A 48,158-nucleotide genomic window follows, 5' to 3' on the forward strand; every position below is an offset into this window, starting at 1 on the left:
GGGGCCGGAACCGGGGCGCGGGTGGGGCGACGGGTTGCGGTCATAGCTGGTGTGCGGGTCGGGGTCGAATGCCGGGTCGGAGCCGGAGTCGGGGACGGGGTCGGAGTTGGGAGCGAGGCCGGGGTGGGAGTCGGAGTTGGGGGCGAGGTCGGAGCCGGGGTTGGGGTTGAAGTTGGGGTGCTGGTCGGGGTCGGGGTCGGGGTGGTGGGCGGGTGGGGGGAGTTGGGCGGTGGTGGGGGAGGGGAGGTCGGCGGGGAGTTCCTTGGGGGAGACGACCTCGGCGTGCCACACCTCGATCCGGGCCTCCACCTCCCGCAGGATCCGCCCGATCTCCTCCCGCCCCGACGAAGCCGCCGGAGTGCCGGTGGCGTCCATCGCGATGACCTCGCCCTTCCACAGGGACGGGATGTCTTCCTTGCGCGGATGGTTGAGCAGTACGCCGCTCTTGTAGGCGGCGATGAGCCGCTCGGCCCTGGCGTGCACGGCCTCCACCTCGTGGTCGCGCTCGATCAGCGCGCTCTCCCACTCCTGCGTGAGGTGTTCGATCCGGGCCCTGGCCCGCTGCACACCGGAGTTCGACTCCTCGACCACGGCCCGCCGCCGCGCCTCCGCCCGCCGCGCCCTGGACTCCGCGATCGAGATGAACGGATCCTCCTCCATGGCGGGCCCGGCGTGACCATTCACGTAGGGCTCCGGGCGGGTGTCGGCGCGGCCCAGCTCCCGCAGGATCGCCTCCCGCTGCCCGAGCGCCCGCTCCAGCAGCGCCGTACGCCTGGCCGCCAGCCGCCGATCGACCTGCGTGATCTCCTCACGGGCCCAGGCGCGGATCTCCGTCACGTACGCGGGCTGGAACTCCGGATCCGTGAACTCGCCCAGAGGATGCCGGCGGGCGTCCCGCATTCCCTGCCGGCGCGCCTCTTCCCGCTCGGCCAGCGGATCGTCCCGCTTGAACAGCCGCGACAAGAACGCCATCCGCGTCTCCTGGCCCCGAGAGTTCCTGAACCCCAGACTAAGTGGTCATTTCCCACGATGGAGGTCAAGTCACTCGATGGCGGCGGGTATCGGGTCGACCACGTCGTCGGCCCAGGTGACGCCGTAACGGCGGCCCGCCACTGAAGGGTCAGAGCGCGTCACCCTGGAAGGTCCTCAGGCCCGTGCGGTTGTGGCGGTTCGCCGGCTGTGCCGTAACGGATGGAAAAGCCCACCGCGCCGCACGAGGCAGCGGTGCCGCACGAGGCAGCGGTGCCGCACGAGGCAGCGGTGCCGCACGAGGCAGCGGCGCCGCACGAGGCAGCGGCGCCGCACGAGGCAGCGGCGCCGCACGAGGCAGCGGCGCCGCACGAGGCAGCGGCGCCGGGCATGACAGCGGTGCCGGGCAAAGCAGAGGTGCTGGGCAAAGCAGGGGTGCTGGGCATGGCAGCGGCGCCGCACAGGTGTGCGGCGCCGCGTTTCAGAGCGTCTGAAGTCAGCCCTTCTCTGCCTCTCCAGTGGCCTGTTCCATGGCGTCTTCGGGGGAGGCCTCCAGGTCCTGCTCGGCGTCGGCGCCCGCCTGGGCGGAGGCCTTGTCGAGGCGCACCCAGCTCGTCACGCTCTCCACCGCGAACAACACGAAGAGGTACGCGGTCAGCACCGCCAGCACCGGCGTCAGCACGCCGAACGCCGCACCGACACCGATGATCGCCAGCCGCAGCTCCCACCCGAGCCCCGCCCGGAACACCCAGGCGGGCGGCCAGATGCTCTGCCGGGTCCGGTAGACGGTGTCGTAGGTGTGGTAGCCCACGACGTAGACCAGCACGAACAGCAGCCACTTCGGCGCCTCGGCGGCCAGGCCGACCGCGATCACGGTGAAGAACTCCGCGCCGCGCAGCAGCGGCGGGGTGAGCCAGTCGAAGCGGCCCAGGTGGTTGCGTGACGTCGTGGGCAGCACGAGCAGCAGCATGATCGCCACGGGCAGGAGCAGGATGGGGCCCGGCTCCAGCAGCCCGGTGACCGTGATGGCGATCACGGCGAGCAGCGCCACGAGCGTGGCGGGCACGGGCGGCAGGCCGGCGCCGATCTTGCTGGACAGGACGTGGGCTAGGGGCCCGTCGTCCCGGTAGGCGACGAGGCGGGCGGTCTGGATGCGGCGGCGTTCCTCGTCGGGGTCCGGCGTGGGGGTGGCCATGGCCTGCGGGTGGGTGATCATACGAGCGACCTCATGAGGCGTCCGGTGAGCGTGTAGGCGGCAGCGACGGAGCCCCAGATCACCAGGGTGATGAAAGTGATCCGGGCGTCGAAGAGGGCGGCGGTGATCGCGATGGCCGCGAAACGCTCGCCGATGGGGAAGACGATCATCTTACGCGCCCAATGGACCGTACGGTACTTGCCGGCCTTCGTCCACATCTTCAGCACCCCGCGAAGCCCCTGGCTGCGCTCGACCTTCCGGGCGGTCAGCTTCTGACGCAGCTCACGGTCGTCGGGGGCGTCGAGCGCCGTCGTGGGCAGCGGAGACGGGGCCTTGCGGCGGTTGGAGGCGCCGAAGGAGAAGTCGAGCAGGTGGCGTATGGACTGCAGGCTGAGCGCGGCCAGTGCCAGGATCCAGATGTCGTCGCCGTTGCCGGAGACCACCCAGCCGATGGCCAGCCCGGCGAAGACCACGTATTCCTTGAACCGGTCGAACGTGGCGTCCAGCCATGCCCCCAGCACGCCGAACTTGCGCGCGTAGCGGGCGACCTGCCCGTCGACGCAGTCGAAGACGAACGCGAAGTAGATCAGCACGCCGCCCAGCACCATCCAGGGACGGTCACCGGTGGCGAAGCAGGCGGCCGCGGCGATGCCGAGCACGATCGAGATCAGCGTCACCTGGTTGGGCGTCAGCCCGCGCCGGGCGGCCCAGCGGGCGATGTAGCGGGAGTAGGTGGAGACGAAGTACGTGGTGAAGAAGCCGTCGGCGCCCTTGACCGCGTTGTTGAGCCGGGAGCGGTCCTCGTTCATGCCGGCCATCTCGGCGCCGGCCTCGTTGATCTCCTCCTGGGTGGTGACCCGGCGGTAGAACAGGTCGCGGCGGCCCCGGATGCCGACCGACACGCCGTTGCGCACCAGGCCGAACACGATGAGCTGCATCAGGTCGTCGTCGTCGCCGAACCGGTGCGCGATGGAGGCCAGCTCGCGGCAGGTCTCGGCCAGCCTGGGCGCGTTGCGCGCGCTCACGTGCAGGGGGCCGAGCAACACCGCGTTGGGCCTGGTCACGGCGTGGGACGCGGTGCCCACGGAGACCACGCGTGACTTGCCGACACGGGCGCGTACGGGTAGCCCTTCGACGCGGTTCTGGCCGATCTCGGGGTCGGCCTCGTCGATGGGGATGCGGTCCTCGGGCCCGTTGTCCTCGGATCCGTTCTCCTCTGTGCCGTCCTCCGTCACCCCCACCCGAGGCTCTTTCGCGACGAGCGCCAGCGCACCGCGCTTGGACTTGGTGATCTGGTAGATCAGCTCGTCGTGGATGATCGAGTTTTCCGGGATGATGAACAGGCTCTCCGTTGCGGACTCGGCGACGTCGGCCAGGGCGTTGAGGGCAGCGGCCACGTCGCCTGACTGGATCGTGGCGAAACGCGGATCCATCGAAGTGAGCTGGCCGCGCAGCCGCTCGGCAACGGTCGGATTGCCGGGTAGCGCGGCCAGCCTCAGGCCGGTCGGAGAGATGTCGGGGCCGGGCGAGGCACCCAGCAGGACCACGCGGGTCATGACTCCCTTTCGAGGCGGTAGCGGGGGGTTGAACAACGGGTAATGCGGGGACAGGGGTCAAAGTGTAGTGAGCGTGACGCAAAGTCGCGTCACCAGAGCATGCCCGTGATGTTCCGTCCGTCGGTATAGAGGCAGCCGTAAGATGTTCGAGTGAGTCTCTACCGTGACGAAGGCGTGGTCCTGCGCACTCAGAAGCTCGGGGAGGCTGACCGCATCATTACGATCTTGGCCAAACGCACCGGCAAGATCCGGGCGGTGGCCAAGGGCGTACGCCGCACGACCTCGCGTTTCGGGGCGAGGCTGGAGCCGTTCACGCATGTTGACCTGCAGCTTCACACCGGCCGCACACTCGACATGGTCACCCAGGCCGAGACGCTCAGGCCCTACGGCGAGGCGCTGGCCGTCGACTATCCCCGCTACACCGCGGGCAGCGCGATGCTGGAGACAGCCGACCGGCTGACCCACGGGGAGAAGGAGCCGGCGCTGCGGCAGTTCCTGCTGCTGGTGGGCGGGCTGCGCACCCTCGCCGATCGCGATCACGAGGCCAGGCTGGTCCTCGACGCCTACTTCCTGCGCTCCCTGGCCGTGGCGGGCTACGCCCCCGCGCTCGACGCGTGCGCCAAGTGCCAGGCGCCTGCGGTCAGGGCGTTCGCCATCGTCGCAGGTGGCGTGGTGTGCGGGGCGTGCAAGCCGGCCGGTGCCGTCGTGCCCGCGGGCGAGACGATCGGGCTCATGACGGCGCTGCTGCGCGGCGACTGGGCCACCGCCGACGCTTCGGAGTCGCGCCATCGCGGTGAGTGCAGTGGCCTGGTGGCGGCATATCTGCAATGGCACCTCGAACACGGAATACGCTCTCTCCGACACGTCGAAAGGGAGCCCGCGTGAACGTACGACCACCGACCCCGCACCCATCGGGGGCGACCCCGCCACTCATCCAGAAAGAGTTGGTGCCCCGGCACGTCGCCGTCATCATGGACGGCAACGGCCGCTGGGCCAAGGCTCGCGGGCTGCCGCGCACCGAGGGGCACAAGGCGGGCGAGTCCTCGCTGTTCGACGTCATCGAAGGCGCGCTTGAGCTGGGCGTTTCGTATCTGAGCGCGTTCGCGTTCTCGACCGAGAACTGGCGGCGCTCGCCCGACGAGGTGCGCTTCCTGATGGGGTTCAACCGCGACGTCATCAGGCGGCGGCGCGACGAGCTCAACGCCATGGGTGTGCGCGTGCGATGGGCCGGCCGGCCTGGGCGGTTGTGGAAGAGCGTCATCTCCGAGCTGCAGACGGCCGAGGAGATGACGGTGTCCAACCGCAAGCTCACGTTGCAGTTCTGTGTCAATTATGGCGGGCAAGCTGAGATCGTCGACGCGGCGCTGCGGCTGGCCGAGGACATCGCGGCCGGGCGGGTCAAGCCGAGCAAGGTCAACGAGAAGGTGTTCGCCCGCTATCTGGACGAGCCGGAGATCCCGCCGGTGGACCTGTTCCTGCGCTCGTCGGGGGAGCAGCGCTTCTCCAACTACCTGCTGTGGCAGTCGGCCTACGCCGAGATGGTGTTCCTCGATCGGCTGTGGCCCGACTTCGATCGCCGTGATCTGTGGGAGGCGTGCGAGATCTACGCCAAGCGCGACAGGCGTTACGGCGGAGCCGTTCCCAACCAGGTCTAGCTTTCGCGGTAGCGACCCGGGGCCGTGCCGAACTCTCGCTTGAACGCCTTGCCGAAGGCGAACTCGGTGGCGTAACCCGTGCGCTCCGCCACCGAGCGCAGCGGCAGGTCGGTGTCGCGCAGCAGCCGGGCCGCCGTGGTCATGCGCCACCACGTCAGGTACGCCAGCGGCGGCGAGCCCACCTTGCCCGCGAACCGCTGCGCGAACGCCGCCCGCGACAACCCCGCCTTGTCGGCCAGCGACTGCACCGTCCACGGGTGGGCCGGGTGCTGGTGGATGGCCCGCACCGCCTCCGTGACCGCAGGGTCGCGCAGCGCCGCGCCCCAGCCGGTGGACAACTCGTCGGGCTGGTCGTCGTACCAGGCGCGCAGGATGTACAGCAGCAGGACGTCGAGCAGCGCCGACGTGGCGGCGTCCGCGCCCGGGCCGGGGGCGGAGTCGAGCTCGCGGCCCAGCAACTCGATCGCGCCCCTGAGCGAGGGGTGGCGGCCGATCCTGGCCGGGATGTGCATGACGTCGGGCAGTTCGGCCAGCAGCGGGTGGATCCTGGCCTGATCCAGCCGGTACGCGCCGCACAACATCTCGGTCAGCGGCCCTGGGCCGTCACGGCGGAGCCTGCCGATGGGGGAGCCTTCGTCGTATTCAGGGGCGGCCTCGACCAGCGGGGTCGTGAGCGCGTCCGCCAGGCCGTGACCCAGCTCGCGCGGCAGGAACACCACGTCGCCCACTCCCAGCCGGACGGGCTCGCCGCTGGCGGGCCGCAGGTGGCAGGAGCCCTGGAGGATCACGTGGAACCCGGCTCCCTGCTGGGGCTGGAACCGCACGCCCCAAGGGGTCCGCATGCGCGTGCGGGCGGCGTGCGGTCTGCCCGTGCGCATGGCGGTGATCGCGTCGCTGAGCACGTCCATGTCCGTACGGTATCCCGCCCGTGGCCCATGCCGGACGATCGGATATGGCCCGCGGAGCCCTGGACATGGGCTCCCTGCCTGCCTGCCTCCTAGCGTGAGCTGCGTCAACAGCGTCAATCAAGGAGGTCGTGGCGATGCTGCGGATCGCGGTGCATGGGGCCAGTGGGTTCACCGGGCGGCTCACGGTCGCGGAGGTGCGGCGGCGGGGATTCACGCCGGTGCTGGTCGGGCGGGAGGAGTCGCGGTTGCGTAAGGCGGCCGTCGAGGCGGGTGCCGAGGGCGCCGAGGTGCGGGTCGCGGGGCTGGACTCGGTCGAGGCGCTCGCGGAGGCGTTCCGGGACTGTGCGGTGGTGGTCAACTGCGCTGGGCCGTTCACGGTGCTGGGGGAGCCGGTCATCCGGGCTTCGATCGCGGCCGGGGTGCATTACGTGGATACGACTGGGGAGCAGCTGTACCTCAAGCGGGTGCTCGATGGGTTTCATGAGGATGCCGTACGGGCCGGGGTGAGCGTCGTGCCGGCGATGGCCGATGACGGCGGGCCGGGGGACCTGATCGCGGCCCTGGTCGCCGAGCGGGCCGGCTCCTCGGCGGCGTCCGGGGCTTTCGGGGCTTCGGCGGCTTCCGGGGCTTCAGTGGCTTCCGGGGTTTCCGGGGCTTCGGCGGTTTCGGTGGCTGAGGTGCTGGTCGCGGACCTGCGGGGGCCCGGGGCCGCGTCACGGGGGACCGCGCGGTCGATGGCGGCGGTGTTCGGGCAGGAGGCGCTGGCCTACACGGACGGCGTCTGGCATCCGGCGGACGAGAGCGCGGGGCCCGCCTCGATCGCCGTTCCCGGGGAGAGCGGGGAGGCGCAGGTCAGCGGGATGGCGTTGCCGGGCGTCGTCACCATACCCCGGCATGTGCGTGCGCGGCGGGTCCGGAGCGTGATCAGGAGTGAGATCGCGGCGATGTTCGCGGCACTGACGCCGGAGGTCGTGGACAGTGTGCCGGAGACGCCGGACGAGGCGGCCAGGATGGCCTCGCGGTGGCTCATGCTGGCCGAGGCGACCGGTTTGGACGGGAGTCGCGCCCGGGGCTGGGTGACGGGCTCCGACGGCTACGGGATGACCGCCGTGATCGCCGTCGAGGGCGCCCGCCGCCTGGTGGCCGGCGGGGCTCCGGCGGGCACGCTCACCCCGGCTCAGGCGTTCGACCCGGCCGGCTTCCTCGACCACCTCACCACGCACGGCGTCACCTGGCAGGTGGCTTCGGCCTGACCGCCTTGCCGCGTCGCTATACGTGGGTATAGCCTCCTATTCCGACGAACAGTCGGCTATACCAATGAATAGGAGCTGGTCGCGGTGAACGGACCGCTTGACCGCAGGGAGCAGGCCCGATGAGCGCCTTCCCGGGCACCGGAATCCTGGCCCGCCTCGCGCTACGCCGTGAGCGGGGCATCGCTCCCTGGTGGATCCTGCTGATCGTGGCCATGGCCCTCGTGATGGTGAACTACATCAACACGAACATGGCCACGTACGAGCTGAAGCTCGGCTACCTCGACGTCATCAACGGCAACGCCTTCCTGCACGCGCTCGGCGGCGGCGTCGTCGAGCCGCGCGTAGAGGTGCTCGCCACCTGGCGCAGCGGCGGCTTCCTCTACGTGGCGAGCGCGTTCGCCGCCCTGATGTCCGTCATCCGGCACACCCGCAGGGAGGAGGACGCGGGAAGGAGCGAGCTGGTCCTGTCCTGCACGGTCGGCCGCGATGCGCCCTTGACCGCCGCCCTGCTGGTCGCGGGCGGGATCAGCCTGATCGGCGGCATCCTGACCGCCGTCGTGCTGATCGGGATCGGCTTCGAGGTGACGGGGTCGCTCGCGTACGGGGCCGCCATCACGGTCGCCGGCTGGGTGTTCGGCGGCATCGGAGCGGTCGCCGCCCAACTCGTGCGCAGCGCCCACACCGCCACCACGATCGGCCTCACCACCCTCGCCGTCGCCTACGTGCTGCGCTTCGCCGGGGACGCGAGCGGGCAGTCGTGGATGACGTGGTTGTCGCCGGTGGGGTGGAGTCACCTGGTGCGGCCGTACCAGGACGAGCGGTGGTGGATGCTCGGGGTCTCGGTGCTGGTGGCCGTGATTCTGTACGCGGTTGCGTACCGGCTGCTCGGCCGCCGCGACCTCGGCTCCGGCCTGTTCCCCGAGCGGCTGGGCCGGGAGTCGGCCCCGGAGTTGCGCGGCCCGATCAGCCTGGCCTGGCGGCTGCACCGCGGCCTGCTGGCGAAGTGGGTGGTCGGCGTGGCGGCCTTCGCCGCGGTCGGCGGCGCGCTGAGCCCGCTCACTCGGGACCTGCTCTCCCGGCCGAGCATCGTGGTCGACAACATCACCCACTTCCTCGGCATGCCCGCGGGCGCGGGGATGCTCAGCGCCTACGTGTGGTACCTGATCCTGATCCTCGCCTACGCCGTCGCCCTCTACCCGGTCCTCATGACGCTGCGACTGCGCGCGGAGGAGACCTCGGGGCGCGCCGAGACCCTGCAGTCCACCCCGATGACCCGTCTCCGATGGGCAGCCGGGCACCTCGTCGTGACCGGCCTCGGCACGGCGGTCCTGATGGCCGTCGCCGGGCTCGCCTTCGGCCTGGTTTACTCGCTGCTCGTCGGCGACCTGGCCACCGACCTGCCGACCTTCCTGGCCGGCGCGCTGAGCACCATACCCGCGGCGTGGTGCGTGGGGGCGGTGTCCGTGCTCGCGTACGGGGTGCTGCCGCGGGCGAGCGTGGCGATCTCGTGGCTCGCCTGGATCCTGACCGCCGCCCTGGGTCAGGTCGCCGGGCCTCTGTACGGGCTGTGGGGAGGCAGCCCGGCGGAACCGTTCCACTATGTCGCGAACCCGATGACCGGCACGCCGTTCAACCCCCTCCCCACCCTGGCCCTGACCGCCCTCACCGCACTCCTCGCCACCGGCGGCCTCCTGGCCCTGCGCCGCCGCGACTTCGGCCTCTGACGGTTGACGGTTCCTTGGGCTGGGTCGCGTTCCTGAACCCGGTCACGGAGCACGCGGGGGCTCCGCCACGACTGCGGCGGAGCCCCCAACGGTGTCGCTATGAGGGCATCAGCCCTCTTCCTGCTGGTTGCGGCTGAAATGGAACGGGCAATGCGTGCCGCCCGTCCCGATGGTGGTGCGGCGCTCGAATCGGAAGCCGTGCCTGTTGGGTGCGATGGCCTCGATCCAGTTCGCGTCGAACGCGCACATGACCGGAGTCAGCTCCGGCGCCGAGTTGGCGACCAGAACGTCGTGGTAGAAGCACCGATGCACATCGACGTGATAACGCCGATCGTCATCGACCGGCCGGGCGAAGGCGAACCCCTTCCCGAACGCGTACTCCTCGCGCGACTTGCTCAGCTCCACCATGGCCAGGAAGGCGTCCGGCGCGTTGTCCAGCATCGCCCGGGTGCCCTCCTTCATGGTGTCGCCGAGCGGCTCGACGAACGACGCGCCTACGACGCCGACGGCGGTCTCCTGGCCCAGCCTGGGCAGGAGGAATTCGTAGGCGGCCACCAAGGCCAGGGTCATGCGCAGGTTGTGGCGGGCGGGCTCATCGACGATCAGCGACTGGTTCGCCGCTTCGAGCTCACCCTGACGTGCCCGCATGGCGGCCACGAGATCGCCGGGAAGCGCCTGCTCGCGCAGAGTCGCGGCGAGATGGTCGTAGAACGCGTCGAGGAGCAGCGTCGTGTCACGATCGGGATCAGGGACGTAGTCGCCTTCGGCGAGCCCGAACTGGTCGGTGGACATGGTCGTCCTTTCGTGTACGGCTCGGTGCGTACACGACCGTGATCCCGCGATCCGCGTGGAGGCGTGACTGGCCGTGCTCGCGGCCGAGCGAGCACGCCAGCGCACTCCACCGACCGACCAGGCGCTGACAAGCTTGTGTTGATGTGTCGCCGCCAGTCTGGCACGCCTCCGACGATCACGTCCATCCGGCCGAACCCATGATTCAAGGGGGTGCGGAGCCAGATCCTGATCGATGCCACATCAACCGCGCCCCTCGTGGACGAACCGGAGCTTGTCAGTACGGCCTGGGCGATTCAGTTCACTGCCGCCTCGGGTGCAACCTGCCCGTGCACTCGCCGCAGGTATTGCACCGCGTGCTCCGTGGCCGGGTCGTGGTTCAGCCTTTCCCGGTAGAAGTGCAGCCGGTCCTCGCAGTCATCGATGATCTCGCTCCACGTACGAGCCCAGACGCGAACGCCGTCCTTCCATTCGGCGATACAGCCCGGTGGGCGATTCGGCGCCTCTGCGTCCTCCCTGACCACGTCGTCCATCTCCGTGGAAATGACCCAGAAGTCCCACGACACCCGCGCGTCTCGAAACTGCGGATCACCGACGACGGCCTTGGCGTAGCTCTTGATCTGCGCCACCTCCGCCTGACCGATCTTGACCCTCGGCGCTTTGAGCTCCACCACGAGATGCTCCCGGCCGGAACTGCCGCGATGTGTCCGCCCCAGCATCAGGTCGACGATGCCCTTCCTGCCGTCCTCGCGGCGTACCGGATTGAGGCTGCCGTCCGCCGGTTCGCGCCCCAACTCCTGGAGGTGCCGCTTGAGAACCGTGTCCAGGCTCTGATCGCTGACCATCAGTGCGTACGCGTCACCGAACACCCACGTTTCGCGTTCCAAGATCTTGTGCAGCTCGCTGCGTTCCTTCACCGTCTGGCTGATCTCCGGCTCGAAGACCAGTTTTTTCAGCGCGGCGAGGAAATCGAGGCGATCGCTGACCTGCCCGGTGGCCTTGATCACCTCGGAAAGACTGGTCCGCTGCAGAATACGTTTGAGTTCCTCCTGCTCCGATTGCGGCAACCGAAACAACTCATCCAGCACCGAATAAAGCCCACTCGGATCATGTGAAATGATCTCCCTGAGCAGCCGCATGGTGGTCTTCTTGCTCTGTGGCGCGCCGGGCAGACGGCGGGAGATGGTCGTGGCTACTTCGTCGAACATCTGCCGTTCGACAGCTTGCGCAGGCAGAACCGGCTCGCCGGAATAGGGATAGACGCCCTCGCTCTTCCACTCCTGAATGAGCCTGGCGCGCCGCTCCTGATCACGCCTCTTGAAATGCGCTCGCAGCATTTCACGCGCCGATTCGAGCAACTCCGCCGTTTCGTCCATCTCCGCCAGGTGCAGGGTGCCGCGCCGCTCGACGAATCCATCCCAGAGCAGGTACGCGGTGAAGTGATAACCCGGAGCCTGTATGCCAGGAGATGCCTCGTCCAGAACCACCCCGCTCGCGTCGCAGAGGGCCAGCACCCGGCCGACGTTCCTGGGCCATTCGATGACGCGCAGCAGAAGCGGCTCGGCGAGCCCGTCGGTGTCCGGCCAGCGTACGGTGTATTCGGCCATGTCCGTCCACACGGTGCTCGGATCGAGAGGTCTCCCCTGGTATGCGATCCGCACGTCGGGATTGGCGGCGAGGAACGGTGCGAAGATCGAAGTCAGTTGCGGAGCGGTGTCGTCGTGGACGAGACGGCCGACAAAGTCTGCGGGCACGGACGCCTCGACCCGGGTGCCGCTGAGTTCGTCCACATGTTCCGGGTCTGAGATGTCGAAGTCGGCTGGCCGATCGACGGCGCCGCTGATGACCGTGCGTTCTGCCCGCCCGTCGGGCGCCTGCGCGATCGTGACCCAGCGCACCTGCTCGCCCAGCGCGAACGCACGCAGCCTGCCCTGCCCGCTGCGGCCATGCAGCCCGCGTTTCAACTGCGGTGAGAGCTTGGCGGTGGTCTTCCACGACCCTCCGAGCCCGCCGAAGAAGCCCGCACAGGATGCGTTGGGCATGCCGTGGCCGTCGTCGGTGATGCTGACCGATTCCACGCCGTTCAACTCGTTGACCTCTACGTCCACACTGACGTGATTCGCCTCGGCGTCCAGCGCGTTCCAGATCATCTCAGCGACCGCGCTCACGGGGTCCTTCTGGCGTGCGAGGCGCAGCAGGTGATCCGGCTTGGCCTCGATATGGACGGTGCGCACCCGGCCACTATCCCAGATGAGGTGCGGAATCTCGCGGAGGAATACAACCTGAGGAGTGGACTTTGGCCACCCAAATCGCTTTTATCAGGATGATGAAGCTGGAAGAACTTGCCAGGCACATCATCGACACCAACAGGTACATGGTTTTAGGCACCGTCGATCCAGACGGGAGGCCGCGAGTGTCGCCCGTCTACTTCGCGCCCGACGGATACGGCGAGGTCTTCTGGATCTCCTCACCGGAGTCGCACCATTCGCGCAACATCGCCGAACGCCCCGAGATCAGCATCGTGATCTTCGACTCCACCGTGCCCGTCGGCGGCGGCGCTCAGGCCGTCTACCTGCTGGCTACAGCCGGGTAGGTGCCGGACGAGGAGCTCGATCGGCACGTGGAGGTGGCGTGCCGGGCCAGGTTTCCCGAGCAGCAGGTGTTTCCCGCGGAGGAATTACGCCCTCCCGCGGTGCCGCGGCTCTACCGGGCGCGGGTCACGGAGCATTCCGTGCACATCAGGGGCAGCGATCCCGTCCACGGCAAAGGAGTTGATTCGCGGCTCGTGGTGGACCTGGGGTAGCACTCTGTCCGTTTAGGGGCAGGTCATAGATGTGCCTGATGCGGTGGAATGCGAGTCGAGCGCGTCGCGGTCATCGGTGATCCAGAAGGAGCCGGAGCAGGCCTCCCAATGGCGAATCACATGGCAGGTCTGCGCTTCGCCGAGATGTTTCAGCGGTTCACGTGGTGAGCCGCCGAACACGGCACGCCGGATTCGCTCGACTTGGCCGGCTTCCAACGGGTTATCGATCTCGATCGGGTCACCAAGCCACCCGTCATTAGCCACCTTGCCGAGATCCGGATAGAAGCGAGCTGAGCGGGTTGCCTCAAAGGCGATCGCCTCCGTCCAGCGGCCCCGCTCTCGGAGGATCTGTTGCAAGAGCGCAAGGCTGTCGACCGCTGCGAAGTTGCACAGGACCGTGTTGTCCGGGAACCAGTACCAGGTCATGATTCGAACGAAGGGCCCTCTCCCAGGCCGCTGATGGCCTGCCGCAACGTGTCGGTGTCGACGCCGATCAGATTCGCGTACGGCCGCAACGTCGCCTTTCCGTCGGCATAAGCCTGGAACGTCGTACGCACCAGCGGCACCGGGGTCCGCGGCCGGGAAGTCTGCTGGATCCACTCGCCGAGCGATTCGACGGCGTTCGCCTTCCGGGCCACGTCCCAGGCGGTCAAGGCGCCGAAGGAATCACATCGGCTCTTGTCGATCAGCTGGAGATCGAACAGTCGCCACGCCAGCGCGCTGGGCGAGACCCAGAGGTCGCACGCCAACTGGGCGAACGCCTCGATCGACCACGTGATGTCGCGGGCCCTGTCGCGCAGCAACTCGGCGGGCAGGAGCGCCTCCGCGGCGAAGGCGTTCGCGCGTTTTTCGGAGGGCCGTCGCCTGTGGTGGGCGTCGTTGATGTTCACATCGAGGTGGAGCGCCTGGTCCTCTCCCGCGAGGAGATGTCCGAGCTCGTGCGCGATGGTGAACCTCTGGCGGGCCGGCACCTCCGAGGTTCCCACGACGATCAGCGAGCTGTTGCCGTCGGACCACGACAACCCATCGAAGCCGTCGGTCAGTCGATGCACCCGCACATCCACGCCGAAGGCCGCTTCCACCGCGCCGGCGAGATCCTGAGACCGCCACAGCACGACGCCCTTCTCGGCGGCGTATGCCGTGGCCCTGATGGCCAGGATCCGGCCTTGGTTCACCGGGGACGAAGCGGCTCTGTCGATCTCGAAGCGCGGCACGTCTTGTCGGTAACCGAGGAAAACGAGGTCGGCTCGGAGCTGTGCGAGGCGCTCGGCTTCGCTGATGGCCGCCTCCGCCGAGGTGGACGTCTTCGGTGCCGTCGACGGGGTGGACGTTCGTGCGGCCGTCGAGGTGGTGAGCGGGCCGACGCCGAGCAGCCAGTCGACGGACACATCGCACAGGTCGGCGATCCTTGCCAGATCCAGCGAGGTGAATCTTCGTACGCCTGAGAGCGATTTGGACAGCTTGGGCGCGTCCAGCCCTGCCTTTATGGCGAACTCGGCTTGGGTGAGGCCGCTTTCCGCGATCAGTTGACGTACTCGTGCTGCTGTATCCCCGGCCATGTGAGAAGCCTACGGTTGGGTTGCGAAAATCGCAAGAATAGATCGCAGGGTGTTCGAATCGCTTGGTCGGCTCAGAGGCCGAGCCGGGGGAAGGGTGGTGAACCCTCAACACGCCTTCCTTGTCGCGGCCAACCAAGGGAGGGCGCTCGCCAGGTGCCTGATCTACTGGCGAGGAAACGCCTGGACATGGGGTGCGAGTTCGAGAGGATCATGTTGTGCGAGTACTGATCCTCACGGGACCTCCAGCGGTAGGGAAGAGCACGATCGGCCGCCTCCTCGCCGGGGAGCGACCGCGTGCTGCCTTCATCGACATCGATGACGTACGCCACCTGGTCGTCGGCGGCCATGCCGCGCCATGGAGCGGCCAGGAGGGTCTTCGCCAGCAACGGCTGGGGGTGCTCAACGGCTGTGCGCTGGCCCGGAACTTCTTGGACGGCGACATCGACGTGGTGATGGTGGATGTGCTGACGGACAGCACCGCCGAGCTCTATCGAGCCTCGCTGCCTGACGTGCTGATTCTGAAACTTGAGGTGGACTTCCGCGAAGCGGAGAGACGAGCGGGGACCCGGCCCGTTCACCTGACGCCGGAGGAGTTCCGCGCGCTCCATGACCAGCAGGGGGAATTCACTGGTGACGACATCCGCTTGGACGTCTCACGACTGTCCGCCGAAGATGCCGCCGCGAGGGTGAGGGACATCTGGGTCGGCCATCATTGAGCCGGCCTTCCCGCGCATACCGCAGTGATCAGTATCTCCAGGCGATCCGCATCCCAGCGCCGATGGCAGGCGATGAGGAGTTCAGCCGTCATCAGGTGATGGTCTTCCGCTTGGCGGTGGCCGACGCATATTCGTGTGGTGATCGGGATCGCGTCCGGGGGTGCGGGGGCCGGCAGGTCCCCGCTTGGGGGTGTGGGGGCGTGCCCCCACAGAGCGCTGCCCGAGCCTTGTCGCGCGTAGCGCGTCTTCGTGTGAGGACCTCGCAGTTGGGGGTTCGAAAGGGGGCGGGCCCCCTTGGGAGGCGCTGTCCGGAGCCCGTGTGCGCGTGAGCGTCCCTCGCGGAGGTCCGAAGCGGTCAGGCGCGGCGGCGGGCGCGGTAGGCGGCTACGTGCATGCGGTTGCCGCACGTGCGGCTGTCGCAGTAGACCCGGGAGCGGTTGCGGGACTCGTCGACGAACACCCGGTCGCAGTCGGGGGCCGAGCAGGTGCGCAGGCGTTCCACCTCGCCCTCCACCAGCAGATGGGCCAGGGCCACGCCGCAGTCGGCCGCCAGGTGTTCCGACAGGGTCGCGTCGGCGGCGAAGTAGTGCACGTGCAGGGGGTGGCCGTCGTGTTCGGTGAGTCTGGGGGTGATGCGGGTCTCGGACAGCAGGGCGTTCAGGGTGCGTACGGCCGTCGGCTGGTCCTGGGCCGTGAAGACGCGGTGGAAGGCTTCGCGCACCATGCGGACCTGGCCGAGGTCGCGGGGCGTGAGTGTGCCGATGCCGCTGACCTGACGGGATTCCACGAACGCCTGCAACTCGGCCAAGCTGGGCAGAGCCTCGTCGCCGCCGGTGGACGGCGAGGTGTTGACCAGGTCGACGAGGGTGGCCAGAGAATGCACCATGTCATGGCCAAACGGCATGTTGACTCCTGTCGAAACCGGGTTCTAGCGTGGTCGCAGCGTATCTCCTGTCAGGGACTCCGGGGGTTTCTATGAGTGCACATCGCCGTATCGTGCTGATCGCGATCGTCGGTGCGCTCGTCATCTCCACCTCCGCTCCTCTGGTGCGGCTGTCGGGTGTATCGCCTGCCACGTCCGCGTTGTTCCGCTGTGCGTACGCCGTACCGCCGATGTTGTTACTGGCCTGGCTGGAACGCAGAAGACTGGGGCCGATGCCGCGCAAGGCGATGTTGCCGGCCTCGCTCGCGGGGGTGGTGTTCGCGCTCGACCTGCTGTTCTGGCATCACGCGATCGACTACGTGGGCGCGGGGCTGGCCACCGTGCTGGGCAATCTGCAGGTGTTCATCGTGGCGTTCGCGGCCTGGGGGTTGTTCGGGGAGCGGCCGTCCACGCGGTTGATGGTCGGCACACCGGTCGTGTTCGCCGGGGTCGTGCTGATCTCCGGGGTGTTCGACAGCGCCGCCTATGGCCAGGATCCGATGATGGGGGTGCTCGCGGGGGTGGCGACGTCCATCTCCTACGCGGCGTTCCTGTTGCTGATGAAGTCCGGGCCCGAGCGGGCCGCGGGGCTGCTGGCGCATGCGACCGTGGTGGCCACGATCGTCATCGCGCTGCTCAGCCCGTTGTTCGGGGGCGCTGACTTCGTACCGAACTGGCCGGGGCACTGGTGGCTGATCGTGCTGGCGCTGGGGCCGCAGGTGCTGGGGTGGTCGCTGATCACGTTCTCGCTGCCGCGTCAGCCCGCCGCCCTGACGGCGCTGCTGCTGCTGATCCAGCCCATGACGACGGTGGCGATCTCCGCTCTGGCCCTCGGTGAGCGGCCGTCGGTGTTGCAACTTGCCGGGTGCGCGGTGATCGTGATGGGCGTCCTGTACGGCTCCCGCGGAGGTTCCCGGTCCGCCCCCGCTCCGGTGATCCCCCAGGTTGTCCCAGCGGCGGACAAGCCGGAGGACCCGGTGCAGGCCGGCTGAGGGTGTGCAGGTAGGCCTCTGAACAGGCCTCAGCCGGTTGTGCGGGATACCAGAACGGGCGAGCCCCCGAAGGGGCGTCAGCCTGTTCTGGCCGGTTGTGAGCAGGACGAGCAGGTGCCGAAGACCTCAACCGTGTGTGTGATCCCCGTGAACCCGTGCTCACTCCCCACCATCTCCGCCCACCGCTCCACGGCGGGCCCGGCCACCTCGACGGTGTGCCCGCACTGCCGGCACACCAGGTGGTGGTGATGGCTGTCGGTCGCGCACGCGCGGTAGACGGACTCGCCGTCGTCCGTGCGCAACACGTCGACCTTGCCCCCGTCGGCCAGCGCCTGCAGCGCCCGGTAGACGGTGGTCAGTCCGATCTTCGCCCCGTGCAGGCGCATCTCGGCATAGACGTCCTGCGCGCTGCGGAACCCCTCGTTCTTGCGAAGGGTGTCGTGTACGGCATCGCGCCTTGTGGTCATGCGACCTCCTCGACGCGCAACTTTGGTCGCTCGCTCAATGTCGACTCCTGGATACGGCCTCGCCGTACGAATTTACCGACACCGAGCGCCAGGACGAAGCCGGCGAGCGCAAGAAGCACGATCGCGGCTCCCGGCGGCACCTTGGCGGAGTAGGTGGAGGCCAGCAGTCCGCCCACGGACGCCAGCACCCCGAACAACATGGCCAGCCCCATCGTCGTACGGAATCCGCGCGTGAGCTGCTGGCTGGTCGCCACCGGGATCACCATCAGGGCGGAGACCAGCAGCAGCCCGACCACCCGCATGGCGATGACCACGGTGAGCGCGGCGGTGACGGCGATGAGCAGGCTGAGGAAGCGCACCGGCAGGCCGCTGGCCCTGGCCATCTCCTCGTCCTGGCAGAGCACGAACAACTCCCTGCCGAAGATCAGGACGACCGCGATCACGGCGACGGCCAGCACGGCGATGACCCAGATGTCCAGCGGGGTGACGCTGGCGATGGCCCCGAACAGGTAGGAGTTCAGCTTGGCGTTGCTCCCGCCGGGCGCGATGCCCATGAGCATGACACCGCCCGCGATCCCCCCGTAGAACAGCAGCGCCAGCGCCACGTCACCGCTGGTCCGCCCGCGCGCCCTGACCAGCTCGATGGCCACGGCCCCGGCGATGGACACCAGGACGGCGGTGAGCACGGGCGCGGTGCCGGTCAGGAAGCCCAGCGCCACGCCGGTCAGCGCCACGTGCCCGACGCCGTCGCCCAGGAGCGCCAGCCGCCGCTGCACGATGAACGTGCCCACGGCGGGCGCGCACAGCCCGACCAGCAGCGCCGCGACGAGCGCGAGCTGGAAGAGCTGTTCCTGCAGAAGTTCGAAGATCACCTTGGTTCCCCCTGCCACCCGGTGAGCGGTCCTCCGACGGGCTCGGCGGAGTGCGGGTGCTGATGCTCGTGTCCCGGCCGCGCGCAGTCGCCCTCGGGGCGCGGCGGCCGGCCGTCGTGGGCGACGCGGCCCTCGCGGATCACCACGCCGCGCGTGATGATCGGCTCCAGCGGGCCCAGCTCGTGCGCGACCAGCACCACCGTCTTGCCGTCGAGCACCAGCCTGGCGAGGGTGTCGGCGAGCAACTGCTGGGTGTCTGCGTCGACGCCGGCGGTGGGCTCGTCCATCACGTACGTGTCCGGCTCCCCGGCCAGCGCGCGGGCGATGAGCACCCGCTGCTGCTGCCCCCCGGACAACGACTGGACGGGGTCGTTCGCCCGGTCGGCCAGCTTGATGGCCTCCAGGGCGCTCGCCACGGCCGCCTTGTCGGCCGCGCTGGTCCTGCGGAAGCGGCTCTGCCTGGCGATCCGCCCGGAGGCGACGACCTCGCGTACGGTCGCGGGCACGCCGCCGCCGACCTGGAGTCGCTGCGGCACGTAGCCGATGCGCCACCAGTCGCGGAACTTGCCGGGCGGGCTCCCGTACACCAAAGTCTGGCCGGCGGTCAGCGGCGTGAGGCCGAGCAGCGTGCGGACCAGCGTGGACTTGCCCGAGCCGTTGGAGCCCAGGAGGGCGACGACCTCCCCGGGACATACGGTCAGGTCGATTCCCCGCAGGACGGGCTTGCCATCGAAGGAGACCCGGCCGTCGGTCATCGCGAAGGCCGTTTCGCTCATGCCGTACACCCCAGTGCTGTTTGTAGGGTTTTGAGGTTATCGCGCATCGCGGACACGTAGTCGCCCGAGGGCTTGCTCTCCAGCGGGTCGAGCACGGCGGTCTTGGCGCCGACCTGGCTCGCGAGCACCTCGGCCACCTTCGGGCTGACCAGGGACTCGGTGAAGATCGTGGTGACGCCCTCGGTCTTGGCCAGCTTGGCGACCTCGGACAGGCGGGCGGGGGACGGCTCCGCCTCCGGGTCGAGCGTGATGCCGACCTGCTTGAGCTTGTACCGGTCGGCGAGGTAGCCGAACGCCTCGTGCGCGGTGACCAGGGTCTTGGTCCTGCACGTGGTCAGGCCCTTGGTGAACTCCTGGTCGAGGGCGCCGAGCGCGGTGGCCGTCTTCGCGGCGCGGTCCTTGTAGCCCTGGGCGTGCGCGGGGTCGGCCGTGGCCAGGCGTTCGGCGAGCTTCGTGGCGACGGTGGCCAGGCGGGAGGGGTCGAGCCAGAGGTGCGGGTCGTACGGCACCTCCTCGTGGCCGCCCTCCTCCCCGGCGTGCTCGCCCGCCGGGATGGTCGTGACGGCGGTGGCGGCGTCGAAGCTCTTCTCCGTGTCCACGGCGTCGTCCACGGCCGGCTGGACGCCCTTGATGTAGACGGTGAGCGCGGCGTCCTTGACCTCGGTCACCTGCTGGATGCTCAGCTCCAGGTCGTGCGGCTCGACGCCGGGCGCGGTCAGCACCTTCACCTGGGCGTCGGATCCTCCGACCTGCTCGGTCAGCCACTGCAGCGGGTAGAAGGCGGCGATCACCTCGGGCTTCCCGCCCTCGGGGGTGGTGGTCTGGGCGGAGCCGGATCCGCAGGCAGCGGTGGTGAGCAGCGCGGCTGTGGCCAGCACACCAACAGCACACGACCGGGAAAATCCTGACATCATGTGAGTCAGTATGCGCCAAAATGAAAACGGTTGTCAAAATCTCCTGGGCGAGGGAGTGCCGTCGTCTGGAGGAGCGGCGGGAGCGTAGCGACCAGAGCGGGGGAAGACGGCGGCATCTGGCGACCGAGCCCGCCTCACGGAGTGAGGCAATCAGATATGTGGGATGCCGGACGGCGGGGCTGGGGGCCAGGCTCCCGCCGTACGGCATCCCGTTCATCACCCCGGTGATCGTGCGCCGGCAGAGCCGTTGCCGGCGCCCGAGGTGACGTCTGTGCCCAGGCTCAGCCGCTCCTCGCCCGTGTAGACGTTCATCGAGTCCCCGCGCAGGAATCCGATGAGCGTCAGCCCCTCCTCGGCGGCCAGTTCGACCGCGAGTGAGGACGGCGCGGAGACCGCGGCGAGCACCGGGATCCCTCCCATGACGGCCTTCTGCACCAGCTCGAACGACGCCCTGCCGGACACCATCAGCACGGTGCCCCGCAACGGCAGCCGCCCGTCGCGCAGGGCCCAGCCGAGCAGTTTGTCCACGGCGTTGTGGCGGCCGACGTCCTCGCGTACGCACAGAGGCTCGCCGTCGGCCGTGAACAGGCCGGCCGCGTGCAGGCCCCCGGTTCTGTCGAAGACCCTCTGGGCCGCGCGCAGCCGGCCCGGCAGGCCCGCGACAGTCGACTGCGCCAGGTCGACCGGGTCGTCAGCCGGGCTCCAGCGCGCCACCGTGCGTACCGCCTCCAGCGACGCCTTGCCACAGACGCCGCAGGAGGAGGTGGTGTAGAAGTTGCGCGGCTCGGGCGCCTGGACGCCTGGCGCGAGCCGTACGTCGAGGACGTTGTAGGTGTTCGCGCCGTCCACCGTCGCGCCCGCGCAGTAGCGGATCGTGGCGATGTCGTCAGCCGAGCCCACGGCGCCCTCGCTGACCAGGAACCCGGCGGCCAGGTCGAAGTCGTCGCCCGGGGTGCGCATGGTCACGGTCAGCGGGGTGCCGTCGAGCCTGATCTCCAGCGGCTCCTCGGCGGCCAGCGAGTCGATCTTGCGTACGCGGACGGTGTCCTGCACCCGCAGGATGCGCTTCTTGACGGCGACCCTAGACATAGCCGTACCCGAACCGCCCCTTCACGCAGAGGTTGCCCTTCGTGACCGGGTTGTCGTGCGGCGAGGACACCTTGACGATCTTGTTGTCCTGCACGTGCAGGGTCAGGTTGCAGCCGACCCCGCAGTAACTGCAGATCGTCGTGGTCTCGGTCTGCTGGGACTCGTCCCAGGTGCCCTCGGCCCGCATGTCGTACTCGGTCTTGAACGACAGCGCGCCCGTCGGGCAGACCTCGACGCAGTTCCCGCAGTAGACGCAGGCCGAGTCGGTGAGCGGGGCGTCGAACTCCGTGGAGATCGTCGAGTCGAACCCCCGGCCCGCGACGCCGATGGCGAAGGTGTTCTGCCACTGGTCGCCGCAGGCGTCCACGCACTTGTAGCACAGGATGCACTTGCTGTAGTCGCGCACGTAGAGGTCGTTGTCCACCTTGGCGGGCTGCTGGACCGTGGCCGCGTCGTCGCCGAACCTGGCGGGGTCGGCGCCGTACTCGTCGGTCCACTCGGCCGCGCGCGGCGTGGTGGACATGTCCACCGAGGAGCCGAGCAGCTCCAGCACGACCTTGCGGCTCTGCCTGGCCCGCTCGGTGTCCGTGCCGACCTTCATGCCCTTCTCCGCCTTCCTGGAGCAGGCGGGAGCCAGCGTCCTGGCGCCCTCCACCTCCACGACGCAGACCCGGCAGGCGTTCTTCGGGGTGAGCGTGTCGCCGTAGCAGAGGGTCGGGATGTCCTTGCCCGCCGCTTCGCAGGCGTCGAGGATCGTCGAGCCCTCTGGCACCCGTACGGCCTCGCCGTCGATCTCGACGTCGATGAGCCGGCGGGGTGGCTGGAGCGGGATCATTTGAACACTCCCAGGCGGTCGATGGCCGATTCCACGGCGTTCCAGGCGGTCTGCCCGAGGCCGCAGATGGAGGCGTCGCGCATGGTCTGTCCGACCTCGCGCAACAACACCAGGTCACTGTGATCGACCCGGCGTGAGAGGCGGTGCAGGGCCTCCTCCTGGCGTACGGTGCCCACCCGGCAGGGCACGCACTGCCCGCAGGACTCGTCGCGGAAGAACTCCGCGATGCGCAGCAGGAGCCCCTTGAGGTCCACGGTGTCGTCGATGACGAGCACCACGCCGGAGCCGAGCGTGGCGCCGGCGTTCCTGGTGCCCTCGAAGGTGAGCGGGATGTCCAGGTCGGTGACGAACGCGCCGGCCGCGCCGCCGAGCAGCACCGCCCTGGTCGTGCCGGTGGTGCCGGTCAGGTCCAGCAGTTCGCGCAGGGTCGCGCCGAAGGTCAGCTCGTACACGCCGGGCTTCTCGACGGCGCCCGAGACGCAGAACAACTTCGGCTCGGCCGCCGCGTACGCCTGCGCGCCCTGCTCCAGGATCGGCAGCACGTTGATCAGCGTCTCGACGTTGTTGACCACGGTCGGCTTGCCGAACAACCCCTTCTCCACCGGGAACGGGGGTTTGCTGCGCGGCTCGCCCCGCTGCCCCTCGATGGAGTTGAAGATCGCGGTCTCCTCGCCGCAGATGTACGCGCCCGCGCCCCTGCGCAGCTCGATGTCGAACGACAGCCCCTTGCCGAGGATGTCGTCGCCGAGCAGCCCGCGGGAGCGGGCGGTCTCGATCGCGTGTTGCAACCGCGCGGTCGCCCGGGGGTACTCGCCCCGGATGTAGAGGTAACCCTTGGCGCAGCCGGTGGCGTACGCGGCGATCGTCATCGCCTCCACCAGCGCGTACGGGTCGCCCTCCATCAGGGCGCGGTCCTTGAACGTGCCCGGCTCGCTCTCGTCGGCGTTGCAGACCAGATAGTGCGGATGGTCGGGCTGGCGGGCGGCGGCGTCCCATTTGCGGCCGGTGGGGAAGGCGGCGCCGCCCCTGCCGACCAGGCCCGACTCCAGCACCTCGCGGATCACTCCGGCGGGACCGAGGTCGAAGGCCCTGCGCAGGGCCGTGTAGCCGCCGGCCGCCCGGTAGTCGTCCAGGCTGGCCGGGTCCACGACGCCGATCCGCCGCAGCAGGATCAGGCCGGGGTCGCCGGACTGCGGCACGGCCGTCTTCTCGGGGGTCTCGCCGGTGACGTTGACGCTCGGCGCGTGCCCGTTGGAGCTGGGCGTCACCCCGGTCATGGTGGTGATCGTGTCGGGGGTGGCGGGGGCGTACACCTCGGCCCTGTGGGGCTGACCGGCCTCCAGGGCGAGCGCGGCCGGGGCCCGCTCGCACATGCCGAGGCAGGGGCTCTCCTGCCAGGACGAGCCGGGCGGGCCGAAGCGCTCCTCGACCCGATCGCGTACCGCCTGGGCGCCCTTGGCCTGGCAGGCCAGGTCCGTGCAGACGTGCAGCACCCGCTTGGGCCGCTCCTCCAGGGAGAACAGCGAGTAGAACGTCGCCACCCCGTAGGCCTCGGCAGGCGGGATGGTCAGCCGGCGGCAGACATACTCCAGCGCCCCCTCGCTGATCCAGCCCACCCGGTCGTTGACCGCGTGTAGCACGGGCAGCAACTGGTCGCGCGCGGCCTCGGCGCGGGCTGCCACGCGCAGGTCGGACGCGGTGCGCGAACCGCCTTCCCACGCCGTGGCAGGCGGCCCCAGCAGGGCGTCCACGGCCGCGCGCTCTTCCTCTGACGGCTTGGCGCCGCGGAATCTCAGATCCATCTGTTCACCCGGCCTTGACGAGCTTCTCGACACGTACGGCGGCTGCCTTGAACTCGGCCGTGCCCGAGATCGGGTCGGTCGCCTCGATGGTCAGGACGTTGGTGTCCACCTCGTCAGGGAAGTGGAAGGTCATGAACACCAGCCCCGGCCGCAGCCCTGGATCGATGTAGACCGGCGCGACCACCGAGCCGCGCCGCGAGGTGATCCGCACCTCCTCGCCCGCCTCCAGGCCGAGCCGCTCCGCGTCCTCGGGGCACAGCTCGATGGTCTCGCCGCGCCGCAGGGGCGAGGCGTACCCGGACGACTGCACGCCCGTGTTGTAGGAGTCCAGCCGCCGCCCGGTCGTCAGCCGCAGCGGGTACTCCTCGTCCAGCAGGTCCACCGGCGGCGAGTGCCGCAACACCGCGAACGGCGCCGGCGTGCCCCGCCTGACCGGGTCGCTCTCCCAGAGCCGCCCGTGCAGGTAGGGGGGCTCCAGCTCGTCCTCCGACGGGCAGGGCCACTGGATGCCCTGCAGGTCGGCCAGCCGCTGGTAGCTCATGCCGTGGTGCTGCGGCGACAGGGCGCGCAACTCGTTCCAGACCTCCTCCGCGCCGTCGTAGGCCCAGTCGTGACCCAGCCTGCGGGCGATCTCGCACATGATCCAGATGTCGTCGCGCGCCTCACCCGGCGGCTCCAGGGCCTTGCGCACCCGCTGGACCCGCCGCTCGCTGTTGGTGAACGTGCCGTCCGCCTCGCACCAGGCGGCGCTGGCCGGCAGCACCACGTCGGCCATCTGCGCGGTCTTGGTGAGGAAGATGTCCTGGACGACGAGGTGATCGAGCATGGACAGCCGCTTGATGCAGCCCAGCGAGTCGGCCTCGGACTGCACCGGGTTCTCGCCGATCATGTAGCAGGTGGTGACCTCGCCCTCGGCCATCCCCTCCAGCATCTCGGTGAGGTTGCGGCCGTAGCGGGGCTGGATCTCCCGCCCCCACGCGCCCTCGAACCGCTGCCTGATGCCGGGGTCGAGGATGTCCTGGAAGCCCGGCAGGCGGTTGGGGATGGCGCCCATGTCGCCGCCGCCCTGCACGTTGTTCTGCCCGCGCAGCGGCGACAGGCCCGAGCCGTAGCGGCCGACGTGGCCGGTCAGCAGGGACAGGTTGATCAGCGCCCGTACGTTGTCGGTCGCGTTGTGGTGCTCCGTGATGCCCAGCGTCCAGCAGAGCTGGGCGCGGTCGGCGCGGGCGTAGGTGTGGGCCAGCTCGCGGATGGCGTCCGCGGGCACCCCGGTCACCTGCTCGGCCGCGGTCAGCGTCCAGGGCTCGACGCACGCCTTGAACTCCTCGAAGCCGGACGTGGCCCGCTCGATGAACGCCTCGTTGTGCAGCCCCGCGTGGATGATCTCGCGGGCCACCGCGTGGGCGAGCGGGATGTCGGTGCCCACGTTGAGACCCAGCCAGAGGTCGGCCCACTGCGCGGTGCCGGTGCGGCGGGGGTCCACCGCGAACATCTTGGCGCCCTTGTGGATGCCCTTGAGCACGTGCTGGAAGAAGATGGGGTGGGCGTTGCGAGCCGCCGAACCCCACATCAGTATCACGTCGGTGTCCTCCACCTCCTGGTAGGAGGAGGTGCCACCGCCGCTCCCGAACACCGCCGACAGGCCCGCCACGCTGGGGGCGTGGCAGGTGCGGTTGCAGGAGTCCACGTTGTTGGTGCCGATCACCACGCGCGTGAACTTCTGCCCGATGTAGTTCATCTCGTTGGTGGAGCGGGCGCACGACAACATCGAGAAGCTGTCGGGGCCGTGCCGGTCGATATTGCGGCGGAAGCCCTCCGCCGCTCGTTCCAGTGCCTCGTCCCACGACGCCTTACGCAGCTCGCCGTCCTCGCGCACCAGTGGATGGGTCAGGCGGTCATAGCTCATGATCCCTCCATTCTGTATACAATTCACGGTATGCCCAGCTAGACCGCACGGACAAGGTTCTCGTTCAGCAGGTCGCTCACCGCGTGGATCGCGCGCAGCGTCGGGACCTCGGCTCCGGTGAGATCTGCCAGCTCGACGACCGCGGCCAGCAGCACGTCGAGCTCCAGCGGTTTGCCCTTCTCCAGGTCCTGGAGTGTGGAGGTTTTGTGCTCGCCCGCCTTCTCCGCGCCCCTCATGCGGCGCTCGATGGAGATCCCCGGATCGCAGCCCACCCGCCGGGCCACGTCCACGGTCTCCCGCATCATGGCGACGACCAGTTCCCTGGTGCCGTCGTGGCGGCAGATCCCGGCCATCGTCGCCCTGGCGAGCGCGCTGATCGGGTTGAAGGCGATGTTTCCCATGAGTTTGATCCAGACGTCCCGGCGGAGGTCACTCTCCACCGGGCACTTCAGCCCGCCCTCGACGGCGGCCCGGCTGAAGGCGGCGCACCGCTCGGTCAGCTCGCCGCTGGGCTCGCCGATGGAGAAGCGGGTGCCTTCGAGGTGGCGGATCACGCCGGGTTCCTCGATCTCTGTGGCGGCGTAGACGACGCAGCCGATCGCGCGGTGCAGAGGTAACGCGGATGTCACCGTGCCGCCCGGGTCGACGCTCTCGATGCGGCAGCCCTCGTACGGGCCCTTGAGCCCGTGGAAGTACCACCAGGGGATGCCGTTCTGCGCGGCGATGATGCTCGTGGTCTCGTTAAGGAGCGGCTCGATCATGGGGCCCGCCGAGGCGTAACTGTTCGCCTTGAGGCCCAGGAAGACGTGGTCCACCGGGCCGACCTGGGTGGGGTCGTCGGTGGCATGGGGGTGGGCGGTGAAATCGCCCCTGGGGGTGAGCACCCGCACACCGGCGCGGCGTATCGCCTGCAGGTGCGGGCCTCTCGCGATGAGGTGCACCTCGACTCCTGATCTGTGGAGGCAGGCCCCAACGTATGCGCCGATGGCGCCGGCGCCAAGAACAGCGACTTTCATGCTCCGCTCCGTTCTCGCGTCGGAATGTAAGCACGGGCCCCGTAGCTGCGGCGTGCCGACCTGCCGATATGCACGGGGCCCCGTTGCTCGCGGCGGGCCGCCGGACCGCGACCTTACCGTGCATTCGGTATACAGTATGGAAAAACGAGGGTCAAGGAGTGTGCCTGTGCCCGTTCTGTGGCATGGACCTGTGGTGGAAGCGATGTCATGGGCCGCGGCGCGGGCCCTCGCGGCGGGTGCCGCCGATCCTTTGAAGCCCACTTCGATGCCGCTTTCCGAGGCCCTCGGGTGCCGGTTGGCCGGCTCGTTGACGGCGCTGGTCGCGGTGCCCGGCGTGGACGTCTCGGCGATGGACGGCTACGCGGTGGCGGGTCGCGGGCCGTGGCGGGTGGTCGCCCAAGTCCTGGCCGGAGGTGAGCCCTACCGCAAAGCGCTGGAGCCGGGGGAGGCGATCGAGATCGCCACCGGGGCGCCGGTGCCGGTGGGGGCCGAGGCGGTGATGCCGTGGGAGCGGGCGTCCGCCGTGGCCGGAGGATCGGCGGCGCCCGGTTCGGGGGTCGCGTGGGTGGACGGCGTCGCCGAGGCGGGCAGGCACATCAGGCGGCGCGGTGAGGACATCGCCGAGGGCGCCGCCGTGCTCGGGGCGGACGCGGTGGTGACGCCGGTCGCGCTCGGGCTGGCCGCCGCCCTCGGTCACGACACCCTGCTGGTACGGCCGTGGCCGCGCGTGGCGGTGCTGGTCACCGGCGACGAGGTGGTCGATGAGGGGCTGCCCGCGCCGGGACGGGTGCGCGACGCCATCGGGCCGTTCCTGCCGGGCCTGGTGGAGTGGGCGGGAGGCCGGGTCACGGACAGGACCCGGCTCCCCGACGGCCCCGACGCGCTTCGCGCCGCGCTCGGCGGGCCCTGGCCGGAGCACGGGCGCGCCTCGCGGGAAGGCGCGCACTGGCCGGAACGTGGGCGTGCCTCGCAGGAAGGCAGGCGCTTGCCGGAGCGCGGGTATGCCTCGCGGGAAGGCGGCAGGGCGGCCGGGGCGGACGTCGTGGTCGTGTGCGGGGCCTCCTCCAAGGGTCCGGCCGACCACCTGCGGGCCGTGCTCCACGACCTGGGCGCCGACGTGCTCATCGACGGCGTCGCCGTACGCCCGGGGCACCCGCAGCTCCTCGCCCGCCTGCCCGACGGCCGGCTGCTCGTGGGGCTCCCGGGAAATCCGTTCGCGGCCCTGGCCGCCGCGCTCACGCTGCTGGCCCCCATCCTGCGTGAGCTGACCGGAACACCCGCCGTCAAGGAGACGAGCGCGCTGGCCGGGACGGTGCGAGCGCATGCGCGGGACACCAGGTTGGTGCCGGTCAGAAGGTCGGAAAGGGGCGCGGCGCCGGTGGGACATGACCGGCCCGGGTCTTTGTGGGGCGCGGCGCTGGCGGATGCCCTGGCAGTGGTGCCGCCGGGGTGGGGCGGCGAGCGGGTGGAGCTGATCGAGTTGCCCCTGGGGGGCTAGACAGGCCGATCGCAAGGGAGTAACCATTGCGTTCATACGGTATGCAGTATGCGGAAGACAGTGGGCTTAGTCGCCGGGAAAGGGTGGCATGATGTCGGAAACGATCTCTGGCGGTCATCTCGTAGCCAAGGCACTCAAGGCCGAGGGCGTGGATGTGATCTACACGCTCTGCGGCGGCCACATCATCGATATCTATGACGGCTGCGTCGATGAGGGCATCGAGGTCATCGACGTACGCCACGAGCAGGTAGCCGCTCACGCGGCGGACGGGTACGCGCGCATCACCGGCAAACCGGGCTGCGCCGTCGTCACCGCGGGACCGGGCACGACCGACGCGGTCACGGGCGTGGCCAACGCCTTCCGCGCGGAGAGCCCCATGTTGCTCATCGGCGGTCAGGGAGCGCTGAGCCAGCACAAGATGGGCTCGCTCCAGGACCTGCCGCACGTGGACATGATGACCCCGATCACCAAGTTCGCCGCCACGGTGCCGAGCACGGAACGGGTGGCCGACATCGTGTCGATGGCCTTCCGCGAGTGTTACAACGGCGCGCCGGGGCCGTCGTTCCTGGAGATCCCGCGTGACGTGCTCGACGCGAAGGTCCCGATCGAGAAGGCGCGCATCCCCACGCCCGGCCGCTACCGGGCCTCCACCCGGCAGCAGGGCGACCCCGAGGCGATCGAGCGGCTGGCCGACCTGCTGGCGCACGCCGAGAAGCCGTGCATCCTGCTCGGCAGCCAGGTCTGGACGTGCCGGGCGACCGACTCGGCCATCGACTTCGTCAGGTCGCTGAACGTGCCGGCGTACATGAACGGCTCGGGCCGCGGCACGCTCGCGCCGGGGGACCCGCACCACTACCAGCTCAGCCGCCGTTACGCCTTCACCGAGGCCGACCTGATCATCATCGTCGGCACCCCGTTCGACTTCCGGATGGGCTACGGCAAGCGCCTGTCGCCGACGGCGAAGGTCGTGCAGATCGACCTCGACTACCGCACTGTCGGGAAAAATCGGGACATCGACCTGGGGATCGTGGGCGACGCCGGCCTCATCCTCTCGGCGGCGGCCCAGGCCGCGACCGGGCGCATCGAGAACGGCGCGGCTCGCCGCAAGGAGTGGCTGGAGGAGCTGCGCAACGTCGAGACCCAGGCGTACGAGAAGCGCCTGCCCCGCCAGCTCTCCGACTCCAGCCCCATCGACCCCTACCGCCTCGTCCACGAGATCAACGAGTTCCTGACCGAGGACACCATCTACATCGGCGACGGCGGCGACATCGTCACCTTCTCCGGCCAGGTGGTGCAGCCCAAGTCCCCAGGCCACTGGATGGACCCGGGGCCGCTCGGCACGCTCGGCGTCGGCATGGCCTTCGCGATGGCGGCCAAGCAGGCGCGGCGCGAGAAGGAGGTGCTGTGCCTGTTCGGCGACGGCGCCTTCAGCCTTACCGGCTGGGACTTCGAGACGATGGTCCGCTTCGACCTGCCGTTCATCGGCGTCATCGGCAACAACTCCTCGATGAACCAGATCAGGTACGGCCAGGCCGCCAAGTACGGCCAGGACCGGGCCCGCGTCGGCAACACCCTCGGCGACATCCGCTACGGGGACTTCGCCAAGCTCCTCGGCGGCCACGGCGAGGAGGTACGCGACCCGGCCGAGATCCGCCCCGCTCTGGAGCGGGCCAGGCAGTCGGGCAAGCCCTCACTGATCAACGTCTGGGTCGATCCAGAGGTCTACGCCCCCGGAACCATGAACCAGACCATGTACAAGTAGGGGAACCCGATATGAAGGCTCTCGAAGGTGTCCGAGTCCTCGACATGACCCACGTCCAGTCGGGCCCGTCGGCCACCCAGCTCCTCGCCTGGCTGGGCGCCGACGTGGTCAAGCTGGAGGCCCCGACCGGCGACATCACCAGGCAGCAACTTCGCGACGTGCCCGATGTCGACAGCCTCTACTTCACGATGCTCAACTGCAACAAGCGCAGCATCACCCTGAACATGAAGAGCGAGCGCGGCAAGGAGATCTTCACCGAGCTGGTGAAGAGCGCCGACGTCCTGGTGGAGAACTTCGGTCCCGGCGCGGTCGATCGGATGGGCTTCTCGTGGGAGCGCCTGCAGGAGCTCAACCCCCGCCTGGTGTACGCCTCGATCAAGGGCTTCGGCCAGGGCAGGTACGCCAAGTTCAAGGCGTACGAGGTGATCGCCCAGGCCATGGGCGGCTCGATGAGCACCACGGGCTTCGAGGAGGGCCCGCCGCTGGCCACCGGCGCCCAGATCGGCGACTCGGGCACCGGCATCCACGCGGTGGCCGGCATCCTGGCGGCCCTCTTCCAGCGCAACCAGACCGGGCGCGGGCAGCGCGTACAGGTGGCCATGCAGCACGCCGTGCTGAACCTGTGCCGCGTGAAGCTGCGTGACCAGCAGCGTCTGGTGCACGGCCCGCTGCGCGAGTACCCGAACAGGACGTTCAACGACGAGGTGCCGCGCTCCGGCAACGCCAGCGGCGGCGGCCAGCCGGGCTGGGCGGTGCGCTGCGCCCCCGGCGGCCCGAACGACTACATCTACGTCATCGTCCAGCCGGTCGGCTGGAAGCCGATCGCGACCATCATCGGCCGCCCCGAGCTGGTCGAGGACCCCGAGTGGGCGACGCCGGAGGCGCGCCTGACCAAGCTGGACAAGATGTTCCAGCTCATCGAGGAGTGGACGATCCGCCACGACAAGTGGACGGTGCTCGACCGGCTCAACTCAGAGAACATCCCCTGCGGGCCGATCCTGTCCACCAAGGAGCTGGTGGAGGACGAGAGCCTGCGCGACGAGGGCATCGTCGTGACCGTCGAGCACCCGGAGCGCGGCGAGTTCGTGACCGTGGGCAGCCCGCTGCAGCTCTCGGACTCGCCGGTGGACGTTCACACGCCGCCGCTGCTCGGCGAGCACAACCAGGAGATCTACGGCGAGCTCGGCGTGAGCGCGGACGAGCTGGCTCAACTCAAGACGAACGGAGTCATTTAAAGTGGCCGCGAGGGAAGTCATCGAGAAGGCGCTCGCCGAGGGGCGCACCGCCCTGACCGCTCCCGAGGGCCGCGAGCTGTGCCAGGCGTACGGCATCGCCACCCCCGGCGAGGGGCTGGCCACGTCGGCGGAGGAGGCGGCGCGGCTGGCCGGGGAGATCGGGTTCCCGGTCGTGCTGAAGATCGTCTCGCCCGACATCCTGCACAAGACGGACGCCGGCGGCGTGCTCGTCGGTGTGAAGAACGCCGAGGAGGTACGCGAGGGCTACGCCACGATCCTGGCCAACGCCCGCACGTACAACCCCGACGCGAAGATCGACGGCATCCAGGTGCAGCAGCTCGTCGGTGGCGGCCACGAGGTCATCGTGGGCGCGGTCACCGACCCCACCTTCGGCAAGGTCATCGCCTTCGGCCTCGGCGGTGTCCTGGTAGAGGTACTTAAGGACGTTACATTTAGGCTTGCCCCGGTTTCGGGGGAAGACGCGCTGGGGATGCTGGACGACATCAAGGCGGCCGAGATCCTCCGTGGCGTCCGCGGTGCGGAACCGGCCAACAGAGAGGCGCTGGCGGCGCTGATCGAACGCGTCGGCAGGCTGGTCACGGACATCCCGGAGATCGTCGAGGTGGACCTCAACCCCGTCTTCGCCGACGCGAACGGAGCGGTCGCCGCGGATGTGCGCGTCATCATCGGGCAGCCGCAGCCCGAGGTCGAGCGGCTGCCGCGCGAGGAGATCCTGCGGCAGATGAAGCGGATCTTCAAGCCGCGCGCGGTCGCCGTGATCGGCGCCTCCGCCGAGACCGGCAAGATCGGCAACTCGGTCATGCGCAACCTCATCGACGGCGGCTACCGGGGGCAGATCTTCCCGATCAACCCCAAGGCCGACGAGATCATGGGGCTCAAGGCGTACAAGAGCGTCGCGGACGTGCCCGGCGACGTGGACGTGGCCGTGTTCGCGATCCCGGCCAAGTTCGTCGCCCCCGCGCTGGAGGAGGTCGGCGAGAAGGGCGTCGCGGGCGCGATCATGATCCCGTCGGGGTTCGCCGAGACCGGGAACGTCGAGGGCCAGAAGGAGATCGTCGAGATCGCCCGCAGGCACGGCGTGCGCATGCTCGGCCCCAACATCTACGGCTACTACTACACGCCGGAGAACCTCTGCGCGACCTTCTGCACCCCGTACGACGTGCGCGGCAGTGTGGCGCTGACCTCGCAGAGCGGCGGCATCGGGATGGCCATCCTGGGCTTCAGCCGCACCACCAAGATGGGCGTCTCGGCCATCGTCGGCGTCGGCAACAAGGCCGACGTGGACGAGGACGACCTGCTCACCTTCTTCGAGCAGGACGACAACACCAAGGCCGTGGCCATGCACCTGGAGGACCTCAAGGACGGGCGCGGTTTCGTCGAGGCCGCCCGCCGGGTCGTCAAGGAGAAGCCGGTCATCGTGCTCAAGGCCGGGCGCACCGCGATGGGCGCGCGCGCCGCGGGCTCGCACACCGGCGCCCTGGCCGGCGACGACAAGGTCTACGACGACATCCTGCGCCAGGCCGGGGTGGTGCGCGCGCCGGGGCTCAACGACATGCTGGAGTACGCCCGCGCGCTGCCGATCCTGCCCGCCCCCAAGGGCGAGAACGTCGTCATCATCACCGGCGCGGGCGGCTCGGGTGTGCTGCTCTCCGACGCTGTCGTGGACGCCGGGCTGACCCTCATGGACATCCCCGACGACCTGGACGCGGCGTTCCGCGCCTTCATCCCGCCGTTCGGAGCGGCGGGCAATCCCATCGACATCACCGGCGGCGAACCCCCCGCGACCTACGGGAACACGGTTCGCCTTGGCCTCTCCGACGACCGCATCCACGCGCTCGTCCTGGGCTACTGGCACACGATCGTGACGCCGCCGATGGTCTTCGCCGAACTCATCGCGCGCGTGGTCGCCGAGGAGCGGGCGAAGGGCAATGTCAAACCGGTCGTGGCGTCTCTCGCCGGCGACACCGAGGTTGAGGAGGCCAGCGAGTACCTGTTCGAGCACGGCGTGGTCGCCTACCCGTACACGACAGAGAAGCCCGTGGCGGTGCTTGGTGCCAAGTACCGCTGGGCGCGGGCAGCCGGGCTGTTGCGTTAAGAGCCGAACGCGGCAGCACCAGGCGAGGGGGCTGTATTTCGGGGCGGCACGAGGAAGGCAACAAACCCCCCAGGAGGTCCGAAGGTGGACACATCTGAAACACCACCGGCGACGGCCACGCCGCCGGTCGAGGACGAACGAGTATGGAAAGCGGGCCGGCTTGAGCCGATGCCCATCAGGAAACTCCCCGACGCGCCTCCCTCGGTGCACATTCTCGGGCCGACGGTTTTCCTCATCGCGCTCGGCGTGGGCATGGGCGAGTCCTACATGTGGCCGCGGCTGGTGCTGCTGTTCGGGCCGGAGATCAGGTGGCTGTTCCTGATCGGCGTCACCCTGCAGGCCGTGGTGATGCTGGAGATGGCCCGGTACGCCATGGCCACGGGGGAGAGCATCTTCTCCGGCGCGGCCAGGGTGTTCAAGCCGCTGATGTGGTTCTTCTTCGTCGCGGCGATCGCCGTCTACATCTGGCCGGGCCACCTGTCGGCGGGAGCGGCGGCGTTCGAGGAGATCACCGGAATTCCATGGATGGTGACCGCGATCGCCGGGTTGATCCTCGTCGGCGTGGTCTTCACCCTGGCGAAGGTGATCTACAACCTGCTCGAGAGCCTGTTGTCGCTGCTCATCGGCGCACTCGTGCTCGGGACGTCCGTGGTCGCGGCCATGGTGGGCTCCTGGAGCGACGTGGCCACCACGCTCTCCGGCATGTTCTCCTTCGGCTACCTGCCGCCGCAGGCCATGACGGCCGCCTGGTTCCCCGTGATCGTCGGGGCGTGCGCGTTCGCCGGGCCCTCGGGCATGCAGCAGATGTGGTACACGCTGCACCTGCGTGATTCCGGCGCCGGCATGGGCGTGCACCAGCCGAAGGTCCGTGGGCTGCGCCACGCGGCCGAGGAAGAGGACAGGCCCGCGCGCGGGTTCATGTTCGACACCGACGACCCGGCTGAGATGGCCAAGTGGAAGGGATGGCGACGCTGGGTCACGTTCGACGCGGTGCTGCTGTTCTGGGGCATCACCATGCTGGTCACGATCTCCTTCACGGTGATCGCCCAGTCGGCGGTGCGGCTCGACCCGGGCGTGCGGCAGGTCATTCAGGGCGACGACCGGGAGGTGGCGCTGACCGCGATGTCCAACGCCGTCTCCTCGGCGGGCAGTTCGGTTCTCGGAGGGGTCTTCCTCGGGTTCATCGCGCTGATCGGCCTGAACGCCACGCTGGGGCTGTTCGACTCCTTCTCCAGGGGTCAGGCCGACATGACCTTCAACTTCATCCCCGGGGCGAAGAAGCTGGGCATGTCCCGCCTGTACGCGATCTTCCTCTGGGGCGTGATCATCTTCGGGATCCTGATCCTGCTGTTCGGCCCTGCCGACGGTCCAAGCGGGATTCTGGACACCCTGGCGTTCCTGTCCACGTTCGCCATGGGCGCGTACTGCGTGACCCTGCTCCTGGTGAACAACCGCATGTTGCCCAAACCGATCAGGCCCAAGTGGTGGACCAACGTGATCATCGGGTTCGGCGCGGTGTTCTACCTCGGCATGCTGTTCTACAGTCTGTTCGCCTTCGGCGTGGTCGTGGGCTGATGGACAGACGGCACAGCCTCGAACTCGCCCTGCCAGGGGCGTCGATCGGAGCCGTCGCCGGAGCCATGGCCGGTGGGCTGACCCTGGTAGCAGGGCAGCCCATCGGGATGGTGACGCTGTCGGCCCTGGCGCTCGCCGCGCCGCTCGCCTTCTTCGGCGGGCTGTACGGCGTGCTCCTGGGCCACGGCGTCTTCCGGCCGGGGACGTTCGGGCCCATCGGCCTGTACTGGCTGGCGGCCTTCCCCCTCTCCCGGCTCCTGCAGGAAAGTGTGGCCGGGTTCGGCATGGCCGACGGGGTGCCGCTGTTCCTGGCGTACCAGGCGATGGTCAGCCTCGGCTTCGCGATCGGGTTCCTCTGGATACACGAGCGTTTCATGCCGTACTGGCTCCTTCGCATCGCCGGGGGCAACCCGCTCGCCAAGGAACTGCTCGACCAGTACTTGCGCTACGCGCAGATGATGCAGGCGAGGAAGGGAGCGCGTAAGTGAATCTGCCCTTGTGGATCTGGCTGGCCACGATCGGCGGCTTCTGCGTCGTGCTCGCTTTCGACTTCTACCTCGTCGCGCGCAACCCTCACGAACCGACTTTCAAGGAGTGCGTGGCCTGGGTGACGTTCTACGTCGCCCTGGCCGCGGCCTTCGGGGCCGGCCTGCTCCTGCTCTCGGGCCCCGCGCACGGCGGAGAGTTCTTCGCCGGGTGGATCACCGAGTACTCGCTCAGCGTGGACAACCTCTTCGTCTTCCTGCTGATCATGAGCCGGTTCCAGGTGCCGCGGCAGTACCGGCAGAAGGTGCTGCTCGTCGGTATCGTCCTGGCGCTGGTCATGCGCGGCGGCTTCATCGCGGCCGGCGCGGGCGCGGTGGCCAGGTTCGACTGGCTCTTCTACGTGTTCGGCGCCTTCCTCGTCTACACCGCGTGGAAGCTGATCGGCAGTCAGGAAGAGGAAGAGGCGGAGTTCTCAGAGAACCTCGCCCTGCGCGCGGTACGCCGGGTGCTCCCGACCACGGACACCTATCACGGCGCCCGGCTCACCGTGCACCTCGGCCGCAGGATGGTCACCCCGATGCTGATCGTGATGGTCGCGATCGGCACCACCGACCTGCTGTTCGCGCTGGACTCCATCCCCGCCATCTTCGGGCTCACCAAGGAGCCCTACCTGGTGTTCACGGCCAACGCCTTCGCCCTCATGGGGCTGCGGCAGCTCTTCTTCCTCGTCGGCGGCCTGCTGGACCGGCTCGTCTACCTGAGCAAGGGGCTGTCGGTGGTGCTGGCCTTCATCGGGGTGAAGCTGATCCTCGAGGCACTGAACCACGACGGGGTGTCGTGGGCGCCGGAGATCCCGATCCTGGCCTCTCTCGGGGTCATCGTCGGCACTCTGGCCGTCACCACGGTGCTGAGCCTGATGAAGGCGGCTCGCGATGCCAAGAAGGCGGAGGTGGTGGTGCCGGAGCCGGCGGAGCGCTGATCGGGCCGCGCGTCGCGGGGAGGAGGCTGCTTTGCGGTGGCCGCCTCCCTGCCGCGCGGCTCAGCGCCGTGCTCAATGCCCTGCTCAATGATGGGGACTCTTGCGGACGTCGATATCCTCGCTCCACCTGTGCAGGTAGTGGTCCGCTTCGTCTGCCGCGTAGTGCTTCCTGAGCGCCGCGCTCAGGCCGATGCCGATGGCACGGCCGTCCGCCGGCTGACCCATGGGATCACCAAGGAGAAAACGGATGAACGCCTTCATGGTCATGCACCTCCTGTCGATGTCGCCCCATCCTCTACCCGAGGTGTTTCGGGGCATGTGGCCTTCTGTGAACGTCTCGTCAACCTAGCTGGCGGGGCCGGCGACGGCGTACGGGCTTGGGGGCGGGCTCCACCGGCTCGTTCTCGCGCTGCTCCATGTAGGAGGCGCGGGTGTGCTCGGTGTGGTCGCGCATGATCTTCGCCGCCCGGCGCTGGTCGCCCGCCTCGATGGCGTCGATCAGCGCCTTGTGCTCCTCCCACGAGTCCATGCCGCGCTGGCGGGCCACCGGCGTGTGATACCACCGCACCCGCCTGGCCACCTGGGCGGCCAACTCGGCCAGGACCTTGTTGCCCGACAGGCCGGTCACCAGGGCATGCAGCTCGGAGTTGGTGGCGACGGCGCCGTCCACGTCGTCGGACCGCACCGCGGCGATGCCCTGGTCGCACAGGGCGCGCAGCCGCTTCACGCCGTTCTCGCCGGCGTGTTGCGCGGCGAGCCTGGCGGACTCGGTCTCCAGCAGCGTGCGGACGGCGAGCAGCTGGTCGGCCTCCTCCAGCGTCGGCACGTGCACGAACGCGCCCTGACCCGGGTGGAGATCGACCCAGCCCTCACCGCTGAGCTGCTGCAACGCTTCGCGGACCGGCTGCCTGGAGACGCCGAGGAGCTCGGCCAGCTCGCTCTCGACGAGGTGCTGGCCGGGCTTGAGCTGCCCGGAGACGATGAGCTCTTGGATAGCCTCGATCACGCTCTCCCTGAGCGTGGCGGGGCGGGGAATCTTGGGGGCCGCCGTCTGACCGGCCTGATCCGACAGCAACATGGTCACGTCTCCAGAGCTCTGGTAAAAAGTTTTTCGTCGACTGCCTACAGCATACCGTCTGGGGGTTCCGGACGGTCGTGAGTCTCATCACAGGGGGATGGTGGCGGGCAGGCCGGGGATGCGCAGGCGCGGCGTGGCCAGGGCGGGCAGCGCGGCCAAGGCCGCGGCGGCCAGGAGGGCGGCGCCGGGGGGCATCAGGGCCAGGGCGACCGCCACGACTCCCGCGACGGCCTTGGCGCTGTAGACGACCGCGTGGATCTCGGTGGCGCGCTCGGTGCCGAAGAGCTCGCGTACGAGGCTGGCGAGGAGCGGATAGAACGCCCCGCCGCCCAGCCCGGCGGCCACGGCCCCCAGCCACAGCGGCACCCCGCCCGCCGCGTTCTGGACGGCGACCGCGAGCAGCACCTGGCCGAGCGCGAGCGAGCCGAAGACGGCGGCCAGCACGCGCCTGCGACCGTACAGCTCCGCCGCCCGCATGGCCACCGACCGGCCGGCTCCGTTCAGCGCCACGAGCAGGGCCAGCGCGCCCCACGTGCCCGTGCCCGCCACCACGATCACGTCGAAGAGGGACACGGCGCCCGCACAGGTGAGGATCAGGGCGAGCGCGGGCAGCGTGCGCGTGCGCAGCGCCTGGGCGGGCCCGAACTGCTTGACCGCCTCCGGGCTCGTGCGCAGCCTGGCCGCGTCCAGGGCGTGGGTACGCGGGTCCACGTCGCCGGGCCACCACAGGAGCGGCGGGAGCCGCAGGTGACGGGCGGCGGTCGCGATGACGGCCGTGGCCAGGACGGCGCAGACGAGGAAGGCGGCGGTCGTGGCGCCGGGGGCGATCCCGGTCCACACCAGCAGGGGCACCGCGCCGTACCCGAAGGCGCCGGTGATCAGGCCGACGCGGGCGGCGGGGCGTTCCGGGTACCAGGAGGAGACGACCTCGCCGCAGACCCCGTAGACGAGGCCCGCGCCCAGACCGCCCAGCAGCGCGTAGCCCACGAGGGAGGCCGGGCTGAGGGCGGCCATGGCGAGGCCGAGCCCGCTGAGGACCGCTCCGGCCGCCAGGCACGCGCGCACATCGAGACGCCTTCGCCGTACGAGGTGCAGGGCGGGCAGGGCGCCGGCCGCCTGGCAGGCGATCCACACGGCCAGCAGCGTCAGGCCGGTGCCCTCCTTGGCGAGCAGGGCGGCGTAGCCGTACTGGAGGGGACTGATCGCCGCCATCGCGGCCAGGGCCAGCCGGAACATGCGGACGCGGTCGGCGGGGACGGGCCCCGGGCGGTATGAGCGCCCGCGCCAGTCCTTGATTGCATTCTCCATACTGTATGGAATATCCCGCAGGCAGGCTCATGTCGAGACCCTAGACGAAGGATACTCCATACGGTATACCGTCTACAAAGGAGGCTCGAATGGACCTGTATGAGTACCAGGCGAAGGAGCTCTTCGGGCGTCACGGGATCCCGGTTCCCGCGGGCGGAGTCGCCGCCACCGCGGCCGAGGCCCGCACGATCGCGGCCGAACTGAACGCGCCCGTTGTCATCAAGGCCCAGGTGAAGACCGGCGGACGAGGCAAGGCAGGCGGGATCAGACCGGCGGCGGGACCGGTCGCGGCCGAGGCGGAGGCCGATCGCGTCATCGGAATGGACATCAAGGGGCACATCGCGCGCCGCGTGCTGGTGGAGGCCGCGACGGTGCCGTTCGAGGAGTACTACGCGGCCTTCCTGGTGGACCGCGCCGAGGGCGGGTTCCTGGCGATGGTGTCAGGACAGGGCGGCATGGAGATCGAGGAGCTGGCGGCCACCGACCCCGACGCCCTCGTGAGACTGCCGATCGACCCCGTGACGGGCGTGGACCCCGACACCGCGCGGCTGCTGGCGGCCAAGGCGGGCCTGCCCGAGCAGGCGGCCGGGGTGCTGGAGAAACTGTGGCGGGTGCTGGTCGCGGAGGACGCGCTGCTGGTCGAGGTGAACCCGCTGATCTGCACCACCGACCAGCGGATCGTGGCACTCGACGGCAAGGTCACCCTCGACGACAACTCCGGCTTCCGTCACGCCTGGGAGGACTACGCGGAGCGGTCCGACAGCCTGGAGGACCGCGCCAGGGCCAAAGGACTCAACTACGTCAAGCTCGACGGCACGGTCGGAGTGATCGGCAACGGCGCCGGTCTGGTCATGAGCACGCTCGACGTGGTCGCGGGGGCAGGCGCCGGCCCCGCCAACTTCCTCGACATCGGCGGCGGGGCGTCCGCCCAGGTCATGGCCGACGGGCTGGAGATCATCCTGGCCGACCCCGACGTACGCTCGGTGCTGGTCAACGTCTTCGGCGGCATCACGGCCTGCGACGCGGTGGCCAACGGCATCGTCACCGCACTCGAACTTCTCGGCGAGCGGGGTCACGGCAGGCCCATCGTCGTACGGCTGGACGGCAACAACGCCGAAGTGGGCCGGCGCATCCTCAGCGACGCGCGGCACCCGGCGGTCCGGCAGGTCTCCACCATGGACGGCGCCGCCGAGACGGCGGCCAGACTCGCGGCAGGTGCGTAAATGGCGATCTTTCTGACCAAGGACAGCCGGGTACTCATCCAGGGCATGACCGGCGCGGAGGGCACCCGGCACACGGCCCGCATGCTCACCGCCGGCACCGACGTGGTGGCCGGGGTGACGCCGGGCAAGGGCGGGCGCTCGGTGGACTTCGGTGAGCGCACGGTGCCGGTGTTCGGCTCGGTCGCCGAGGCGGCTGCGGAGACCGGCGCGGACGTGTCGGTGGTCTTCGTGCCGCCGCGGTTCACCGGCTCCGCCGTGGAGGAGGCGGTCGAGGCCGGGGTGCCGCTGTGCGTGGTCATCACCGAGGGCGTGCCGGTGCACGACGCGGTCCGCTTCCGTGCCCTGGCCGGCGGCCGGACCAGGATCATCGGGCCCAACTGCCCCGGGCTGATCAGTCCCGGGCAGTCCTCCGCCGGGATCATCCCCGCCGACATCACCTCGGCCGGGCGCATCGGGCTGGTCTCGAAGTCGGGGACGCTGACCTACCAGCTCATGTACGAACTGCGCGACCTCGGCTTCTCCACCGCCGTCGGCATCGGCGGCGACCCGGTCGTCGGGACCTCGCACATCGACTGCCTCCAGGCGTTCCAGGACGACCCGGGCACCGACGCCATCGTGATGATCGGCGAGATCGGCGGCGACGCCGAGGAGCGGGCCGCCGCCTACATCGCCGCGAACCTCACCAAGCCCGTCGTCGCGTACGTGGCCGGGTTCACCGCGCCGGAGGGCAAGACCATGGGGCACGCGGGCGCGATCGTGTCCGGTTCGTCCGGAACCGCGCAGGCCAAGAAGGAGGCCCTGGAGGCGGCCGGGGTCCGGGTCGGGCGCACCCCGTCGGAGACAGCCCGCCTCATGCGCTCGGAGTTGTCATGAAATATGACGTCAATCTCTCCATTCTCTTCACCGACCTCCCCTTGCTGGAACGACCGGCCGCGGCGGCCAAGAACGGCTTCGACGCCGTCGAGTTGTGGTGGCCGTTCGACACGCCCGAGCCGTCGAGCGCGCGGCTGGCGGACCTGCGAGCGGCCATCGAGGACGCCGGGGTACGCCTGGTCGGGCTCAACTTCGACGCCGGCGACATGGCGGCGGGCGAGCGCGGCCTGCTGGCCAGGCCGGACGGCTCGGCCCGCTTCCAGGCGGGCATCGACGCGGCGGTGCGGCTGGCCGGCGAGCTGGGCTGCCCCGTGCTCAACGCCCTGTACGGCAACGGCCCCGGCACCGTCAGGGACCTGGCCGTGGCGAACCTGCGCAGGGCGGCCGACGCGGCGGCCGGCATCGGCGCGACCGTGGTGGTCGAGGCGCTCAACTCCCACGAGAACCCGCTGTACCCGATCACGTCGGCGGGCGCCGCGTTCGAGCTGATCGACCAGGTGGACAGGGAGAACGTGGCCTTCCTGGCCGACCTGTACCACCTGCACCGGATGGGCGAGGACGTGCTCGCCCTCATCGACCGGCACTGCGCGCGCTTCGGGCACGTGCAGATCGCCGACGACCCCGGCAGAGGACGGCCGGGGAGCGGGCGGATGCCGTACCCGGAGATCTTCGCGCGGCTGGCGGCGGCCGGTTACCACGGCCACGTGGGCCTGGAGTACCGGCACGAGGGGCCGGGCGCGTTCGACTGGAGGCAGGAATGAACATCGGGTTCGTCGGCTTGGGGATCATGGGCAGCCCGATGGCAGCCAATCTCCTCAAAGCAGGACATGTCGTGACCGGGTATGACGTGAGCGCCGAGCGCGTCGAGCAGCTCGCCGAACTGGGCGGCAAGGGCGCCTCCGGCGTGGTGGACGCGGTCGCCGGGGCCGACCTGGTGATCACGATGCTGCCGGACTCGCCGCAGGTGGAGGAGGTGGCGCCGCTGATCGTCGAGTACGGCAGGCCGAACCTCCTCTACGTCGACATGAGCACCATCAGGCCCGAGACCTCCCGATGGGTGGCTCGGCAGGCGGCGGCGGCCGGCGTACGGGCCCTGGACGCCCCCGTCAGCGGCGGCGAGCGCGGCGCCGTGGACGGCACTCTGTCGATCATGGTCGGCGGGGCGGAAGAGGACGTCGAGGAGGCCAGGCCCGTCCTGGAACGCCTCGGCACGACCATCGTGCACGTCGGCCCGCCCGGCGCGGGCCAGACCGTCAAGGCCGCCAACCAGCTCGTCGTCGGCGGCATCTACGGGCTCGTGTCGGAGGCGATCGTGCTGCTGGAGGCGTCCGGCGTGGACCCGGCGGCCGGGCTCGACGTGCTCGCCGGCGGCCTGGCGGGCTCCCGGATCCTGGAGCTCAAGCGGCACACCATGGTCAAACGGGAGTTCGCCCCGGGCTTCCGCATCGACCTGCACCACAAGGACATGGGCATCGCCGTCGCCGCCGCCCGCGAGGCCGGGGTCAGCCTGCCGCTCACCGGCCAGGTCGCCCAGCTCGTCGCCGCGGCCAAGGCACAGGGCCACGGCTCGCTCGACCACTCCGCCCTGCTCAAGGTGATCGAAAGGCTCAACGGATGAGCGAGCGCAGCGAGAGAACAATGAACACGCGAAGGTCGCTTTCCGCGGGTGACGAAGGAACCCGTGGAAAGGTCCCTTGCATGGAGGCCGTGGTCGCGGTGCTGGAGTCGGAGGGCGTGGACACGGTCTTCGGCATTCCAGGCGCGGCCATCCTGCCGCTCTACGCCGCGCTCCAGCACAGCTCGATCCGGCATATCACCGTACGCCACGAGGAGGGCGGCACCCACGCCGCCGACGGCTGGGCCAGGGTCACCGGGAACGTCGGCGTCTGCATCGGCACCTCCGGTCCCGCGGGCACGAACATGATTACTGGCCTCTACACCGCCCTGGCCGACTCGATCCCGATGATCTGCGTCACCGGCCAGGCCATGACCTCCAAGCTGCACCAGGAGGCGTTCCAGGCGGTGGACATCGTGGAGATCGCCCGGCCGGTGACCAAGTGGGCGGTGCAGCTCAAGGAGCCCGCCCAGGCGCCGTGGGTGTTCAGGGAGGCGTTCAGGATCGCCCGCTCGGGACGCCCGGGGCCGGTGCTCATCGACCTGCCGATCGACGTGCAACGCGGCTCCTGCCTGTACGACCGCGACCTGGACGCGCCGCTGCCCGTCGAGGTGCCGCGGCCGCTGCCCAAGGCCGTGCGCGCGGCCATGGACCTGCTGGAGGAGGCCAGGCGGCCGATCATCCTGGCCGGCGGCGGCGTGATCATCGCCGAGGCGTACGACGAGCTGCGCGCGCTGGCCGAGCACCTCCAGGTGCCGGTCCAGGTGACGCTCATGGGCAAGGGCGCCTTCCCCGAGGACCATCCGCTGTTCGCCGGGATGGCCGGGATCCAGACGCAGACGCGGTGGGGCAACGCCGCGTTCCTGGAGAGCGACCTGGTGCTGGCCGTGGGTGCCAGGTTCGGCGACCGGCACACCGGCGACCTCGACGTCTACCGCCGGGGGCGCAAGTTCGTGCACGTGGACATCGACCCCCTGCAGCTCGGCCGGGTCTTCGAGCCCGACCTCGGCGTCGTCGGCCACGCCCGGCCGGTGCTGGCCGACCTGCGCGACGAGGCGCGCCGCCGCGGCGCGCCGCGCGAACCGGACAAGTGGGTACGCAAAGTCGCCGAACTGCGCGGCACCATGCGGCGCCGGGACGACTTCGACGACGTGCCGATCAAGCCGCCCAGGGTGTTCAAGGAGATCAACGAGTACTTCCCCAGGGACACCACGTTCGTCACCGCGATCGGGCTCTACCAGATCTGGTCGGGCCAGTTCCAGACGACGTACCTGCCGCGCCGCTACCTGGTCTGCGGGCAGGCCGGGCCGCTGGGCTGGGAGATCCCCGCGGCCATGGGGGTCAAGCTGGCCCATCCCGAGCGGCAGGTCGTGGCGGTGGTCGGCGACTACTCCTTCCAGTTCCTGATGGAGGAGGTGGCGGTGGCCGCCCAGTACCGGGTGCCCTTCGTGATCGTCATGATCAACAACGAGTATCTGGGGCTCATCAGGCAGGCGGAGCTTCCTTACGGGATGAACTACGCCGTTGACCTGCACTACGGCGAGGGCGGCATCGACCACGTCAAGGCCATGGAGGCGTTCGGCTGCCCGGCCCGCCGGGTGGAGCTGCCTGGAGACCTGCGCGACACCCTGGCCTGGGCGAGCGCCGAGGCGGCGCGCGAGCGGCGGCCGGTGCTGGTCGAGGTGATGGTGGAACGCGAGGCGAACGCCGCCATGGGGCCCTCGCTGGAGGCGATCAAGGAGTTCGAGCCGCTGCCCGAGCTCATCACCGCCGACTGGTCCGACTGAGGACGATGCACATGCCCGAGCTCATCACCGCCGACCGCTCCGACTGAGGAGGACGCACATGCCCGAGCTCGTCACTGCCGACCGGTCCGATTGAGGAGGATGAACATGCGGCTCAAGCCGGGCACGTCCTGGCGGGAGACCTACGAGCAGTGTTGCTCGGCGGCCCCCGAGGCCTTTCACGACGACCGGGTGCTCAACCACTGGGGCGGCATCTGGCACCGCGACGGGCGTCCGGTGCCCGGCTTCTCGCCCCTGGACGGCACCGCCATCGCCGGCCTGCCCAGGCTCGACCGGGCGGGCGCCGGCCGGGCGGTGGCGGGCGCGGGCGAGGAGCACCGGCGCTGGCGCTACCTGCCGCTCGCCGAGCGCAAGGCCATGGTGTCGGCGGCCGTGGAGTCCATGGCCGCGCACCGCGACCTGCTGGCGCTGCTGCTGGTCTGGGAGATCGGCAAGCCGTGGAAGACGGCCCGCGCGGACGTGGACCGCTGCCTCGACGGCGTGCGCTGGTACGTCCAGGAGATCGACCGCATGGTGGCCGGGCGCGCCCCGCTTCCCGGGCCCGTCAGCAACATCGCGAGCTGGAACTACCCGATGAGCGTGCTCATGCACGCCATGCTCGTCCAGGCGCTGGCCGGCAACGCGGTGATCGCCAAGACGCCCACCGACGGCGGTCTGTGCTGCCTCACCCTGGCCTGCGCGCTGGCCGTCCGCGAGGGGCTGCCGTTCACGCTGGTCAGCGGGGGAGGGGCGGAGTTGTCGCCGGTGCTGGTGGCCGGGCGTTCGCTGGGGTGCGTGTCGTTCGTGGGCGGCAGGGACGCCGGGGCGAAGGTGGTGACCTCGCTGGCCGACCTCGGGCGGCGGCACGTGCTGGAGCAGGAGGGGCTCAACTGCTGGGGCGTCTGGGAGTACGGCGACTGGGACCTGCTCACCCGGCAGATCCGCGCGTCCTTCGACTACGCCAAGCAGCGCTGCACCGCCTACCCGCGCTTCGTCGTGCAGCGCTCGCTCTTCCACGAGTTCCTGGCCGCCTACCTGGAGGCGGTGGGATCGTTGCGGTTCGGGCACCCGCTGGCGGTGGCCGAGCCGGACGATCCGCTGCCCGAGCTGGACTTCGGCCCGCTGATCAACGCCTCCAAGGCCAAGGAACTGGCCGACCAGGTGGAGGAGGCGGTGGCCAGAGGCGGCGTCCCGGTGCACCGGGCGTCGGTGGACTCCGGACATTTCCTCCCCGGTCAGGATATTTCCGCGTACTTTCCTCCGACCGCGCTCCTCAACCCGCCTCCCTCCTCACCCCTCCACCACGCCGAGCCCTTCGGCCCCGTGGACACCATCGTCCTGGTGGACACGGAGGCGGAACTGCTGGCCGCCATGAACGCCAGCAACGGCGCCCTGGTCGCCACCCTGTCCTGCGAGGACGAAGAGACCTTCCACCGGCTGTCTCCCGAGGTGCGCGCGTTCAAGGTCGGCCACAACCGGCCGCGCTCGCGCGGGGACCGCGAGGAGTTGTTCGGCGGGCTCGGCGCGTCATGGCGCGGCGCCTTCGTCGGCGGCGACCTCCTCGTCCGCGCCACCACCACCGTCCCCGACCCCGAACGCCTGCCGGGCAACTTCCCCAGCTACACGCTGCTGCCCTGACCCCGCTCATCCGGCCCGCCGGCGCGAACTTCGGCGCCGGCGAAGGCCCCGGCGAAGGCGGTGGCGTGTCAGCGGTGGCGTGTCAGAAGGCGCCGAAGCGGGTCGCCACCAGGAGCACCAGGAAAGTCAGCATGACGACCCGCAGCAGTTTCCCGCCGAGCCCCAGCGACGGCCACGACAGATACGCCAGCCATCCGATGAACGCGATCACCGGCAACACGGCCACCCCGCCCAGCGGATTGGCCACGGCGAACCCCACCAGCAGCAGGATCACCAGCACGGCAGGCGCCACCCACCTGGGCACCTGCGTGAACAGGAACGTCATCGGCACCGCGCTGCGCTGCTCGACCGACTTGCGCAGGCCGGTCGCGCCCGGCGTGAAGAACTGCTCGCCCTGGGGCAGCGGACGGCGCTTGTTGTCAGGGGCCACGCCCAGAGCCTACGGGAGTTCGGGCAACATGTGGCGCGAGCGCCTTTAGGCTGGTCGCGTGCTCGCCGTGATCCGATACATCGTTCCAGAGTCCCAGTCCCAAGATTTCGCCAAGCAGGGCCAGACGATCCTCGACACGTTCGCCGGTCAAGCCGGCTACCAGCGGGGCAGGCTGGCCCGCTCGGTCGACGAGCCCAACCTGTGGGCGCTGGTCACGGAATGGGAGGGCGCCGGGTTCTACCGAAGAGCGCTCTCCGCCGCCAAGATGGAGATGTATCCGCTGATGATCCTCATGGTGAACGAACCCAGCGCGTACGAGGACGTTCACATGCGAGACGGGGCGTAAAATTAGTCTCGCGCGAGAGCGGGCAGCCGTCCCCTAAGCTGGGATCTCACCAATTTCACTCGCCGACCTCCAGCCGGAAAGAGAACCAACCAAAATGGCACGACGCACAGACGTCATGGACACCATCGTCAGCCTCGCCAAACGCCGCGGGCTCGTTTACCCGTCGAGCGAGATCTACGGCGGACTGCGCGCGTCGTGGGACTACGGTCCACTGGGTGTCGAGCTGAAGAACAACGTCAAGCGGCAGTGGTGGCTGTCGATGGTCCAGTCGCGCGACGACGTGGTGGGCCTCGACTCCTCCGTCATCCTGGCGCCCGAGGTGTGGCGGGCCAGCGGCCACGTCGAGACCTTCACCGACCCGCTGACCGAGTGCCTGTCCTGCCACAAGCGCTTCCGCGCCGATCACCTCCTCGAGGCCTACGAGGAGAAGAACGGCAAGGAGCCCGAGGGCGGCCTGGCCGGCATCACCTGCCCCAACTGCGGCAACAAGGGCACCTTCACCGAGCCCAAGCAGTTCAGCGGCCTGCTCAAGACCTACCTCGGCCCGGTCGAGGACGAGTCGGGCCTGGCCTGGCTGCGGCCCGAGACCGCGCAGGGCATCTTCATCAACTACCTCAACGTGCAGCAGTCGGCCCGCAAGAAGATCCCGTTCGGCATCGGCCAGATCGGCAAGTCGTTCCGCAACGAGATCACGCCGGGCAACTTCATCTTCCGCACGCGCGAGTTCGAGCAGATGGAGATGGAGTTCTTCGTCAAGCCCGGCACCGACGAGGAATGGCACCAATACTGGATCGACGAGCGCTTCCGCTGGTACTCCGACCTGGGCATCAACAAGGACAACCTGCGGCTCTACGAGCACCCCAAGGACAAGCTGTCCCACTACGCCAAGCGCACGGTGGACGTCGAATACCGCTTCAACTTCACCGGCTCGGAGTGGGGTGAGCTCGAGGGCATCGCCAACCGCACCGACTTCGACCTCACCGCGCACTCCAAGGCGTCCGGCACCGACCTCAGCTTCTTCGAGCAGGACACGGGGGAGCGCTACGTCCCCTACGTCATCGAGCCGGCGGCCGGCGTCGACCGCGCCACGCTGACGTTCCTGCTCGACGCCTACAGCGAGGACGAGGCGCCCAACGCCAAGGGCGTCATGGAGAAGCGCACGGTGATGCGGCTCGACCACCGGCTCGCCCCGGTGAAGGCCGCGGTGCTGCCGCTCTCGCGCAACGCCGACCTGTCGCCGAAGGCCCGCGACCTGGCCGCGCAGCTGCGCCGCCGGTGGAACGTGGAGTTCGACGACGCGGGCGCGATCGGCCGCCGCTACCGGCGCCAGGACGAGATCGGCACGCCGTTCTGCATCACGGTCGACTTCGACACGCTGGAAGATCACGCGGTGACGATCCGCGAGCGCGACTCGATGAGCCAGGAGCGCATCGCCATCGACGGCGTGGAATCCTACCTGCGCCAGCACCTGAACGACTAGTTTCACCTGACGGG

44 protein-coding genes and 1 pseudogene are annotated in these 48,158 nt (G+C 69.6%); 23 read left to right on the forward strand and 22 right to left on the reverse strand.

Annotation, left to right across the window (positions count from 1 at the left end; translation table 11 throughout):
* The 3 genes and pseudogenes from ACFPZ3_RS07470 to ACFPZ3_RS07480 all read right to left on the reverse strand — a co-directional run.
* Positions 1 to 972 (reverse strand): annotated as a pseudogene (locus ACFPZ3_RS07470) (hypothetical protein); the annotation flags it as partial.
* 493 nt (positions 973 to 1,465) lie between these two features.
* The gene (locus ACFPZ3_RS07475) at positions 1,466 to 2,185 is read right to left on the reverse strand and encodes a DUF5941 domain-containing protein (RefSeq protein WP_379513217.1); all 720 of its coding nucleotides are present in this window, start codon (positions 2,183 to 2,185) and stop codon (positions 1,466 to 1,468) included.
* On the reverse strand, positions 2,182 to 3,720 hold the full coding sequence (locus tag ACFPZ3_RS07480) for a CDP-alcohol phosphatidyltransferase family protein (RefSeq protein WP_379513218.1): 1,539 nt from the start codon (positions 3,718 to 3,720) through the stop codon (positions 2,182 to 2,184). Before ACFPZ3_RS07480 ends, ACFPZ3_RS07475 begins: the two co-directional genes overlap by 4 nt.
* 150 nt (positions 3,721 to 3,870) lie before the next feature.
* Here ACFPZ3_RS07480 and recO point away from each other — a divergent pair, with 150 nt between their 5' ends.
* Positions 3,871 to 4,605 (forward strand): DNA repair protein RecO, encoded by a 735-nt coding sequence (gene recO, locus ACFPZ3_RS07485; protein WP_379513219.1) that lies wholly within the window; start codon positions 3,871 to 3,873, stop codon positions 4,603 to 4,605.
* Positions 4,602 to 5,375: an isoprenyl transferase gene (locus ACFPZ3_RS07490; protein ID WP_379513220.1), complete on the forward strand. Its 774-nt coding sequence runs from the start codon at positions 4,602 to 4,604 to the stop codon at positions 5,373 to 5,375. Before recO ends, ACFPZ3_RS07490 begins: the two co-directional genes overlap by 4 nt.
* Here ACFPZ3_RS07490 and ACFPZ3_RS07495 read toward each other — a convergent pair.
* Entirely contained in the window at positions 5,372 to 6,283 is a 912-nt protein-coding gene (locus ACFPZ3_RS07495; RefSeq protein WP_379513221.1) for an AraC family transcriptional regulator, read from the reverse strand. The genes ACFPZ3_RS07490 and ACFPZ3_RS07495 overlap by 4 nt on opposite strands.
* A gap of 134 nt (positions 6,284 to 6,417) precedes the next feature.
* Between ACFPZ3_RS07495 and ACFPZ3_RS07500 the strand changes: the two genes are divergently transcribed.
* Both ACFPZ3_RS07500 and ACFPZ3_RS07505 read left to right on the forward strand, forming a co-directional pair.
* Positions 6,418 to 7,536, forward strand: coding sequence for a saccharopine dehydrogenase family protein (locus tag ACFPZ3_RS07500; protein WP_379513222.1), 1,119 nt, complete (start codon positions 6,418 to 6,420; stop codon positions 7,534 to 7,536).
* Between the two features lie 119 nt (positions 7,537 to 7,655).
* Positions 7,656 to 9,260, forward strand: a complete 1,605-nt coding sequence (locus ACFPZ3_RS07505) for an ABC transporter permease (protein WP_379513223.1) — start codon at positions 7,656 to 7,658, stop codon at positions 9,258 to 9,260.
* Between the two features lie 108 nt (positions 9,261 to 9,368).
* Here ACFPZ3_RS07505 and ACFPZ3_RS07510 read toward each other — a convergent pair whose 3' ends face one another.
* Positions 9,369 to 10,052, reverse strand: a complete 684-nt coding sequence (locus ACFPZ3_RS07510) for an L-2-amino-thiazoline-4-carboxylic acid hydrolase (protein WP_379513224.1) — start codon at positions 10,050 to 10,052, stop codon at positions 9,369 to 9,371.
* A gap of 293 nt (positions 10,053 to 10,345) precedes the next feature.
* The gene (locus ACFPZ3_RS07515) at positions 10,346 to 12,283 is read right to left on the reverse strand and encodes an ATP-binding protein (RefSeq protein ID WP_379513225.1); all 1,938 of its coding nucleotides are present in this window, start codon (positions 12,281 to 12,283) and stop codon (positions 10,346 to 10,348) included.
* 92 nt (positions 12,284 to 12,375) lie between these two features.
* Between ACFPZ3_RS07515 and ACFPZ3_RS07520 the strand changes: the two genes are divergently transcribed.
* Together ACFPZ3_RS07520 and ACFPZ3_RS07525 are read left to right on the forward strand one after the other, a co-directional pair.
* Entirely contained in the window at positions 12,376 to 12,642 is a 267-nt protein-coding gene (locus ACFPZ3_RS07520; protein ID WP_379513226.1) for a pyridoxamine 5'-phosphate oxidase family protein, read from the forward strand.
* On the forward strand, positions 12,643 to 12,852 hold the full coding sequence (locus ACFPZ3_RS07525) for a hypothetical protein (RefSeq protein ID WP_379513227.1): 210 nt from the start codon (positions 12,643 to 12,645) through the stop codon (positions 12,850 to 12,852).
* 12 nt (positions 12,853 to 12,864) lie between these two features.
* Here the strand turns inward: ACFPZ3_RS07525 and ACFPZ3_RS07530 are convergent, their stop codons facing one another.
* Positions 12,865 to 13,278, reverse strand: coding sequence for a hypothetical protein (locus ACFPZ3_RS07530; protein WP_379513228.1), 414 nt, complete (start codon positions 13,276 to 13,278; stop codon positions 12,865 to 12,867).
* Complete coding sequence (locus tag ACFPZ3_RS07535; protein ID WP_379513229.1) at positions 13,275 to 14,411, reverse strand: helix-turn-helix domain-containing protein; 1,137 nt, start codon at positions 14,409 to 14,411, stop codon at positions 13,275 to 13,277. Before ACFPZ3_RS07535 ends, ACFPZ3_RS07530 begins: the two co-directional genes overlap by 4 nt.
* Positions 14,412 to 14,626: 215 nt before the next feature.
* Between ACFPZ3_RS07535 and ACFPZ3_RS07540 the strand changes: the two genes are divergently transcribed.
* On the forward strand, positions 14,627 to 15,127 hold the full coding sequence (locus ACFPZ3_RS07540; RefSeq protein WP_379513230.1) for an ATP-binding protein: 501 nt from the start codon (positions 14,627 to 14,629) through the stop codon (positions 15,125 to 15,127).
* A gap of 355 nt (positions 15,128 to 15,482) precedes the next feature.
* Here the strand turns inward: ACFPZ3_RS07540 and ACFPZ3_RS07545 are convergent, their stop codons facing one another.
* Positions 15,483 to 16,031 (reverse strand): CGNR zinc finger domain-containing protein, encoded by a 549-nt coding sequence (locus ACFPZ3_RS07545; protein ID WP_379513231.1) that lies wholly within the window; start codon positions 16,029 to 16,031, stop codon positions 15,483 to 15,485.
* A 71-nt stretch (positions 16,032 to 16,102) separates the two neighbouring features.
* Between ACFPZ3_RS07545 and ACFPZ3_RS07550 the strand changes: the two genes are divergently transcribed.
* Positions 16,103 to 17,041 (forward strand): DMT family transporter, encoded by a 939-nt coding sequence (locus tag ACFPZ3_RS07550; RefSeq protein ID WP_379513232.1) that lies wholly within the window; start codon positions 16,103 to 16,105, stop codon positions 17,039 to 17,041.
* Between the two features lie 77 nt (positions 17,042 to 17,118).
* Here the strand turns inward: ACFPZ3_RS07550 and ACFPZ3_RS07555 are convergent, their stop codons facing one another.
* The 9 genes from ACFPZ3_RS07555 to ACFPZ3_RS07595 form a co-directional block, all read right to left on the reverse strand.
* The gene (locus tag ACFPZ3_RS07555) at positions 17,119 to 17,508 is read right to left on the reverse strand and encodes a Fur family transcriptional regulator (protein ID WP_379513233.1); all 390 of its coding nucleotides are present in this window, start codon (positions 17,506 to 17,508) and stop codon (positions 17,119 to 17,121) included.
* Positions 17,505 to 18,377 carry a metal ABC transporter permease gene (locus ACFPZ3_RS07560; protein ID WP_379513535.1) on the reverse strand — a complete coding sequence of 291 codons (873 nt, stop codon included), beginning with the start codon at positions 18,375 to 18,377 and terminating at the stop codon, positions 17,505 to 17,507. Before ACFPZ3_RS07560 ends, ACFPZ3_RS07555 begins: the two co-directional genes overlap by 4 nt.
* Complete coding sequence (locus tag ACFPZ3_RS07565; protein ID WP_379513234.1) at positions 18,377 to 19,156, reverse strand: metal ABC transporter ATP-binding protein; 780 nt, start codon at positions 19,154 to 19,156, stop codon at positions 18,377 to 18,379. The genes ACFPZ3_RS07560 and ACFPZ3_RS07565 overlap by 1 nt, the downstream gene beginning before the upstream one ends.
* On the reverse strand, positions 19,153 to 20,034 hold the full coding sequence (locus tag ACFPZ3_RS07570) for a metal ABC transporter substrate-binding protein (protein WP_379513235.1): 882 nt from the start codon (positions 20,032 to 20,034) through the stop codon (positions 19,153 to 19,155). Before ACFPZ3_RS07570 ends, ACFPZ3_RS07565 begins: the two co-directional genes overlap by 4 nt.
* A gap of 252 nt (positions 20,035 to 20,286) precedes the next feature.
* Positions 20,287 to 21,159 carry a formate dehydrogenase accessory sulfurtransferase FdhD gene (gene fdhD, locus ACFPZ3_RS07575; RefSeq protein ID WP_379513236.1) on the reverse strand — a complete coding sequence of 291 codons (873 nt, stop codon included), beginning with the start codon at positions 21,157 to 21,159 and terminating at the stop codon, positions 20,287 to 20,289.
* Positions 21,152 to 21,994 (reverse strand): 2Fe-2S iron-sulfur cluster-binding protein, encoded by an 843-nt coding sequence (locus ACFPZ3_RS07580; protein ID WP_379513237.1) that lies wholly within the window; start codon positions 21,992 to 21,994, stop codon positions 21,152 to 21,154. The genes fdhD and ACFPZ3_RS07580 overlap by 8 nt, the downstream gene beginning before the upstream one ends.
* Positions 21,991 to 23,796 (reverse strand): NAD(P)H-dependent oxidoreductase subunit E, encoded by a 1,806-nt coding sequence (locus ACFPZ3_RS07585; protein WP_379513238.1) that lies wholly within the window; start codon positions 23,794 to 23,796, stop codon positions 21,991 to 21,993. Before ACFPZ3_RS07585 ends, ACFPZ3_RS07580 begins: the two co-directional genes overlap by 4 nt.
* Before the next feature lie 4 nt (positions 23,797 to 23,800).
* The gene (locus ACFPZ3_RS07590; RefSeq protein WP_379513239.1) at positions 23,801 to 25,702 is read right to left on the reverse strand and encodes a molybdopterin oxidoreductase family protein; all 1,902 of its coding nucleotides are present in this window, start codon (positions 25,700 to 25,702) and stop codon (positions 23,801 to 23,803) included.
* A 38-nt stretch (positions 25,703 to 25,740) separates the two neighbouring features.
* Positions 25,741 to 26,718, reverse strand: coding sequence for a 2-dehydropantoate 2-reductase (locus ACFPZ3_RS07595; protein WP_379513240.1), 978 nt, complete (start codon positions 26,716 to 26,718; stop codon positions 25,741 to 25,743).
* A 265-nt stretch (positions 26,719 to 26,983) separates the two neighbouring features.
* Between ACFPZ3_RS07595 and ACFPZ3_RS07600 the strand changes: the two genes are divergently transcribed.
* From ACFPZ3_RS07600 to ACFPZ3_RS07630, 7 genes are all read left to right on the forward strand, one after another.
* Entirely contained in the window at positions 26,984 to 28,216 is a 1,233-nt protein-coding gene (locus tag ACFPZ3_RS07600; RefSeq protein WP_379513241.1) for a molybdopterin molybdotransferase MoeA, read from the forward strand.
* A 91-nt stretch (positions 28,217 to 28,307) separates the two neighbouring features.
* Positions 28,308 to 29,978: a thiamine pyrophosphate-binding protein gene (locus ACFPZ3_RS07605; RefSeq protein WP_379513242.1), complete on the forward strand. Its 1,671-nt coding sequence runs from the start codon at positions 28,308 to 28,310 to the stop codon at positions 29,976 to 29,978.
* A gap of 11 nt (positions 29,979 to 29,989) precedes the next feature.
* A complete protein-coding gene (gene frc / locus ACFPZ3_RS07610) occupies positions 29,990 to 31,213 on the forward strand; it encodes a formyl-CoA transferase (RefSeq protein WP_379513243.1) in 1,224 nt (407 codons plus the stop codon).
* A gap of 1 nt (position 31,214) precedes the next feature.
* Positions 31,215 to 33,329, forward strand: a complete 2,115-nt coding sequence (locus ACFPZ3_RS07615) for an acetate--CoA ligase family protein (RefSeq protein ID WP_379513244.1) — start codon at positions 31,215 to 31,217, stop codon at positions 33,327 to 33,329.
* An 84-nt stretch (positions 33,330 to 33,413) separates the two neighbouring features.
* A complete protein-coding gene (locus ACFPZ3_RS07620; protein WP_379513245.1) occupies positions 33,414 to 34,904 on the forward strand; it encodes an Nramp family divalent metal transporter in 1,491 nt (496 codons plus the stop codon).
* Entirely contained in the window at positions 34,904 to 35,392 is a 489-nt protein-coding gene (locus ACFPZ3_RS07625; protein WP_379513246.1) for a hypothetical protein, read from the forward strand. The genes ACFPZ3_RS07620 and ACFPZ3_RS07625 overlap by 1 nt, the downstream gene beginning before the upstream one ends.
* Positions 35,389 to 36,369, forward strand: a complete 981-nt coding sequence (locus ACFPZ3_RS07630; protein ID WP_379513247.1) for a TerC/Alx family metal homeostasis membrane protein — start codon at positions 35,389 to 35,391, stop codon at positions 36,367 to 36,369. The genes ACFPZ3_RS07625 and ACFPZ3_RS07630 overlap by 4 nt, the downstream gene beginning before the upstream one ends.
* 84 nt (positions 36,370 to 36,453) lie before the next feature.
* Here ACFPZ3_RS07630 and ACFPZ3_RS07635 read toward each other — a convergent pair whose 3' ends face one another.
* The 3 genes from ACFPZ3_RS07635 to ACFPZ3_RS07645 form a co-directional block, all read right to left on the reverse strand.
* Positions 36,454 to 36,630: a hypothetical protein gene (locus ACFPZ3_RS07635; protein ID WP_379513248.1), complete on the reverse strand. Its 177-nt coding sequence runs from the start codon at positions 36,628 to 36,630 to the stop codon at positions 36,454 to 36,456.
* 79 nt (positions 36,631 to 36,709) lie between these two features.
* Positions 36,710 to 37,447, reverse strand: coding sequence for a GntR family transcriptional regulator (locus ACFPZ3_RS07640; protein ID WP_379513249.1), 738 nt, complete (start codon positions 37,445 to 37,447; stop codon positions 36,710 to 36,712).
* Between the two features lie 87 nt (positions 37,448 to 37,534).
* Positions 37,535 to 38,755, reverse strand: a complete 1,221-nt coding sequence (locus ACFPZ3_RS07645) for an MFS transporter (RefSeq protein WP_379513250.1) — start codon at positions 38,753 to 38,755, stop codon at positions 37,535 to 37,537.
* Between the two features lie 89 nt (positions 38,756 to 38,844).
* Here ACFPZ3_RS07645 and sucC point away from each other — a divergent pair, with 89 nt between their 5' ends.
* The 6 genes from sucC (at position 38,845) to ACFPZ3_RS07675 (ending at position 45,888) form a co-directional block, all read left to right on the forward strand.
* Positions 38,845 to 39,978: an ADP-forming succinate--CoA ligase subunit beta gene (gene sucC, locus ACFPZ3_RS07650; RefSeq protein WP_379513251.1), complete on the forward strand. Its 1,134-nt coding sequence runs from the start codon at positions 38,845 to 38,847 to the stop codon at positions 39,976 to 39,978.
* Entirely contained in the window at positions 39,979 to 40,851 is an 873-nt protein-coding gene (sucD, locus tag ACFPZ3_RS07655; RefSeq protein WP_379513252.1) for a succinate--CoA ligase subunit alpha, read from the forward strand.
* On the forward strand, positions 40,848 to 41,612 hold the full coding sequence (locus ACFPZ3_RS07660; protein WP_379513253.1) for a hydroxypyruvate isomerase family protein: 765 nt from the start codon (positions 40,848 to 40,850) through the stop codon (positions 41,610 to 41,612). Before sucD ends, ACFPZ3_RS07660 begins: the two co-directional genes overlap by 4 nt.
* Positions 41,609 to 42,469 carry an NAD(P)-dependent oxidoreductase gene (locus ACFPZ3_RS07665; protein ID WP_379513254.1) on the forward strand — a complete coding sequence of 287 codons (861 nt, stop codon included), beginning with the start codon at positions 41,609 to 41,611 and terminating at the stop codon, positions 42,467 to 42,469. The genes ACFPZ3_RS07660 and ACFPZ3_RS07665 overlap by 4 nt, the downstream gene beginning before the upstream one ends.
* Positions 42,470 to 42,549: 80 nt before the next feature.
* Positions 42,550 to 44,253, forward strand: a complete 1,704-nt coding sequence (gene gcl, locus ACFPZ3_RS07670; protein WP_379513255.1) for a glyoxylate carboligase — start codon at positions 42,550 to 42,552, stop codon at positions 44,251 to 44,253.
* Between the two features lie 99 nt (positions 44,254 to 44,352).
* Positions 44,353 to 45,888 carry an aldehyde dehydrogenase family protein gene (locus ACFPZ3_RS07675; protein WP_379513256.1) on the forward strand — a complete coding sequence of 512 codons (1,536 nt, stop codon included), beginning with the start codon at positions 44,353 to 44,355 and terminating at the stop codon, positions 45,886 to 45,888.
* An 82-nt stretch (positions 45,889 to 45,970) separates the two neighbouring features.
* On the opposite strand, the gene ACFPZ3_RS07680 is transcribed toward ACFPZ3_RS07675, so the two are convergent.
* Positions 45,971 to 46,318, reverse strand: coding sequence for a DUF6703 family protein (locus tag ACFPZ3_RS07680; RefSeq protein WP_379513257.1), 348 nt, complete (start codon positions 46,316 to 46,318; stop codon positions 45,971 to 45,973).
* 58 nt (positions 46,319 to 46,376) lie between these two features.
* Here ACFPZ3_RS07680 and ACFPZ3_RS07685 point away from each other — a divergent pair, with 58 nt between their 5' ends.
* Both ACFPZ3_RS07685 and ACFPZ3_RS07690 read left to right on the forward strand, forming a co-directional pair.
* Positions 46,377 to 46,664, forward strand: a complete 288-nt coding sequence (locus ACFPZ3_RS07685; protein ID WP_379513258.1) for an antibiotic biosynthesis monooxygenase family protein — start codon at positions 46,377 to 46,379, stop codon at positions 46,662 to 46,664.
* 94 nt (positions 46,665 to 46,758) lie between these two features.
* Positions 46,759 to 48,144, forward strand: coding sequence for a glycine--tRNA ligase (locus ACFPZ3_RS07690; protein WP_379513259.1), 1,386 nt, complete (start codon positions 46,759 to 46,761; stop codon positions 48,142 to 48,144).
* The last annotated feature ends 14 nt before the right edge of the window (positions 48,145 to 48,158 follow it).

This window comes from Nonomuraea insulae (assembly GCF_042656245.1).

What these genes read in the sequence shown, in the direction of transcription:
- ACFPZ3_RS07475 (WP_379513217.1), bottom strand. Translation starts at nt 2,185, where the DNA reads ATGATCACCCACCCGCAGGCCATGGCCACCCCCACGCCGGACCCCGAC.
- ACFPZ3_RS07480 (WP_379513218.1), bottom strand. Translation starts at nt 3,720, where the DNA reads ATGACCCGCGTGGTCCTGCTGGGTGCCTCGCCCGGCCCCGACATCTCT.
- ACFPZ3_RS07500 (WP_379513222.1), top strand. Translation starts at nt 6,418, where the DNA reads ATGCTGCGGATCGCGGTGCATGGGGCCAGTGGGTTCACCGGGCGGCTC.
- ACFPZ3_RS07645 (WP_379513250.1), bottom strand. Translation starts at nt 38,755, where the DNA reads ATGGAGAATGCAATCAAGGACTGGCGCGGGCGCTCATACCGCCCGGGG.
- ACFPZ3_RS07585 (WP_379513238.1), bottom strand. Translation starts at nt 23,796, where the DNA reads ATGGATCTGAGATTCCGCGGCGCCAAGCCGTCAGAGGAAGAGCGCGCG.
- ACFPZ3_RS07505 (WP_379513223.1), top strand. Translation starts at nt 7,656, where the DNA reads ATGAGCGCCTTCCCGGGCACCGGAATCCTGGCCCGCCTCGCGCTACGC.
- fdhD (WP_379513236.1), bottom strand. Translation starts at nt 21,159, where the DNA reads ATGTCTAGGGTCGCCGTCAAGAAGCGCATCCTGCGGGTGCAGGACACC.
- ACFPZ3_RS07495 (WP_379513221.1), bottom strand. Translation starts at nt 6,283, where the DNA reads ATGGACGTGCTCAGCGACGCGATCACCGCCATGCGCACGGGCAGACCG.
- ACFPZ3_RS07545 (WP_379513231.1), bottom strand. Translation starts at nt 16,031, where the DNA reads ATGCCGTTTGGCCATGACATGGTGCATTCTCTGGCCACCCTCGTCGAC.
- ACFPZ3_RS07675 (WP_379513256.1), top strand. Translation starts at nt 44,353, where the DNA reads ATGAACATGCGGCTCAAGCCGGGCACGTCCTGGCGGGAGACCTACGAG.
- ACFPZ3_RS07595 (WP_379513240.1), bottom strand. Translation starts at nt 26,718, where the DNA reads ATGAAAGTCGCTGTTCTTGGCGCCGGCGCCATCGGCGCATACGTTGGG.
- gcl (WP_379513255.1), top strand. Translation starts at nt 42,550, where the DNA reads ATGGAGGCCGTGGTCGCGGTGCTGGAGTCGGAGGGCGTGGACACGGTC.
- ACFPZ3_RS07600 (WP_379513241.1), top strand. Translation starts at nt 26,984, where the DNA reads ATGCCGCTTTCCGAGGCCCTCGGGTGCCGGTTGGCCGGCTCGTTGACG.
- ACFPZ3_RS07530 (WP_379513228.1), bottom strand. Translation starts at nt 13,278, where the DNA reads ATGACCTGGTACTGGTTCCCGGACAACACGGTCCTGTGCAACTTCGCA.
- ACFPZ3_RS07640 (WP_379513249.1), bottom strand. Translation starts at nt 37,447, where the DNA reads ATGTTGCTGTCGGATCAGGCCGGTCAGACGGCGGCCCCCAAGATTCCC.
- sucC (WP_379513251.1), top strand. Translation starts at nt 38,845, where the DNA reads ATGGACCTGTATGAGTACCAGGCGAAGGAGCTCTTCGGGCGTCACGGG.
- frc (WP_379513243.1), top strand. Translation starts at nt 29,990, where the DNA reads ATGAAGGCTCTCGAAGGTGTCCGAGTCCTCGACATGACCCACGTCCAG.
- ACFPZ3_RS07665 (WP_379513254.1), top strand. Translation starts at nt 41,609, where the DNA reads ATGAACATCGGGTTCGTCGGCTTGGGGATCATGGGCAGCCCGATGGCA.
- ACFPZ3_RS07555 (WP_379513233.1), bottom strand. Translation starts at nt 17,508, where the DNA reads ATGACCACAAGGCGCGATGCCGTACACGACACCCTTCGCAAGAACGAG.
- ACFPZ3_RS07590 (WP_379513239.1), bottom strand. Translation starts at nt 25,702, where the DNA reads ATGAGCTATGACCGCCTGACCCATCCACTGGTGCGCGAGGACGGCGAG.
- ACFPZ3_RS07605 (WP_379513242.1), top strand. Translation starts at nt 28,308, where the DNA reads ATGTCGGAAACGATCTCTGGCGGTCATCTCGTAGCCAAGGCACTCAAG.
- ACFPZ3_RS07625 (WP_379513246.1), top strand. Translation starts at nt 34,904, where the DNA reads ATGGACAGACGGCACAGCCTCGAACTCGCCCTGCCAGGGGCGTCGATC.
- ACFPZ3_RS07565 (WP_379513234.1), bottom strand. Translation starts at nt 19,156, where the DNA reads ATGAGCGAAACGGCCTTCGCGATGACCGACGGCCGGGTCTCCTTCGAT.
- ACFPZ3_RS07550 (WP_379513232.1), top strand. Translation starts at nt 16,103, where the DNA reads ATGAGTGCACATCGCCGTATCGTGCTGATCGCGATCGTCGGTGCGCTC.
- ACFPZ3_RS07535 (WP_379513229.1), bottom strand. Translation starts at nt 14,411, where the DNA reads ATGGCCGGGGATACAGCAGCACGAGTACGTCAACTGATCGCGGAAAGC.
- ACFPZ3_RS07635 (WP_379513248.1), bottom strand. Translation starts at nt 36,630, where the DNA reads ATGAAGGCGTTCATCCGTTTTCTCCTTGGTGATCCCATGGGTCAGCCG.
- ACFPZ3_RS07690 (WP_379513259.1), top strand. Translation starts at nt 46,759, where the DNA reads ATGGCACGACGCACAGACGTCATGGACACCATCGTCAGCCTCGCCAAA.
- ACFPZ3_RS07580 (WP_379513237.1), bottom strand. Translation starts at nt 21,994, where the DNA reads ATGATCCCGCTCCAGCCACCCCGCCGGCTCATCGACGTCGAGATCGAC.
- ACFPZ3_RS07520 (WP_379513226.1), top strand. Translation starts at nt 12,376, where the DNA reads ATGAAGCTGGAAGAACTTGCCAGGCACATCATCGACACCAACAGGTAC.
- ACFPZ3_RS07660 (WP_379513253.1), top strand. Translation starts at nt 40,848, where the DNA reads ATGAAATATGACGTCAATCTCTCCATTCTCTTCACCGACCTCCCCTTG.
- sucD (WP_379513252.1), top strand. Translation starts at nt 39,979, where the DNA reads ATGGCGATCTTTCTGACCAAGGACAGCCGGGTACTCATCCAGGGCATG.
- ACFPZ3_RS07510 (WP_379513224.1), bottom strand. Translation starts at nt 10,052, where the DNA reads ATGTCCACCGACCAGTTCGGGCTCGCCGAAGGCGACTACGTCCCTGAT.